Below are 57,671 nucleotides of genomic sequence, written 5' to 3'. Positions count from 1 at the left end.
TCGCACCGCAAGCGGTAGAGGAACTGCTGCGCTTTCTGCGCGGGCATGACCTGATCAGCGCCGGCGATGCCGAACAGCGTGCCGGCTACGAAGCCAAGGCCGCCAGTCAGCGTCAGGGCTTGTGGACCCAGGTGCTGCACAAGTACCTGTTCTTCCGCATTCCGCTGTGGCGCCCGGACGCTTTTCTCAATCGCACCTGGCCGTGGCTGGAACGTCACGGCCGCAATCTGCTGCGCTTCGGTTTGCCGACTGTGTTGCTGCTCGGCCTGTTCCTGGTGATGCGCGACTGGGAGCGGTTCCTGGCCACCTTCCCGCACCTGCTCAGTCTGGGCGGCATGGCCGCCTTCGCCATCGCCCTCGGTTTCGCCAAGCTGTGCCACGAGTTTGGCCACGCCTATATGGCCAAGCGTGCCGGCTGCCGGGTGCCGAGCATGGGGGTGGCGTTCATGGTGCTGCTGCCGATGCTCTACACCGACGTCAGCGATGCCTGGCGCGTGCAGGACCGCCGCACCCGCCTGCTGATCGGTGCCGGCGGTGTGCTGGCCGAGCTGCTGCTGGCCTGTATCGCCTTGCTCGCCTGGTCGCTGTTGCCGGACGGGGCAGGGCGTACCGCGGCGTTCATGCTGGCCAGTGCCACCTGGATCACCACCCTGGCGATCAACGTCAATCCGCTGATGCGCTTCGATGGCTATTTCCTGCTCAGCGACCTGTGGGGTGTCGACAACCTTCAGGGCCGTGGTTTCGCCCTGTGCCGCTGGCACCTGCGCGAGTTGCTGTTCGGCTATGGCGAGCCGGCGCCCGAGCGCTGGTCGCCGGCCTTGCGCAAGCGTCTGCTGTGCTGGGGCTACGCCTCGTGGATCTGGCGTGCGGTGCTGTTCTTCGGTATCGCCCTGGCGGTGTATCACCTGTTCTTCAAAGTGCTCGGCATCTTCCTGATGATGGTCGAGCTGGTGTGGTTCATCGGCCTGCCGATCTGGCGTGAATGGCAGCACTGGTGGAAGCACCGGGACAAGGCCCAGCCGCGCAAGGTGCTGGTCCTCGGTAGCGGCCTGTTGGTGTTGCTGGTGATGCTGATCGTGCCGTGGCGCAGCGGTGTTGAAGTGCCGGCGATGCTGGAGGCCGAGCGGGTCAGCGCGCTGCATGCCCCGGCGGCGGCGCGGATTCGCGAAGTGCTGGTCAAGGACGGGCAAACGGTGGAGGAGAACCAGGTACTGGTGACGCTCGAGTCGCCAGACCTGGAGTCGCGCATGAGCATCACCCGCCGCGAGATCGAGATCACCCAGTTGCAACTGCGTCGTCAGTCGAGCCGCAGCGCCACGGCGGCGGACAGCGGCATTCTCGAGCAGCGGCTGGCCGAGTCGGTCGCCGAGTACCGGGGGTTGGCCGCCCAGCGTGAACGATTGAGCCTGCGCGCTCCGCATGCAGGCGTGGTGCGTGATCTGGCCACGAACCTTGCGCCGGGTCGCTGGATCAGCGTCGACCTGCCCGTGGCCCAGGTTGCCGGCGGCGGGTTGCGCCTGCGCGGTTACCTCGCCGAAGCCGATCTGTGGCGGGTGGCGCCGGGCACCACCGGGCATTTCGTGGCCGATGACGTGTTGCGCGATTCTTTGCAGGTCCGCCTTAAAGATGTGGACGCCAATGGCGTCTCTTATATCGATCAGGAAGCCCTGGTGTCCGATCAGCGCGGACCGATTGCCGTGCGGCGCGACGAAGAGAAGCGGGCGCAGCCACTGGAAGCGCAATACGGCGTGCGTTTCGAGCTCGAAAATGGTGCGCCAGAACAGGTTTCGCACCCGCAGAGAGGCCTTGTGGTATTGGATGGACAGGCCATGTCGCTATTAGGATCCGCCTGGCGACGACTGGCTGCTCTGGGGGTAAGAGAAAGTGGATTTTAGTAGTGCGATTGTAAGACAGTTGGAGTAATCTGCTGTCAATTCGCCATGCAAGTAAGCGTGACGCCCGTCACAATAAAAGTTAGTTCGCCAAGTTATTTCTACAAGGATGTTCGCATTGATGTCGAAGCATGCTGTGACCCTTCGTGCCCTGCATCCGGACGATATGGCGTTTATCGAACGGCTGTTTGCCGGGTCGCGTGCGCAGGAGATGTCCCAGACCGGCTGGCCCGCCGAGCAGATCGCGGCGTTTCTCAGTCAGCAGTTCAATGCTCAGCACACTTACTATCAAGCCCATTATTCCGATGGGGAATTATTGATCATCGAACTTGAAGGGCAGCCGATTGGCCGTCTTTATATGTTCTGGGGGCCGACCACCCTAAATCTGATCGATATCACCCTGCTTCCCGAGTTCCAGGGCCAGGGTATCGGATCCGCCCTGATCGAAGCGCAATTGCGCCGGGCGGACGAACAGGGGCTCAAGGTCGAACTCTTCGTCGAAACCTTCAATCCGGCACAGCGGCTGTATGGCCGGCTGGGCTTTTATGTCTGCGGCGAATCCGGGGTGTACCTGAAGCTGCGCCGCGACGCCCGCACCGACACAAGGAAAGTCTCATGAGCGAGCCCGTCCACGACCCCATTCCCAGCCGGCAGGAACTGCTCGACGCCGATCCCGAGGGCTTCGTGCTGCAGATCGCCCACGATCATGGCCTGCAGGTCAGCCTGCTGGAGGTGCTCGATGGTACTGCCATGAACGAGAACTACGAGTGCTATTCGCTGGTGCTGGCCTTGCCTCACGGGGTCGTGCTGCCGCAAGCGGTATTCAATCTTTACGGCCCAGGCCGTGCGCAGCCCTGGGCCTTGCTGATGAGCCCGATGCGCCCCGAAGCCGACGGCCGCCACGTACTTGAAGCGGTGATTCATCGCGACCGCGTTGCGGTTGCCTAAACGCCTTGATTCGCAGTTCAACCAACCACGCAAGTCAACATAAGGAAGAGTCTGATGGCTGATCCCTATCTGGGTGAAATCAGGATGGCAGGGTTCAATTTCGCTCCGTACGGCTGGTCGCTGTGCGCAGGCCAGGTCGTACCGTTGAGTCAGAACACTGCGTTGTTCGCCCTGCTGGGTACCCAGTTCGGGGGCGACGGCGTCAGCACCTTCGCCCTCCCGGACCTGCGTAGCCGCGCGCCGGTAGGCCAAGGGCAGGGCGCTGGCCTGGCGAACTACGAAATGGGCCAGAAAGGCGGCAGCGAGTCGGTGACCCAGTTGTCGACCAACATGCCGACCCACACGCACTTGCTGTCGATGATCACCAACAGCACCCTGGCGGCGACCGGTACCGCCCAGGTAGTGAACGCCGACGCCACCAGCGTTACACCGATCCCTGGCGGCTGCCTGGGCATCCCCAACGATGGCGCTGGTACCACCTACCAGCTGTTCCACAGCGGCAACGACAACAACGGCACTCCACTGCCTCGCGTCAACCTGTCGCCGTCGCCTGTCACCCTGACCGGCGGCGTCAGCGTGACCGGCACCGCGGCGCTGGTGGGCGGCAACATTCCGTCCTCGGTACTGAGCCCCTACATCACGGTGAACTTCATCATCGCGATGCAGGGCATTTTCCCGAGTCGCAACTAACGGCAACAATCGGCGGTGCCCCAGGGCACCGCCACTTTTTTGATCGCATGGCCCAAGCGGGCGATGCGGTGACCACCAGGAGGTGCACCATGAAATTCATCGAACGACTCTCGCGCAAGTCCGCCCAGCAGCCTCAGCCCGCTGACCCCGGTCAGGCTCCGCTGCTGATGGCCCTTGAGCCGCGGATCATGTTCGATGCGTCCGTGGGTGTGGTCGCCCAGGATGCTGCGGCGCAGACCACTGCCGACGCGGCCAAGGACAGCACCTCCGACAACGACAGCAGCCAGGCCCCGGCAGCGACCGGCGCGACTGCCAGCCAGCAGCAGGGCAGCCAGCGCCACGAAGTGGTGTTCATCGACGGGCAGGTCAGCAATGTCGAGCAACTGCTCGCGGGCGTGTCCGCCAACGCCGAAGTGGTAGTCCTCGATCCGGAAAAGGACGGCCTGCAGCAGATGGCCGACTACCTCAAGGGGCGCGAGAACCTCGACGCCATCCACCTGTTGTCCCACGGCGCCGATGGCACCGTGCAACTGGGCAACCTGTGGCTGGCCAGCAACAACCTGGCCGAGCATCGCGCGGCATTGGAGAGCATCGGCGCGACCCTCAAGGCCGATGGCGACCTGATGCTCTATGGCTGTGATGTGGGCCAGGGCGACAAAGGCCAGGCATTCCTCGACCAACTGGCGTCGATTACCGGTGCCGATGTTGCAGCCTCGGTGGACGATACCGGCGCGGCAGCCCTGGGTGGCAACTGGACCCTGGAGCGCAGCAGCGGCACCATCGAGACCAGCGCGCTCAGTGTAAGCGGCTATGACGGTTTGCTGGTCTCGAGCTACAGCGGTGGCTTCGTGACCTCCGCGCCAGTGCTGGGCAGTGGCACCAGCCTCATGCGCTATGTGGTCGGCGATTTCAATGGTGATGGCCGTTCCGACGTGCTGTTCCAGGCTGCCGGTACCAATGCACCGTGGAGCCTCGCCCTAGGCAATGCCGATGGCACCTTCAGCATCAGCGACCAGGCCAACTCGATGTTCAACGGCGTGACCCTGCTCGATGCCCACACCGGTGGCACCAACTACCATGCCGCCGACTTCAATGGTGATGGCCGTATCGACCTGCTGGCCGCCGCAGTCACGGGCGGCACCATGAACCTCTATATCAATACCGGTAGCGGATTCACCACCACCGCGCTGAGCGGGCCGTCTTTCGGCAACCGTACCGTGGTGGGCGACTTCAACCGCGACGGTGCTGCCGACATTCTCTACCAGAGCGCCGGTACCGGCTCCAACTGGTACGTGATGATGAACAATGGCAGCGGCTCGTTCACCACAGTGCTCAGCACCGACGCCAGCTCGCCGTTCCGCAACGTGAACCTGATCGATTTCAGCGCCTACCTGTACAAGGCGGCGGATATGGATGGCGATGGCTACACCGATATCCTCATCACTCCCTCCAACCAGGCCATGCGCTATCTGCACAACAACAACGGGACCTTCGAAGACCTGACCAGTTCGGCCAACTTGCCGGCGCCCTCGGTGAACCGGGTGGTGGTGGCGGACTTCGATGGCGACGGCGATGCCGACATCCTCTATCAGACGCTCAGCAATGGCGTGTGGAAATACGTACGCAACGACAACGGCACGTTCGTCGATGTCGCTCAGGGCGCGTCGCCATTTTCCGGCGTGGTCCTGCCGGACATGGCCAACCAGCAATACCGCGTCGGCGACTTCGATGGCGATGGCGATATCGATCTCATGGCGACCTCGTCCACCGCCGGCCAGACCAGCGTGTTCGTGCAGAGCGGCAGCCTGCCCAGGCTGGTGAGCAGCACCCCGGCCGACAACAGCCTGACCGTGGCCCCCAGCGCCAACATCACCCTGACCTTCAACGAGGCGGTGACCAAGGGCACGGGCAACATCTATATCGTGCGCACCAGCGACAACCAGATCATCCAGACCATCGACGTGACCACCGCCAGCGTCACCGGCAGTGGCACCACCTGGACCATCGACCCACCGGCCGACATGATCGCCGGGGTGGCCTATGCCGTGCGCATCGACAACAAAACCTTCGCCAATGCCAACGGCCAGGTGTACAAGGGCATCCGGGACAACACCACGCTGAACTTCACCGTCTCGGCAGTGGCCGCGCCGGTTATCGGCAACTTCAATGGCGACACCGTTGCCTACGTCGAAGGCGCCTCCTACGTGCTGCTCGATGACGGAGGCAACGCCACCGTCACCGACGCTGACTCTGCCAACTTCAGCGGCGGCAAGCTGACCGTGCAGATCACCACCGGCCTGAGCGGTAGCGAAGACGTACTGTTCATTCGCGACGAGGTGGCCGGCGCCAACAAGATCATCCTTTCCGGCGCCTCGATCATGTACAACGGCCTGGTGATCGGCACCTACACCGGCGGCAGCAACGGCAGCCCGCTGGTGGTCACCTTCACCAGCAACGCCAACCCGACGACCGTCGCTGCCCTGGTGCACAACCTGGCCTACCGCAACTCCAACACCACCGAGCCGAACACCACGCCGCGTACCGTTTCAATCAGCATGGATGACGGCGCCGGCGGCAACAGCGCGGTTTCCGAGGTGACCCTCAACGTCCTGGCGGTCAACGACGCGCCGGTGGTCAACCTCTCCGCCAGCAACCCGACCTACACCGAGAACACCTCGGCGGTGCAGTTGTTCAGCGGCGCGACGGTCAACACCGTCGAGTCCGGGCAGAAAGTGATCCAGATGACATTCAGCGTCAGCGGCGTGGCCAACGGTGCCGCCGAGAAGCTGCTGATCGACGGCAGCGACGTGACCCTGATCAACGGCACCAGCCTGACCACCAACAGCAATAGCATCACGGTCACGGTCTCGGTGACCAGTGGCACCGCCAACGTCACCCTCAGCAGCGGCGCCGGCCTGGACGTGGCGACGGTGCAGACCATCCTCAACACCATGGCCTATCGCAATGACAGCGAGAGCCCGAACACCGCCAACCGGGTCGTGACACTGAACACCCTGAGCGACAACGGTGGCACGGACAACGGTGGCATCCCCACAATCGCCGTGGGGGTCGCCAGCACCGTGACCGTGGTCGGCATCAACGATGCACCGGTCCTCGCCGGCGGGCCGTACAGCCTGCCGAGCATCAACGAAGACACCACCAGCAGCGGCACGCAGATCTTGACCCTGCTGACCAACTACACAATGGTCGACCCCGATGTCGGTGCCCAGCGTGGTATCGCGGTGATCACCAAGTCCGGCAATGGCATCTGGCAGTATTCCACCGACAACGCCAACTGGACCGACTTCGGTACCGTGTCCAGCACCAGCGCGTTGCTGCTGGCTTCCACCACCTATATCCGCTATGTCCCCGATGGTGCCAACGGCGAGACCGCCAGCCTGACCTTCCGCGGCTGGGACCAGACCACTGGTATGGCGTCCGTCAACGGTATCCGTGGCACTGCCGATACCACCAGCAACGGTGGCACCACGGCGTTCTCCATCGTCACGGCGGTAGCCAACCAGCCAGTCACCTCGGTCAACGACGCGCCAGTCATGGTCGCGACACTTCCGACCCTGACCGGGTTGAACGACACCTCCACCAACAACGCGGGCAACCTGGTCAGTTCGCTGATCGGCGGCATCACCGATGTCGATACCGGCGCGGTGAAAGGGATCGCCATCACCGAACTGACCGGCACCTATGGCAAATGGCAATTCAGCCTCGATAATGGCACCAGTTGGACCGATGTCGGCGCGGTCTCGAATACCACTGCGCTGATCCTGAACACGACCAACAAGGTCCGTTATGTTCCGGATGGCGTCCACGGCGAAACGGCGACCCTCATCTATAAGGCCTGGGACCAGACCAGCGGTACCGCTGGCCTCGAAGGTACCAAGCGCGATACCACCATTTCCGGCGGCACCTCGGCCTATTCCTCGGGCACCGACACCGCCAGCGTGGTGGTCACTGCGGTCAACGATGCGCCGGTGGTCACCGTGAGCAGTGGTGCGGCGTCCTGGAGCGAAGGCAATAACGTCGCCTCCAACCCGGTCGCGGTGGACCCGGGCCTGACCCTGGTCGATGCGGACGGTCCGAATCCGCTCAGTGCCAGTGCGCGGATGCTGACCTACTTCAGCAGCCAGGACACCCTGAGCTTCGTCAACGACGGGCTGACCATGGGCAACATCATCGGCACCTGGACCGTCGGCACCGGCACCCTGACCCTGACCTCCGCCGGCAACCAGGCGACCGTGGCCCAGTTCGAGGCCGCGCTGCGGGCGATTACCTATAACAACTCCTCGAACAGCCCGAACAGCACCACCCGTACCGTGCAGTTCATCGTGACCGATGGCAGCAACGCACAGTCGACCGCCGTGACCCGTGACGTCACCATCACCGCGGTCAACGATTCGCCGACCATCAGTGCCGTGGCCTCGCTGCCGGTCACCGAAGACACACAGACGCCCCTCAGCCAGATCACCTTCAGCGATGTCGACACCACCCTTGGCGTCGCGACCTTCTCGGTCGGCAGCGGCACCCTCAGCGCCATCGGCGCCGGCGGCGTGACTGTGGGCGGCACGGCGACGGCCCTGACCCTGAGCGGCACCCTGGCCAACATCAACAACTTCATCGCCGCCAACCGCCTGCTCTACACCCCGGCGGCCAACGCCAGCGGCGACGTGACCCTGACCATCAACATCAACACCACCAGCGTGTCCGACGCCACCACCACCGTGACCCTGCAGGTCGCCGCAGTGAACGACGCACCGGTGATCAGCACGCCGGCGTCCATCACGGTGACCGAAGATGTGTCGAGCGTGATCAGCGGCTTCAGCTTCACCGACGTCGATGCCGGTATCAACATCGTCACCGCGACCTTCTCGGTGCCGAGCGGCACCCTGAGCGCCACCACCGGCATGGGAGTTACCGTCAGCGGCTCCGAGACCGGCGAACTGACCCTGTCCGGCAGCCTGGCCGATATCAACTTCTTCGTCGCGGCCAACGGCGTAACCTTCAAGACCGCCCAGGACGCCACCGCCAGCGTGACCCTGACCGTGACCCTCAACGACAAGGGCTTCAGCGGCAGCGGTGGCGAGAAGACCGACACCAAGACCGTCACCCTCAACGTCAGCGCGGTCAACGATGCCCCGGTCAACAACGTGCCGGGCGCGCAGACCGCCTCGCAGAACATCGCCCTGGGCTTCAACACCGCCAACGGCAACGCCATCTCCATCACCGACGTGGATGCCGGCAATGGCCTGATGACCGTGACCCTGACGGCCACCAACGGCACTCTCAGCCTGAGTAGCCTGAGCGGCATCACCCTGCTGCTGGGCACCGGTACCAATGACGGGAGCATGATCTTCGAGGGCAACCGCGCGAACATCAATGCTGCGTTGCAGACCTTGAGCTTCAAGTCTGGCAGCTCCTTCCTCGGCGCCGCGAGCCTGACCATCGAGACCAACGACAACGGCAACTCCGGCAGCGGTGGGGCGAAGACCGATGTCGACACCATCTCGATCAACGTCATTCCGGTGAACCCGAAGGTCACCAGCGTCTCGGCCCAGGGCCTGGACCGCACCGTGAAGATCGGCGACGAAGTGCTGATCAGCATGACCTGGGACCAGGTGGTCAATGTCGATCTCGGCGGCGGCAGCCCGAGCCTGCTGCTGGAAACCGGGCTGGTCGATCGCGAGGCGGTCTATGTCAGCGGCAGCGGCAGCAACACCCTGGTGTTCAAGTACACCGTGCAGGCTGGCGACCTCAGCGCCGATCTGGACTTCCAGAGCACGGCGGCACTGCAGTTGAATGGCGCGGCGATCAGCAACAACACCAGCGACCTCGCGGTGCTGACCCTGCCCACCGTGGGCGGCGTCGATTCCCTCGGCGGGCGCAGCAATATCGTGGTTGATGGCGTGGTGCCGGTGGTGGCGAACGTCAGTGCGCCATCGGACGGCACCTACATCATTGGCCAGAACCTCGATTTCACCGTCAACTTCAGCGAGAACGTGGTGGTTGACACCACCACCGGCGTGCCGCGCATCGCCGTGACCCTGGATACCGGCGGCACGGCCTATGCCGATTACGTTTCTGGTTCCGGTGGCAGCGCCCTGGTGTTCCGCCTGACCGTCGCCAGTGGTCAGCTGGATGCCAACGGTGTGACCCTGGGCAGTTCGGTGCAGCTCAATAACGGCAGTATCCGCGACACTGCGGGCAATACCATCGAGGTCACCCTCAACAGCGTCGCCAGCACTGCCAACGTCAATGTCGATGGCGTGGTGCCGACGGTGGTCAGTGTCACGACCCCGCTGGACGGCAACTACAAGGCCGGCGATGTGCTTACCTTCACCGTCAATGCCAGCGAAGCCCTGCAGACCGGCTCGTTGCCACCGCGCCTGGTGCTGGATGTGGGCGGCGTGACGCGCTACGCCACCTACGTTTCCGGCAGTGGCAGTGCGGCGCTGGTGTTCCAGTACGTGGTGCAGGCGGGGGACAACGACAACAACGGCATCGCGATCAACAGCCTCGACCTGCGTGGCGAGCAGCTCACCGACCTGGCCGGCAATGATCTTGACCTGACCCTGAACGGCGTGGGAACACCGCACGTGCTGGTGGATACCACGGCGCCAACGGCCACCGGCATGGATCGCAGCAACGTCAATCCGAGTGCCGGTGACACCGTCCAGTACGTCGTGCATTTCAGCGAGGGCGTCAGCGGCGTCGATATCGATGACTTCAATCTGGTGGTCACCGGGACGGCTCAAGGAACCATCACCGAGGTGACCAGCTTCGGTGCCGACTTCCTCGTCACGGTGAGCAACATCACCGGTGCCGGTAGTATCCGGCTAGACCTCAAGGCCAGCGGCACGGGCATCACCGACTCTGCCGGAAACGCCATCAGCGGTGGCCTGACCGGCCTGAGCTACACCATCGACCGCGTCGCCCCGAGCGTCAACAGCGTCGATGCCCCGGCCAACGGCACCTACGTCGCCGGACAGAACCTGGACTTCACCGTACACCTCGACGAGGCGGTACAACTGAACACCAGCAATGGCACGCCGCGTATCGAAGTCCTCCTGGACAACGGCACCACGGCCTACGCCACCTACCTGTCCGGTGGCGGGACCAATGCCCTGGTGTTCCGCCTGACCGTTGCCAACGGCCAACTGGACACCAACGGCATCACCCTCGGCAGCGGGATCCAGCTCAACGGCGCGACCCTGCGTGACAGCATCGGCAACAACGCCAACCTCGCCCTCAACAACGTCGGCGATACCAGCGAGGTCCGTGTCGACGCGGTGGCACCGACCGTTTCCACCGTCGGCCTGCCGGCACCGGGTGCCTACAACGCTGGCGACGTGCTGCGCTTCACCGTCAATACCAGCGAGAACGTCATCGTCGATACCAGCACCGGCACCCCGCGCCTGGCCCTGAATATCGGCGGCGTGACCCGCTACGCCAGCTACGTTTCCGGCAGCGGCAGCAGTGCGCTGGTGTTCGAATACACCGTGCAGGCCGGCAACAACGCGGCAGCCGGCATCGGTCTGCCAGGCGTTCTCGACCTCAACGGCGCCTCGGCGCGCGACGCGGCCGGCAATGCCCTGAACCTAGCCCTGAATACCCCCGGCGCTGCCGGTGGCGTGGTGATCGATACCGTGGCGCCGCAGGTCGGCGACATCGTCAATGTCGACCTCACCCCGACCAACGCCGGTTCGGTGCGCTACACCGTGACCTTCGACGAGAGCGTGTCCGGGGTCGACAGCGCCGACTTCAGCCTGGCCTTCACCGGTACTGCCAGCGGCCGTATCGCGTCGGTGGAGCAGGTCAATGGCCGCACCTACACCATCGTGGTGGACAACCTGGCGGGCGCCGGCAACGTGCGCCTGGACCTGAACAGCACCGGCACCGGTATCGTCGATATCGCCGGCAACCCGATCACCGGCGGCCTGGAAGGCAGCAGCTACAGCATCGACCGTGTCGCACCGTCGGTGACCAGCGTCGGCGTGCCGGCCAGCGGTACCTATGTGGCCGGGCAGACCCTCGACTTCACCGTCAATACCGACGAAGCGGTGCTGGTGGACAGCGGCGACGGCAACCCGCGCCTGGCCATCACCCTGGACAACGGTCGGGTGGTGTATGCCGATTACCTGTCGGGTTCTGCCAGCAATGCCCTGGTGTTCCGCCTGACCGTCACTAACGGCATGGCCGGCAACAGCACCTTCGCCGTGGCGTCGAGCATCGACCTCAACGGCGGCACCCTGCGCGACGCCCGTGGCAACGACGCCAACACCGGCCTGAGCAACGTCGGTGACACCCGCGGCATCCTCGTCGATGCCCGGGCGCCGCGTCCGAGCGGCATCGTGGTGGATGGGCCGGTCCTGCCGACCGACCGCAGCATCAGCTTTACCCTGACCTTCGACGAGGCGGTCAGCGGGGTGGACGCCAGCGACTTCACGGTGCTGGGCACGTCCAGCGCCAGCGGTACGGTGCAGTCGGTACAACAGATCGACGCCAAGACCTACCGCATCGTGGTGGGCGACATGCGCGGCCAGGGCGCGCTGTCGCTCAGCCTCAACGCGCCGGGCAGCGGCATCAGCGATGGTGCCGGCAACCTGCTGGCCGTTTCGCTGGTCGGGCAGTCGCAGAGCATCCAGACCCAGGATGTGGGCGACCTGAACTATCGGGTCGATCCTCCGGCAACCGCGACTGCTCCAGCCACCGTGGTTCTGCAGCCTCAGGTGCCGGGCATCGTGGTGAACGACGCCGTGTCGCCGCTGGTGCCGCAGGGCCTGTTCGACGTGCGTACCGTTGGCGGCAACATCCAGCCGCTGGGCACCATCTTCCTCGGCAACGCCGGCAGTGCACCGAGCTTCATTGCCCAGGTGTTCGGCAGCAGCGATTCGGGCATCGGCGGCGGCCAGGGCGGTTTCCTGGGCTTCGGCGGCGGTGACGGCGGTGGCGTGTTCGGCAGCAGTACCTTCGCCGCCGTCTTCGGCCGCGAGGTACCGGGCGTCAGCGAGATGAACGTGTTCAACGGCAGCCAGTGGAAACAGAGCGATATCAACCAGGGGCTGCGCGGGGTGTTCGGCGTGCCGACCTTCGGCCAGCAACTGCAACAGATCAACGAAGCCGACCAGCGCCATGTACGCGAGTTGGCCATGGCCCTGGCTCAACCGGCACAGATCGGGAAGCGGGCATGAACTACAGCACTCAATTGCACACTCAAGCCGTACCAGGGGGCGGCCCAAGGATGAAGAAAAGCCAGAAATTGTTCGGTGCCAGCTTGCTGGCGCTGGCTATCAGCGGTTGTGCCGTCACCAGCCAACCCATCGATCGCAGTGCCAGCGAGGAACGTGCACGCACCGACCTGGCGACCATGTTCAAGGACCAGGAGCCGATCAACGGCCCGCTGACCCTGCACCAGGCCATGGCCCGTGCGGTGAAGTACAACCTCGAGGCGCGCCTCAAGGTCATGGAAGAGGCTCTGTCCAAGCGCCAGGTCGACCTGGCCCGCTTCGACATGCTGCCGCGCATGGCCCTGGCCGCCGGTTACGCCGGTCGCAACAACGTCAACGGTTCCAGCAGCCAGAACGTGGATACCGGTGAACAGTCGCTCGTGCCTTCGACCTCCCAGGACCGCGATCGCGAAGTCGCGGACCTGACCATGGTCTGGAACGTCCTGGACTTCGGTGTCAGCTACGTCAGCGCCAAGCAGCAAGCCGACCAGCGCCTGATCCTCGAAGAGCGTCGCCGCAAGGTCATCCACACCATCACCCAGGACGTGCGCTCGGCCTACTGGCGCGCCGTGGCGGCCCAGCGCCTGCTGACCCAGATCGACGGCCTGATGAGCCGCATCCACCAGGCCCGTGAAAACAGCCAGCACATGGCGGCCCAGCGCGTCGGTGATCCGGTGCAGTCGCTGAGCTATCAGCGCGCCCTGATCGAGGCCACCCGCCAGCTGGAAGAACAGCGCCGCGCGCTGTCGCTGGCCAAGACCGAACTGGCCGCGCTGATCAACCTGCCGTTGAACAGCAACTTCACCCTGGCGCCGGAACAAGGCTACGTGGTGCCGGAGTTCAAGGGCGACCTGCAGAAGCTGGAGCAGCAGGCCCTGGCCAGCCGCCCGGAATTGCGCGAGCAGGACTACCAGGCACGCATCAGCGCCGCAGAAACCCGCAAGGCCATGCTGCGCATGCTGCCGGGCCTGGAGTTCTCCGCAGGCGGTCACTACGACAGCAACTCGTTCCTGACCAACCAGAGCTGGGCCGACTACGGTGTGAAAATCACCTGGAACCTGTTCAACGTGCTGTCTGCGCCTGCGGCGATCAAGGTCGCCGAAGCGGGCGAGGACGTGGCTGCCGCTCGCCGTCAGGCCATGTCGATGGCCGTGCTGGCCCAGCTGTACGTGGCCAACGCCAACTTCCAGGAAGCGACCCGTCAGTTCCGTACCAGCGAAGAGCTGGCAACCCTCGACGGTCAGATCGCCGAACAACTGCGCAACCGCTACCAGACGCAGAACATCGGTGAGCTGGAGCTGATCCAGGGCGAACTGAACAACCTGCAGACCCAGCTCAAGCGCGATCTGTCCTACGCTGAACTGCGCAATGCCTATGCCCAGCTGTACGTCAGCTCGGGTACCGACCTGCTGCCGGACACGCTGCCGGACAACAACCTGCAGACCATCGCCACGGCGCTGCAGAACGGCGAGGCGAACTGGAATCGTTGATGGCGTGTGGGGCTGCTCTGCAGCCCCTTGCGGCGGCTCAGGGCCTGGCGTGGAAACTGTGGTGGGGCTGCCGGGCGCATGCCTTTGGGGCTCCGGCTTTCTTGAGATCGAGCGCCGCCCGCGCGGCGCTCGATCTCAACAGCACTGAAGATCCATCGACAAGTGCATGGCAGCCCTCGCTCAGTCTCCCGGCAAGCGCTTCGCGTTCGCCACCCTTCAACACAGATGTGTAGATACTCATGCTCATCGCTGCGGTTCGGCGCCCCGACAAGCCAGCTCCTGCAGGGTTCTGGGTCAGCCGCTTTGCCACAGATTGAAATACTTTCCCTGTGTGGTAAAACGCCGCTACAACTGTAGGATCAACGTCCCTTTTTTGATCTCAGGTTGATATGACCGCTTTCTCGGAACCCCCCAGTAGCAGGCCTTTGCGGCCTTCCTTCCTCTCCCGTCCCTGCGACGTTTCCTGCATGAGTGCCCAACCATGGAATGGCTAGCCGATCCCACCGCGTGGCTGGGACTGGCCACGCTGATTGTCCTGGAACTGGTTCTGGGCATCGACAACCTGGTTTTCATCGCCATCCTCGCCGACAAACTGCCGCCCCATCAGCGCGACCGCGCGCGGGTGATCGGTCTGTCGCTGGCGCTGATCATGCGCCTGGGCCTGCTGGCCTCGATCTCGTGGATGGTGACCCTCACCGCGCCGCTGTTCGAGGTGTTCGGCAAGTCGTTCTCCGGGCGTGACCTGATCATGCTGTTCGGTGGCGTGTTCCTGCTGTTCAAGGCCACCATGGAACTGCACGAGCGTCTCGAAGGCCATGTGGTGCAGGCCAACGGTGCGGTCCGTCACTCGGCGTTCTGGCCCATCGTGATGCAGATCGTGGTGCTCGACGCGGTGTTCTCCCTGGACGCGGTGATTACCGCCGTGGGTATGGTGGAAGAGCTGTCGATCATGATGATCGCGGTGATCTTCTCCATCGGCATCATGATCGTCGCCAGCAAGCCGCTGACCCGCTTCGTCAACGCCCACCCGACGGTGATCATGCTGTGCCTGGGCTTCCTGATGATGATCGGTTTCAGCCTCACCGCCGAAGGCCTGGGCTTCCACATTCCGAAGGGCTACCTGTACGCGGCCATCGGCTTCTCGCTGCTGATCGAGGCGTTCAACCAGCTGGCCCGTTTCCGTCGCAAGCGCAGCCTGCAGCAGCACAAGCCGCTGCGTGAGCGGACGGCCCACGCTGTCCTGCGTCTGCTGGGCGGGCGCCGGGTCGAGGCTGACGAAGTCGGTGACGAGATCGCCGACCTGGTGGCCGATGGCGAGGAGCAGGTGCTGTTCGACCGCCGCGAGCGGGTGATGATCAGTGGCGTGCTGAACCTGGCCGAGCGGCCGATCAGGACGGTGATGACGGTGCGTGCCGAAGTCGATGCCATCGATCTGGCGCAGTCGCCGGAGGCGATCCGCGAGGCGCTGATCAACTCGTCGTACTCGCGCCTGCCGCTGATCCGCGATGGCCGTATCGAGGAGCCGCTGGGCTATGTGCACAAGAAGGAACTGCTCAAGGAGATGCTGGCCGGCCAGCAGCCGGATCTGGAACCGCTGATGCGCGCGCCGCTGAACCTGCTGGAGAGCTTCAGCATCCTCAACGCCCTGGAGCAGATGCGCGCCGAATCGACGCACATCGCCTTCGTGGTCAACGAGTTCGGTGATTTCACCGGTATCCTGACCATGACCGACATCCTCGAGTCGATCGCCGGCGAGCTGCCCGACGCCAGCGAAGTGGAGGGGCCGGGGATCGTCGCCGACCAGGACGGCTACCTGGTCAGCGGTGCGGTGAACCTGCGCCAGATCCAGGCGCAGATCGGTTTTGCCGCCAGGCCCACCGATGACTACCAGACCCTCGCCGGGCTGGTGATGAGCCTGCTGGACCGCCTGCCGGTGGTGGGCGATCAGCTGGCCTGGAACGACTGGCGCATGACGGTGGTCGAGGTGGAGGAACGGCGGGTGCGCCAGGTTCGTCTTACACCGGCTGGCGACGCTGACGCAGCAGGTGCCTGATGCCTTCGAGCACCAGCACTACCACTGCCAGCCAGATCGGCAGGTAAGTCAGCCACTGGTCCTGGGCGATGCTTTCGCCCAGGAGCAGGGCCACCATCACCAGCAGCACCGGCTCCACATAACTGAGCAGACCGAACAGGCTGAACGCCAGCATCCGGCTTGCCAGCACGTAACTGATCAGCGCCAGGGCGCTGATCGCTCCCAGCAGCGGAATCAGCCCGTACAGTTGCGGGTGGCTCGCCATGTCTGCCGCATTCAGCGGCCCCTTGATCACGAAATACAGCGCCGCCGGCATCAGCAGGCACATGTCTGCCCACAGACCGCCCAGGTGGTCGGTGCGCAGGCGCTTGCGCAGGACGAAATAGATCGGGTAGCCGCCCGCCACCAGCAGGGTTTCCCAGGCGAAGCTGCCGTGCTGCACCAATTCGTGGCCAACCCCGGCGACGGCAAAGCACACCGCGACCTTCTGCAGACGCGACAGGCGCTCGCCGTAGACCAGGCGGCCGGTCAGGACCATGGTCAGCGGCAGCAGGAAATAGCCCAGCGACACTTCCAGGCTGCGGCCATGCAACGGCGCCCAGAGGAACAGCCACAACTGCACGCCCATCAATGCCGAAGTGCCGCACAGGCCGAGGAACAGGGCAGGGGTCTTGCGCAGCCGGGCCAGCAGGCCGGTGACCAGCGGCCAGTCGCGGGTGACCAGCATGAACAGGGTGACGCACGGCAGGGTCAGGAGCATGCGCCAGCCGAAGATTTCCTCGCCGTCGAGCGGGGCGAGGAGGGAGGTGTAGTAATACATCACGGCGAACAGGCAGGATGCCATCACCGATAAAGCAATGCCTCTGGACAAGGGGGCCTCGATACAACGTAAAGCGGGGGGAAGGATTGACCGCGCATGATCTCAGGGGGCCAGGGGTTCGGCAACCGTCGATGCCTCGGGTTGTTCGCCCAGGGCTGCGATGAAGTCGCTCAGGGGCATGGGCCGGCCGAACAGGTAGCCCTGCTGGTAGTCGACGCCGAAACGCGCCAGGTAATCCCGCTGCGCAGCGGTTTCCACGCCCTCGGCGACGATCCCCAGGCCGAGCTTGCCGGACAGCTCGATGATGCTGTCGAGAATGTGCAGCGACAGCGCATCGACGCCGATCATGCCGACGAAGCTCTGGTCGATCTTCAGGTAGTCCACTTTGAACTGGCGCAGGTAGCTCAGGCTCGACTGGCCGGTGCCGAAGTCGTCGATGGCCAGCAGCACGCCCATGTCGCGCAGGCGCTGGAACAGGGTGTCGGTGATGTCGCTGGGGATCACCGGGGTGCGTTCGGTGAGCTCAAGGGTCAGCTTCAGCCGTCCTGGCGGAAACCGTGCCAGCAGGGCCTGGCAGTCATCGCACAGGGACAGGTCCTGGCAGTGGGCGGCGGTGATATTGATGGACAGGTGAAAGCCCTCGTCGAAGGCGTCGGCGTAGGGCGCCAGTTGTTCACCCACCTGTTCCATCAGGCGGCGGGTCATGGGCACGATCTGCCCGCTGTGCTCGGCATAGGGAATGAACAGGTCGGGACGCACCAGCCCTTCGCGGGGGTGATGCCAGCGCATCAGCACCTCGGCCCCGGCCCAGCGGTAGTCGCCGCGGCGTACCACGGGCTGGAAGTAGGGGACGAATTCGTCGGCCTCCAGCGCGCGCTGCAGCTCGGCCTTCTGCGACGACGCGTGACGCAGTTGCCAGTAGCAGGCCGCGCCGGCACTGGCGCCGAGGAACAGCAGCAGGCCGAACAGCGCCGGGTACTCGCTGCGCATCAATTGCCAGGCCTGGCCGGGGCCGAAGCCGCTGTACAGGGTGAAGGGGTAGCGTTGCGAAGCGACCTGTGCAGCAGCCAGGGCGAAGCCAGGCACCGGCGTGTCGTTGACCTTGCCGCGCTGGTCGATCCAGTGCCCGCCCACCTGCAGGCGCAAGTCGATGTCGGGAGCGATCAGGCCCAGGGTACTGGTCAGGTGGTCGCCATCCAGGGTACTGATGGCACCTTTGTCGCCCTCGGTGAGGCGATACACCAGCAGGGGGTGCTCGGGTGACACCGAGTTGCCGTTCATCAGCCACAGGCGGCCGTCGGTGTAGTCGGCAGGGTTGACCGGCTCCTGGAAGTCGCCGAACAACGAACTGCAGTAGAGTTCGTCCCTGTAGGTCAGGTTGGTCGAGCGTACGAAGGAGCGGCGGGTCACTTGCTCGCGCAGTGCCAGGGTCACCTCGGCGCAGGGCTGGCCGGCCAGCGGCAGCAGGTCGCGAGCGGCGCCGGCGACATTGTCCAGCACCCGTTCCAGATGGCTGATCGCCTGGTGCGCACTGTTCAGCGCCCGGGCCTGCAGCTCGCGCTGGGCCTGCCAGTGCATGATCGCCAGACCGCACGCCACCGGTATCGCGCCCACCAGCCAGGGCAACAGGCGGCGCAGGGTGCGACCGCGCTTTCGGGATCTTTGCAGGGGCATGCCGGGTCCATCCATAAGGCGCTGTCCGCTCAGCATAGCGGGCAAACGGGCGTCGGGAAGAGGGCGCCTATCATCAAGGCTGAAGGCGCAACATGGCGTTGTGCACGCGACAGGCGACAAACGCATTTACGCCCTGTAGAATCGCGTTACGCATACAATAATAAAGTCCTCCGTCACGGAGGGCCAAGCCGCCGGGAATGGGTCCCTTATGAAGTGTCATGGCTTCAAACTGATTTACGGTGACTACCTCGCCCGCAGCGTGAGGGGCATCTCTTGCGCGCCACCTGATTCTTCCGCATCGATCGCACGTAACGCAGGCAACCGCCGTTATTGAACCGTTTTGATGATGAGGAATACGAACATGGCAGATATCTTCGAGAACCCGATGGGCCTGATGGGCTTCGAATTCATCGAATTCGCCTCGCCGACCCCCGGCACCCTGGAACCGATCTTCCAGATCATGGGTTTCACCAAGGTCGCCACCCACCGCTCCAAGGACGTGCACCTGTACCGTCAGGGCGGCATCAACCTGATCCTGAACAACGAACCGAAAAGCGTCGCCTCCTACTTCGCCGCCGAGCACGGCCCGTCGGTGTGCGGCATGGCCTTCCGTGTGCGCAATGCCCATGAAGCCTACGCCCGCGCCCTTGAACTCGGCGCGCAGCCGGTGGAAATCGAAACCGGCCCGATGGAACTGCGCCTGCCAGCGATCAAGGGCATCGGCGGTGCGCCGCTGTACCTGATCGACCGTTTCGAGGAAGGCAGCTCGATCTACGACATCGACTTCAACTGGATCGAAGGCGTGGACCGCAACCCGGCCGGCGCCGGCCTGAAAATCATCGACCACCTGACCCACAACGTCTATCGCGGGCGCATGGCCTACTGGGCCGGCTTCTACGAGAAGCTGTTCAACTTCCGCGAGATCCGCTACTTCGACATCAAGGGCGAATACACCGGCCTGACCTCCAAGGCCATGACCGCGCCGGACGGCATGATCCGCATCCCGCTGAACGAGGAGTCGTCCAAGGGCGCGGGGCAGATCGAAGAGTTCCTGATGCAGTTCAACGGCGAGGGCATCCAGCACGTGGCGTTCCTGACCGACGACCTGCTCAAGAGCTGGGACGCCCTCAAGCAGATGGGCATGCGCTTCATGACCGCGCCGCCGGAAACCTACTACGAGATGCTCGAAGGCCGCCTGCCGAACCACGGCGAGCCGACCGGCGAGCTGCAATCGCGTGGCATCCTGCTGGACGGTTCGTCCAACCCGGACGACAAGCGCCTGCTGCTGCAGATCTTCTCGGAAACCCTGATGGGCCCGGTGTTCTTCGAATTCATCCAGCGCAAGGGCGACGATGGCTTCGGCGAGGGTAACTTCAAGGCGCTGTTCGAGTCGATCGAGCGTGACCAGGTGCGTCGTGGTGTGTTGACCACCGAGTAAGACCGCTCATCCGCGCACAGGCTGCACCTTGACCGCCCCAGGCCTTCCCGGCCCGGGGCGGTTTGCGTTTGGCACGGCGAAGGCCGTCACTCGCTCAGGTGATGGATGAAGGTCGCGCCCGAGTACCGCTCGCGGAACAACCCCAGTTCTACCAGCCGCGGCACCACCTGTTCGAGGAACAGGTGCACCGACTGCACCGAGCCCCCCGGCGCGGCAATGAACCCGTCCATGGCGCCAGCCTCCGCCCAGTCGACGATCTGCTCGACCGCATCTTCCACCGTACCGATCACCTGCCAGTGCGCCGCCGAGATGACTTCCGGGCGCAGCAGCAACTGGTCCACCGTCAGCGACTCCCGTTCGATCAGCCGGCGCAGCAGGCTGGTGTGGGTGCGGCTGCTGGTTTCTGCCAGTGGGGGCGGCAGGTCGTCGCGGCTGACGGGGCGGTCCAGCGGCCAGTCGCTCAGGTCCAGGCCGGTCATCTCCTTGATCGAGGCGAACTTGCGCCGGCGGTCGATACGCGCATGGGTGCGCAGGAACAGCTCATGGGCATCTTCGCGGGTCGCCGCCAGATACAGGCTCAGGCCCGGCAGCAGGCGGATGTCGGCCGGCGAGCGACCGTGGCGTTCGGCGCGGCGGGACAGGTCGCGGCGCAGTTCCAGGGCGGCCTCCTTGTCCGGGGTAGGGGCGAACACCAGGTCGGCCACCGAGGCCGCGAAGTCTCGGCCTGACTCCGACGCGCCGGCCTGGATGAAGGGAATCCGCGCACCGGGGAAGGCCGGCACGTTGAGCGGGCCCTTGACCCTGAAATGCTCGCCCTGGTGGTCGACCGGGCGGATCAGTGCGGTGTCGGCGTAGCGTCCGGCGGCGCGGTCGATCTTCAGCGCCTCGTGGGGGAAGCTGGCCCACAGCGCCTGCACCAGTTCGGTGAACTCAGCGGCGCGCTGGTAGCGCTCTTCGGCGCCGGGCATCTGCGAAAGGCCAAAGTTCTCGTGGCCCTGCAGGGCAGTGACGATGTTCCAGCCCACCCGGCCATTGCTCACCCAGTGCAGCGACTGCAGTTGCCGGGCCACCACGTAGGGCGGGTAGAAGGTAGTGGACACCGTGGACACCAGACCGATATGCCGTGTCGCCTGGGCCACGGCGGCCAGCAGCACGGTGGGATCGAGGCTGGCGAAACCGGAGGCGGTTTCCATCACCTCCGTGGTCAGGCAACTGACGTCGGGGCGAAAGACGAAGTCCAGGTGTGCCGCTTCGGCGCGACGGGCCAGGTCGATGGCGAAGTCGGCGCTGAAGATGCCTTCGATATTGCTTTCGTCCCGGCGCCAGCCGTCGTTGCTCAGCCAGGTGGGGGCCAGGGACAGGCCGATGTGGAGTTTGCGTTGGGGCATTGGCGATTCCTGAGGGTTTGGGGGGCAGCTGCAAGTTTCAAGCTGCAAGCTGCAAGAAAAAGCAGGTGTACGCGGCCCCGCTTTTTCTTGTGGCTTGCAGCTTGTAGCTTGCCGCTTTTTCAGAACGAGCCTTTGACGCCCAGGCCGAACATCCGTGGTGTGGTCATGCTGGCCTCGGTGCCGCCGATGCCGCGGTTCTGCTGCAGGTAGATCGCGGTGCGGTCGTCGAACAGGTTCTTGACGTAGCCATACAGCTCCACGGCCTTGCTGAAGCGGTAGCTCATCCGTGCGTCGGTGAGGGTGTAGGCGTCGGTGGCGTAGCTCTTGGTGTTGGCGGTGTCGGAGTAGTAGCCGTCGATACGCCGCACCTGGGCCGACAGGTTCCAGCGCTCGGTGATGTCCCAGCTCGGGCCGAAGCTCAGGGTGTAGCCGGGCGAGCGGGCAAATTCGTTGGCTTCATAGCTGTTGTTGGACGAGATCTTGTCGATGCGGGTGCGCAGGGTGCCGGCGCTGGCCTTGAGGCTCAGGTTGTCCAGCACGCGGTAGTCGGCGCTCAGTTCCAGGCCGTAGGCGTGGGCCTTCTCGGCGTTGATGGTGTAGGACTGCGACACGCCCGTGGAGATCACCACCGGGATGTTGTACTGGGCGTCCTTGTGGTCCATGTAGAACAGGTTGCCGCTCAGTTGCAGGCGGTCGTCCAGCAGGCTGGCGCGGCTGAACAGCTCATAGTTCCACACCGACTCTTCCTTGAACGCCATCCAGTTGCGGGTACTCAGGTTCAGCGCCACGCCGCCGGGGTTGTAGCCGCGGCTGACCAGGCCGCCGACGGTCCAGTCCGGGGTCACGGCGTAGGCCAGGGAGACTTTGGGCAGCAGTGCCGAGAAGGTCTTGTTGTAGTCCAGCGCGGTGGGCGCCAGCACCGAGCGACCTTCGCGGTCGATGCGGTCTTGCTGGTAGCGCAGGCCGGTGCCCAGGGTCCAGCGGTCGGTCAGGCGAATGCTCAGGTCGCCGAACACGCCGAGGTTTTCCTTGGTGTCGTCGAAGGTGGAAAGGCCGCTCAGCAGCAGCGTTTCATCCGACTTGGTGCGCGCCACGTAGACGCCGGTGGCGCCGCTGACGGTACTGTCCTGATCGCCGAACACCAGGCGGGTTTCGTTGGACAGGTTCTTCTGCTGGAGGTCGGCGTCGCCTGAGCCGGCGATGCCGGTGTAGCGCTGCACATGGGACAGCGAGTACTGCGCCTGGTTGATCAGCTTCAGGCCGTTGTCGAAGTCGTAGCTGAGGTCCAGCACGCTGGTATTGGTGGACTGCTCCCAGCTCGGCATGGTGGTGGTGACGTGCTCGTTCCTGTGGAACGGCGCCGATGCGGCTTCCTGGCTCGGCCGGTTGGAGTCGGTATGGGAGAAGGTGTACTTGGCTTCGAAGCCGGGCAGGGCGCTGGGCAGCCAGAGCAGCTTGGCACGGGCGTTGGTCGAGCTGAAGTTCTTGTCCGCCTTGCCCTTCTGGAACGCCGGGCTGGTGTAGTCGATAAAGGTGTCGCGGGCCGAGTGGTCGAGCGCCAGGCGCCCGGCCAGGTCATTGCCGAGCAGTGGGCCGGAAACCGCCAGCGAGGTGCGGCGCGAATCGTAGTTGCCGACCTCGGCCTGGTAGGCGGCTTCAGGGGTGAAGCTTGGGTCCCTGGTGTTGACGATGATCGCGCCGGCGATGGCGTTGGCGCCCTGGGACGTGGTCTGCGGGCCGCGGAATACTTCGATGCTGTCCAGGTCCCAGACCGAGGTCGCGCCGAAGTACATCTCGTTGTAGTTCAGGTAGTGGCCGTCGAGGTTGATGGTGGCCCGGGGCACAGTGCCGCCCCAGAACACGTTCTGGCCGTTGTTCGGGCCCTGGCTGTCCATGCCACGGATCACCGGAGCGCCGACGCTGTCGGTGTAGATCACGTTGGGCACGTCATTGAGCACTTCGGTGACCGTGGAACTGCCGGTCTTTTCCCTGTCGATCTCGCGCCCGCTCTTCACCGTCACCGACGAGGCGGTGTTCTTCAGGTCCCGTTCGACTTTCTCGCCGGTGATGACGATCGGCTCGAAGTCCACGCGGCCGCTGCCTTCCTGGGCGGCCGCGTGGGTGGCGCCCAGCAGCGTCGAGAAGGTCAGGACGCTGAAACCGCGGGCAAGGGTGAGGGGTGAGTAGGCCTTCAAGATGCGCTCCAAATGAGAATGATTAAGATTTGTGGCGAGCCTATCACGGTGCCATCATATTCCTCAATAAAGAATTGATTCCACAATGTGGTTTGCGCTGGTTTGGAACAGGCCTTGTCGCGACCCGTGCCAGAGCCTTGTGCCCGGTAGTGGTAAAGCCGGTATGATGCGACCCGCCGCTGGCCGCCTTGCGGCGTTGCCCCAGCCTGTTGAGGAACAGCCGCGAGACAGCGGAGAGGAGAGCCGATTTGAAGACAGACCACGACGTTCAGGACGACGCGCCGGAAACCCCGGGCGAGAAGCGCTCCGGCACCATCCAGTCGGTGGCCATCGCCACGCGCTTTCTCAATGTGCTGGCCAGCGCCGAACGCGAGTTGGCCCTGGGGGAAGTGGCCCGGCGTACCAACACCGGTGGCTCCACCACTCACCGTTACCTGCAGAGCCTGGTCAAGGAAGGATTGGCCCGGCAGGACCCGGCCACCGGTCTCTACGACCTCGGCCCGGCGGCGCTGAGCATTGGCATCGCGGCGCTGAAGCGGGTGGATGCGGTGGAAATCGCCGCCCAGCACATGAAGGCCCTGGCCCATCAGCAGGCGGCCAGTGGCGGCGTGGCGATCTGGACCGAGCGCGGTCCGACCCTGGTGCGCTGGTACCGCAGCGCGTTCTTCTCGGTGAACTCGTTGGCCCTCGGCGACATCCTGCCGCTGGACAACACCGCCTGCGGCCTGGTGTTCCAGGCGTTCCTGCCCAAGGCCACCATCGATGCCGCGCGCAAGCAGCAGCCGGCGCATTTTCGCGGTACCCCGCCGGACAAGGCGTTGCTGGACGAGGTGCGAAAGAGTCGCTGGGCGGAACTGACCAGCCATTTGCTGTCGAACGTGACGGGGCAGGCGGCACCGGTGTTCGATGCCCAGGGCGAGATCGTCTGCTGCATGACCACGGTGACGGACCTGGGCCGGCTGAATTCGCCGGAAGATCGGGATGCGCTGTTTCGCGAGGCGAAGCGGGTGAATCAGTCGACCGGGGGGCAGGTCTGGGAGGGTTGAGCACGCGCTCTTTCAGTGTGTCAGTCAGATTGGGGCTGCAGCGCAGCCCCAGGTAATGACCAGGCGGTTACGCCTCGGGCAAGGTGGCACCGCCATCGACAATCAGCGTCTGCCCCGTCACATAGCCGGCATTGTCCGACGCCAGGAACAGCATGGCGGCGGCGATGTCGGCGGGTTCGCCAAGACGGCCCAGCGGCACGCCAGCGGCAATCCTGGCGTTGACCTCGGCATCACCAAGGTTGTCCATGGCGGGCGTGCGGATCATCCCCGGCTCGACGCCATTGACCCGCACCCCCAGCGGCGCCAGTTCCAGCGCGGCGTTGCGGATGAAACCGTTGACCCCGGCCTTGGACGCGGCGTAGTGGCTGAGCCCCGGATAGGCCACGCGTGGGCCGGTCACCGATGACGTCACCAGCACATTGCCGCGCCCCTGGCGGCGGAACAGCGGCAGCGCCGCCTGGGTCAGCCAGAACAATGCCGACAGGTTCACGTTCAGCGTACGCCGCAGCACCGTCTCACCGATCTGTTCGAAGGGCGTCAGGGGAAAGTACGCGGCGTTGTGCACCAGCACATCCAGACGTTCCAGCCCCTCCAGCAGGCTGAAGATCGCTTCACGGTCGGCCAGGTCGATGCCCGCCGCCTGCACCTGATGACCCTCGCCGCGCAGGCTGCCGGCCAGCGCTTGGGCGCCGGCCAGGTCGAGGTCGGCAATCAGCACTTCGGCACCGCCACGGGCGAAGCCCTCGACGATGGCCCGGCCGATGCCCTGGGCGCCGCCGGTGACCAGCACCTGCTGGCCGTGATAATCGAAGTGGGCATTCATGGCTGATCCTCCAGTCGGGTGTAGGCGAGGGTGGGCACGTCGACCACGGTGGAGCCGCCATCCGCAGTGATCACCGCCCCGGTGATGATCGACGCCTCGTCGCTGACCAGGAACTGGCACAGCGCGGCTATCTCATCGGCACTGGCGGCACGCCGCAGCGGCACGTCGGCCGTGACCCGCCGATAGGCGGCGTCGAGGTCTTCGCCGTAATGGGTCATCAGCGGTTGCATTTCCTCATCGGCCATCGGTGTGCGCACCCAGCCCGGACACACGCAGTTGACCCGCACCCCTTGCGGCCCGAAGTCCCGGGCCAGCGAGCGATTCAGACCGACCAGCGCATGTTTGGCCGTGGTGTAGCCGCACACCTCGGGCCCCGCCGCCAGCGAGGCGATGGAGCCCAGCAGGACGATGCTGCCGCGCCGTTCGATCAGCAGCGGCAGGCAGGCCCGGGCGCTGTGAAAGGCGCTGTGCAGGTTGCCGCGCATGGCCGCGTCCCAGGCGTCGTCGCTGGTCTCCAGGGCGTTGCCCAGGCCGTGACCGCCGGCGCAGCAGATCAGCGCATCGAGGCCGCCGAAGCGGGTGCGGACCTGTTCGATGAAGCCGGCCCACACCGCGCTGTCGGCGGCATCGCCGGCCAGCACCATGGCATCGTGCCCGGCCGCCACCCGTTCCAGCGCCTCGCGGCGCCGGCCCACCAGTACCAGGCGGTGCCCCAGTGCTGCCATGCGCTGTACGCAGGCCTCGCCGATGCCGGTGCCGGCACCGGTGATCAGCACGGTCTTAGTCATTGCCGTGGTCCGTGGTGTTGATCAGGTTGCAGTAGGACGCCACCGGGAAGTTGCTGAAGGCGTCGAAGCTGCCCTCGGCGTAGCCGAAGATCTTGCCGTCGCTGCGGTGCTCGCGCAGGTCGATCATCACCAGACCCAGGGTCGGGATGATCTTTTCGCGCCAGACGAACAGGTACAGCTCGTCGGTGATCTTGTAGTAGTGGCAGCGGTCGGTGTCGCACAGGCCTTTCTCGACGCCTTTCAGGCACTGCCAGGTGTAGTAGTGCTCGTTGAGGTAGATGTGCTCGTACTCTTCGGTCGGGCTGTAGCGGTAGCGGTTGCGGATGCCCACCAGTTCCTGGGTCGGTGCGTGCGGGCAGGCGCCGTCCTGCCACGGGCGATCAAGGGTGCCGTGGAGGAACTGCGCTTCGACGGCGGTCAGGTTCTTGCCGCCCAGGGCACGCTGGTACATGCCTTCGCGGGTTTCCTCGGCGCTCGGCATGTTGCCGATGACGGCGGTGAACGACTGGCTCAGGGTGTCCAGCACCAGGGTGATCGACCAGGTCTGGCCGTGTTCGGTCTTGAGGAAATCCACCAGCACGATGCCCGGACGTACGGAGGTGGCGCGGTACGGCGCGCTGCCGCTGGAGTGGCCGTCGGCGGCGTGCCAGTGCAGTTGCTCGGCGTCGAAGCGGTGCTCGATGGACCAGCCGTTGGCGAAATTCAGGGTCATGCGCTGGCCGGCCAGTTCGGCCAGTTGCGGCAGGATGAACGCTTCGGGGGCGAAGCCCTCGGCCAGGGCGCCTACGGTGATCCAGTCGGTTTGGGTGGTCATTGGAGATGGCTCGCAGTTGTTGTTGGAGCCGTGATGGTGCCGTGGAGCGGAGCGGGGCGGTATCAACCGGATGGTCGAGGCGCAGTGGTATACCAGTAACCCGGCTGTCACAAACTGGTAGTAATGTGCCATCACTTAACGGCAGGAATGAATCGTGGTGATCCGCCGGTCTTTTTCTTCTCTGAGCTTTCTGCAGTTCCTGCTGTTGTCCTCGTCCGTGGCAATTCTGCTGTTTCTCTGGATCCTGTACTTCCAGCAGAGAACCACGTCCGGGCAGGAGGCGCTGGCGGCCAAGGCCTCGGAGCACCTGAACCTCGCGACCATGGCGGCGGAGAACCTCGGGCAGTTGGTGGACCGTGCCCAGACCATCGGCCGGGCTGCCCAGGCCGACCTGCGCGGCAGCGGTCAGGGGCGCTGGAGCCTGGTGCGGATGCTCGCCGAAGACCCGGTGCTCAAGCGCATGAGCCTGTACCGCGCCGACGGCCGCCTGCTGTCCGCCAGCCACGCCGACGAGCCGCGGCAGTTGCCCGAGCAGTGGTTGCAAGCACTGCGCACACACACTGGCCGTTACGGCTTCAAGGCGTTCCTCCCGCCACTGGATGCCGACTCCCGCGAGGCGGCGCAGATCAACTGGCGCCTGCCGTTCCTGCTGCCCTTGACCGACCCGTCGCGGGGCGAGCCGGAAAGCATCCTGCTGGTGCAACTGGACATCGGCTACCTGGCGGTGCTGTTCCAGCACATCGACCTGGGCAGCAGTGGCCTGGTGCGCCTGCTCGACAGCGCCGGCCACGAGCGCCTGCGCATCGGCAACAGCGGTGTAGTGGTGGCCGGGGAGCCGCTGCGTCCCGACCTGCCGGCCAACGTCGAGTCGTCCGGACGCATCAGTCAGTTCAGTGCCGACGGCCATTTCCAGAGCCTGTTTCGCAAGGTGCTGCCACGGGGTTTCAGCATCGTCGTGAGCCAGCGCGAAGAGGAAATCCTTGCGCCGTCGCACCTGCTCTACGAGCGCCAGCTGTGGCTCAACCTGAGCATGACCCTGCTGATTCTCGCGGGTGTGCTGTGGAGTTGGCGGGTGCTGGGCAAGCGCGAGGAAGCCTTCGGTGCCCTGGAGCAGGCGCAGCAGATCAACCAGCAACTGATCCAGCGCCTGGAAGAAGAGCACCGGCGCAGCAGCCACGCCGCCGCCACCGACCACCTCAGCGGCCTGCACAATCGCCGGCAGTTCATGGAGACCGCCGCCCGCGCCCTGGCCGAGCAGCGCAGCAAGCGGCGCCTGCTGGCGATCCTGTTCATCGACATGGACCGCTTCAAATCGATCAACGACTCCCTCGGTCACAAGGTCGGCGACCTGCTGTTGCAGGCGGTGGCGGGGCGGATCAGTCGGGCCCTGGAACCGGGAGACGAAGCGGCGCGCTTCGGTGGCGACGAATTCGTGGTGCTGTTGGCGGGCAGCCGCAGCGAGGAGCAGATCGACGCCTGGGTGCGGATGCTGCTGAACAAGCTGTCGGCCCCCTACAAGCTGGACCGGCACGAACTCAACAGCAGCCCGAGCATCGGCGTGAGCATCTGCCCGCGGGATGGCCAGTCGGTGGACGAGCTGATCCGCCATGCCGATGCCGCGATGTATTCGGCCAAGCAGGCCGGGCGTGGCCAGTACCGCTTCTTCGATCCGTCGCTGAACGTGGTCAATGTCGCCGAGTTCGCCTTGGAGCAGGCGCTGGGGCCGGCCCTGAAGGAGCACCAGTTCGTCCTGCATTTCCAGCCCCAGGTGCGGTTCGACTCGATGCGGGTCGAAGGCTACGAAGCGCTGGTGCGCTGGCAGCATCCGGAATTCGGCCTGCTGTACCCGGACCGCTTCATCTCCCTGGCCGAGCGCAGCGGTTTCATCGTTGCCCTGGGCTGGGAAGTGCTGCGCCTGGCCTGCGAAGAACTGGTGCGCTGGCAGGCCCAGGGGATCCAGGCGGGGCTGGCGGTGAATGTCTCGCCCCTGCAGTTGCGCCAGCCGGACTTCAGCGCGCAACTGCTGGGCGAACTGCACCGCCACGGTGTGGAGCCGCACCGGCTGGAGCTGGAAATCACCGAGACCACGGTGCTGGACGACGAAGGCCAGGCCATCAAGCACCTGCAGGCGCTGCGCGATGCCGGACTGAGCATCAGCCTCGACGATTTCGGCCAGGGCTACTCCGGCTTTTCCCATCTGCAGGCGCTGCCGATCAACCGCCTGAAGATCGACCGCGCCCTGATCGCCCAGCTGTCCAACAGCCACGACGACAGCCCCATCGTGCTGTCCACCATCATCCTCGCCAAGCGCCTGGGCCTGGAGGTGGTGGCCGAGGGCGTGGAAACCCGCGAGCAGGTGGTGTACCTGCGTCTGGCCGGCTGCGACTTTGCCCAGGGCTATCACTTCAGCCGGCCGCTGACGCTGGCCCAGCTCTACCAATACCCTCCCTTTGTCGATGCCTTGGTGACTGCATGCGAGCACTGAATTACCTGTTTTGCCTGTTGCTGGCGTTATCGCTGGGCAGCGTCGCACAGGCCGAGTGCCGGCAGTCCGGCCTGCGCATCGCGGTGATCCCGAAGAAGAGCATGGAGGTGCTGATCAGGGACTATCAGCCGTTGCTGCAGCGGCTGAGTTCGGCGCTGGGCGTGCCGGTGTCGATCGTGCCGGCCTCGTCCTACGAGAGCGTGGTGGATGCGGTGGTGTCCGGCGGGGTGGACATCGCCTGGCTGGGGCCGGCGTCCTACGTGCTGGCCCAGCAGCGCGACCCGCGCATCGAGCCGTTCGCCAGCCTGACCATCAACAACGGCTACTTCACCCCGGCCGGGCATCATTACCAGGCACTGTTGCTGGCGCGCCGCGAGGTGGCGGCGGATGTCGAGTCGCTGCGCGGCAAGCGCGGGGCGCTGAGCGATCCGGCCAGCACCTCCGGCAGCGTGATTCCCAATGCCGAGTTTTCCGCTCTGGTGGGCATGCCGCTGGCGCAGTTCTTCGGTTCGGTGGCGTACAGCGGTTCCCACGACAAGTCGCTGGATGCCCTGCTCGAGGGGCGGGTAGACGCGGCGTTCGTCGCCAGCGTGCGGGCCGATGCCTACCTCAACAGTGGCCGGATCAGCCGTGACACCTTCAACGTACTATGGCGCTCGGAGCGCATCTACTACGATCCTTATGTGTTCAGCGGCAGCCTCTGCCCGGCGTACAAGGCGCGGATTCGTGCCGCCATGCTGGAGAACCAGGCCGGCCTTGCGGCGTTCCTGGCCTCCCAGGACGCCAGCGGCATCGCCCCGGTGAGCCGGGCCGAATATGCGCCGCTGGTGCGGATGATGAGTGCACGACCGGGCTCCTGAGCCTCAGGGCCGCCACCAGGCAGGCTTGCCATCCTCGAAGGCGTGGTGCTCGGGCTTGAGTTCGGGCGCCGCGGGATCGTCGAATGCGCCCACCAGCAGGGCCACCACTGGTTCGTCATCGACGGCGCCGATGGAACTGCCGCAACGCGGACAGAAGGCGCGGCTGGAACATTCCGAAGAACGGTACACCGCTGGCCGGCCGCCTTCTCCGGTCCAGTAGACCCGCTCGCGAGGAAACTCCACCCACAGGCTGGTCAGGGCACCACTGTGCCGCTGGCAACTGCGGCATGAACAGCTGTGGGGGTTTTCAGCAGGCGCGCAGGCTTCGAAGCGAATCCAGCCGCACAGGCAACCGCCAGGGTAGGTGGCAGGGGGCATAGTCAGTCCTTTGAGATGGGCAGGCCCGAGAGCTTAACGCAGAACTGACTGTGGCAACGCCTCAGAACGCCGACTCGCGAATGACCACCGCCATCAAGGTGTTCACGCCCTGCCACAGCAGACTCCTTCGCTCTCCGGCAAGCACCACGGTGCCGCGCAGGACCGTGGCGTTATCGGGTGCTTTACCGGTGACGGTCAGGCTGGCCCGGTACAGCGCCTGCTCAGGTTTGGGCGGCTCGTTACCGTCCAGGCTGGCGGCGATGCTGCCCTGGTAGGGTGACGCCAGCTCCGGGGCTGAGCCGAGGCGGCGGCTGGCCGTCTGGGCCAGGTGCTGCAATTGCACGGGCTGCGCGGCGCGGCTGATGGCCTCTGGGTAGAACCAGCCCTGGCTGTCGGGCGGCAGGTGTTGCAGGTCATGCTCTTCGATGAAGGCTTCGACCTGCTGGCCCCCGGCGTCCACCAGGGTGCCCAGCCACTCGCCTGCCGGCAGCCATTCACCCACCTGCAGCGGCTCGGCCACTTCCCGCACCTGGCCGGCAAAGGCCGCGCGCACGGTCAACGCCTGCCACTGCTGGCGCAGCACCTGCTGGCGCTGCTGTGCGGCGGCCAGTTCCTGGCGCACCACACCCACGCCGGTGGCGCTTTCGCGGTCGAGCAACTGGAAGCTGTTCTGCCATTGCAGGATGAGGATGCGGCGCTCGACGCTGTCCAGCTCATGACGCAAGTCCGGCGCGTCCAGCACGAACAGCGGCTGACCGGCCTCGACCTGGTCGCCGGACTGTACCAGCACCTGCGTCAGCCTCCCGGCCACCGGTGTGTACAAGCCGTTGTGCCGGGCCGCCTTGAGCAGCGCCGGCGCTTCGATGCTGCTGCGCCACGGCAGGCACACGAGCAGCAGGGCCAGCAGGCAGGCGGACAGGCTGATCAGGCTGTTGCGGTTCATGCGGTAGTCCTTGCGGCGGGCATACCACTGGCGAGCTTCGTTGACCAGCGGCAAGAGGATGAAATAGCCGATCTCCACGGCGAACAGCAGCAGGCCGAGCAGCTTGAAGGCGAAGTGATAGACCAGCAGGGCGATGCCCAGGAACAGGAAGAAACGGTAGATCCAGGTGCCGATGGAGTAGCCGATCAGCAGCCGGCGCAGACCCGACGGGAAGTGCTCCGGTGACGCGTCGCCGAAGCCGAACAGCCACTCGCGCAAGCGCCAGCGGGTCAGGGCGAAGGCCCGTTGCTGAAGGTTGGGCACGCCCAGCAGGTCGGACAGCAGGAAGTAGCCATCGAAGCGCATGAACGGGCTGAGGTTCACCGCCAGGGTAAGGATCCAGGTGGTGCTGGCGAGGGTGAACACGGCGCTGCGCAGCATGCCGTCCTGGAGGAAGCTCCACAGCAGTGTGGCCCAGCAGGCCAGGGCCAGCTCCGCGGCCATGCCGGCGGCGCCGATGGCCAGTCGCTGACGCCGCCGGGCCAGGCGCCAGGCGCCGGAGGTGTCGGTGTAGAGCACCGGCCACATCACCAGCAGGGCTACGCCCATGGTCGCTACCCGTGCGCCGTGGCGCTTGCAGGTGTAGGCATGGCCCAGTTCATGGAGGACCTTGGCGAGGATCAGGGTCAGTCCGGCCAGCGCCGCGCCCTGCAGGGTGAAGAAGTGCAGGAAGGTGTGGCTGAAGGTGTCCCACTGGCGCAGCACCAGGGCCAGGCCGAGCAGGCCGGCGCCCAGGGTCAGGAGCAGAAAGGTGCGGCTGAAGAACGGCGCGACCCAGGGCAGGGTCCGTTGCAGGAAAGCATCCGGGCGCAGCAGCGGCACGCGCACGAACAGGTAGTTCTTCAGCAGCCAGCGGGCCCAGCCGGTCTTGCGCCGGTCCAGGGTTTCCAGCAAGCGCTGGCGGTCCTCGTCGCCCTGGCTTTGCAGCAGATGGTTGTTGCGCAGGAAACGGCGAAAGCGCTGCACATCCTCGGCGTCGAGCTCAAGGGTGGTGCCGGCGCTGATCTGTTCGGCAATGCGCTGCGCGCAGCCCAGACCCCAGCGTTTGAGCATCTCCAGCTCGGCCCAGCCGAGACGGAAGAACTGCCCGCTGGCCGGATCTTCGAGGGTCCAGCCGGGAGCGCCGCGGGCGTCTCGCGGCCCCGGGTGCAGGCGCAGTTCTTCACGCAATTCGCCAAGGTCCGGGCTGGCGCTGCCCATGGCGGCACCGTTCACAGCGCCAGCCAGATGCGCAGGGCTGCCAGCGGGCGGCGCAACAGGTAGGTGAACAGCGTGGTGCGCTCGCCATAGACCTTGGCGGTGCCCTTGAGGCCGATGCGGATGCGTGGGTCGGCTTCGCTGAACCCGGCCTTGAGCCGGTAGGCCATGCCGCCCTCGGCGGTGGCCGTGGCGCGATAGCCCAGGTGCCTGAGGTTGCCCGGCAACGGCGCCGCTGGATCGGTGTTGAGAAACAGCAGCACGTCGGCCCCGCTGTGCAGTTCGATGGCATCGCTGACGGGCAGCTGGATTTCCAGTTGCGTGCGGGACGGGTCGGCCACCTGCATGATCTGCTCGCCCAGCGACACCGGGCGGCCTTGCCACTGCGCCGGGTCGTCGAACAGTGCCACGCCGTCATGGGGCGCCAGGATGCGGGTACGCTCCAGGTTCTGTTCCAGGTAACGCACCTCGGCCATGGCCTGTTCACGACGACCTTGCAACACCGCCAGGCCGGCCTTGCTGCGGGCGTCGCTGAGGGCCTGTTGCTGCGCCTGGCGGAACTCGCCTTCGGCGATGGCCAGGGCCTGGCGCGACGCTTCCAGGCGGCTCTGCAGTTCCCGGGCGTCGAGCTGGATCAGCGGCTGGCCGGCCTTGACGGTGTCGTTGGGCTCCACCAGCAGGCGTTCCACAACCCCCTGCAGCGGGGCGCGCAGCACACTGGGTTGCAGGGCGACGATTTCCGCCGGGGCCAGGGCGGCCTGGCGAATCGGCAACAGCAGAGTCACCAGCGCGGCAGCCGCGCCACCGAGCCACCAGCGACGGTCGCGGCGCAGGCGGCGAAGGCCTGTGCCACTGGCCGGCTGCAGGCTGGCCCAGGCATGGCCGAATGCATCCTGGGTCAACGCCAGCAGGCTGGCCTCGTTGCCGTCCAGCGGTTGGTCGCGGGCCAGCAGCAAGGCGCCGAGCAGCCGTCCCTGGCGGTCTGCCAGCGGCAGCCAGACCAGCCAGGAGGGCAGGTACTCGGCCCATTGTGCCTGGTCGCTGGCACCCAGCTGGCTGGCGTTGAGTTGCGCCAGCTTCGGCCCCGGATGCTGTTGCTGCCAGGCCCGGCAATGGCCGGCGAACCAGTGGTTGAAGGGGGCGTCGGCCTCCACTGTGGCCAGCCCCGACAGGCTCAGCAGGCGCTGCTCGCGGGCATCCCACAGCATCGCCTGGCGGTACGGCAACAGGCGGCGGGTGTCGTTGACCATGACAAAGCCCAGCGCCGCCATGTTAGCGGCGGCGCGGACCTGCCGTTCGAGCTGGACCAGGCTGGCCAGCGCCGGCGCGGGCAGGGCGGCGCTCATGAGCGCGGCGCCGCAGGAGGATCGATGCGGGCGGTGCCGCTCATGCCCGGCAGCAGGTGCCCGGCCTGGGCATCGATACGCCCGAAGACTTTCAGCGTCTGGCTCAGCGGGTCGATCACCGAGCCCAGGCGTTCGACCCGGGCGGGATAGTCGCCACCGGTCTCTTCCAGGTGCACGGTGAAGCCGTAGCCCGGCTTGAGCCAGGCCATCCAGCGCGACGGCACGATCAGTTCCACCTCGAAGGCGCTGTCGTCATACAGCGCCAGCAGTTCCTTGCCTTCGGCAACGTATTCGCCGGGCTGGACCTTGCGTTCGGCGACCCGTCCGGAGAACGGCGCGGCAATGCTGCAATGCTGCACCATCACCTGGTTCACGCCGTTCTGCGCCCGGGCCATGTTCAGCTCGGCCTGGGCCTGGCTGAGGTCGGAGACGCTGATGGACTGCAACTGGTCGAGCTTTTTCGCCACGGCAAGCTTCTTGTTCGCCGCTTCCTGCGCGGCGCTGGAGTGGCCCAGTCGTGCGCGGTGGATGGCGCAGTCGAAGGCCACCAGACGCTCGCCCTTGCCGAAGCTGTCGCCTTCCTTGACCTTCAGCTCGGTGATCTTGCCGGCCAGTTCGCTGGAGATCACCGTGCGCTGGCTGGCACTGAGCTGGACCCGCAGGTCCGGCTCGGCGCTGCCAACGGCCGGAGGCGGCTGCAACGGCGGCGGTTCCTCGGCCCTGGCGGAGGCGCTGCCCAGCAGCAGCGCCAGCAGGCAGGTTTCAGCGACGAGCCGGCGCATGGCTGACCTCGACCACTTCGGTGCCCTGCAGCGAACCGACACTGCTCCACAGGTCGAGGTTCACCGGCTGCACTTTTTTCGGCGTGACGTAGTCACGGCTGGTCACCGCGTAACGCACCATCAGCGGCGCCTGGATGCTGCCCTGGGCCAGGGCCGCGCTTTTCTGTCCGATGGCGCGGGCCAGTTCGGCCACGCTGTCGCCGGCCAGGCGCTCGGGCAGCGGATCGAGGCCGGCGGCCTGGTAGATGGCACCGTAGGCCGTCTGCAACTGGGCAAAACTGCGGTCGCGGCTGCGCAGGGCCAACACCGTCTCGGTGCTGGTGCGCACTTGCTCCAGCACGGTCTGGGCATCGCTGCGCAGGGCGTTTTCGGTCTGTTGCAGGATGCCGTTCTGGATCCGTTGCAGCTCGTTGGAGCGTTCGAACAATCGGGTGGCCTGGTGGTACTGCTGCCAGGCCACGTTGACCTGGGTGAGCACGGCCATGCGCATGGCCTGGCGACGTACCTCGGCCAATGCCTCGCGGGCCTCGCCGGTGCGCTTGACCGAGGGGTAGGCAAGCACGTTGAACAGGTTCCAGCTCACCTGCACGCCGGCGTCGGCCCACTGGTTGTTGGTGGTGTAGCTGTTGCTGTCGTAATTGGTGCCGACGAACAGCGAGGCGCCGGGCATCAGGCGCAGCAGGGCCGCACGGGTTTCCAGCACCGTGTTGCGTGCCTGGTAGCTCTCTTCGCGTACTTCCGGGCGGCGGACCATGGCCATGGCTTCAAGGTCGTCGAGGCGATAGGCCAGGTTCGGGGCCTGGAGTTGCTGGTCGCTGGGTACCACGACCTCGAAGCGGGTCGCCGGCGGCAGGTTCATCAACCCGGCAAGGCGCGCCTTGGCGGTGGCCAGTTCGCCGTCGACGGTTTCCAGTTGGCGGACCATTTCCAGCAAACCTTTCTGGTAGCGCAGCGCGTCGACCGGGGCGAGCAGGCGCTGGCGCTCGGTCTGGCGCGCCTGGTCGAGGGCCTGGCGGGCGTCGGCCAGGGCGCGTTGGACCTGGGGCTGCAGGCGCTGGGCTGTGGCGGCTTCCCAGTAGGCACTGCGCACCTGCTGGATGATGTCGGCGATCACCCGGCGTCGGCGTTCCTCGGCGGCCAGTACCTTGTTGGCCTGGGCCTTGGCGCCGAAGTAGCCGATGCCGAAATCGAGCACGTTCCACGACATCTGCAGGTCGGCGCTGCGGATCGAGCGGTCCTGGCTGGTGGAGGGCTCCAGCGACTGGTTGCCGGTGCGGATCGACTCGCTGGACGACGCCAGGGTGTTGTCGCGCCCACGCCAGCCGGCGCGGGCGGCCAGCTTGGGCAGCATGTCGTAGCTGGACTGGTCGAGCAGGTTGTCTTCCAGCGCGCGCTCCATCAGGCCCAGGCGCTGTTGCAGGTTGTACTTCACGGCGCGGGCCATGGCCTGCTCCAGGTCGATGGCCTGGGTGACCGGTTCCTGGTTGTCGAACATGCGGCTGCGGTCGGCGCTGGCCTGGGCCAGTTGCTGTTCCAGGGTCAGCGGCTCGGGGGTGACGGCACACGCGCTCAGGCCCATGGCCATGACGCCCACGGCGAGTTGGCGGGGCAGCCGTTTGTGCGGGCCGGGCAGTTGCTTCTTGATCACGAGATTTCCCTTGAACGAATGGTAAGCGGCGAGCCAGTGCGAAAGCGGGCGGGCTGATGGGTGCGAGGATAAGAATCATTCCCAATATTGGGCAATTGCGGGTTCATTAAGATTGCTTAAGGTCGGGAACCGGCGAGTCGGGCCAGGGCTGGCCCTGCCGCGGCCGGCCTTGCAGGGAGCGAGGCCGGCCGGGGAATCGGGGAGGGGGCTGTTCCGTTCGCGCTCAGCGGCGTGGCCTGGCGGCCCGCCAACGCGCTGCAACCGGTCTACGCTTTGCCTTTCACCGGAGGCTCTTCACTGGGCGGGTCACCCACGGTGGGCGGAACGGTCGGTTTGACCGGGACGCCTTCGGGTTCCTGCACCGGATCCGGTGGTGGCAGGTTCGGGTCGTCGATATTCGGATCGGGCGTTTCTGCCGGGACAGGGATACTCATTGGCCTTTCCTCTCGATGATCAAGGCATTCAAGGGTTGGACCGCATTCCTCCCGGCATCGCTCATTTTTTATTGAGCCTTTTATTGAACCCCTCGCGCCTGCCATTGCTCTGAACCCTTACCGTCACGCTGTAACGGAGCGATGTTCGATGACCCGCAATGAGCCTTTCGAAACCGAGCGTATGGCCGGTGGCGACAGCCCCGCCGACGAACCGCTGAGCCTGTCCCAGGCGCTGCTGCTGCCCCGGGTGGTGATCGAGAACACCACGCCGGTGATCGATGCCGGGCTGTACCCGGTGAAGTCCGAAACGGGCAAGACGGTGACGGTAGGCAGCAAGGTATACGCCGATGGCCATGACGTGCTGGCCGTGCACCTCAACTGGCGCCAGGCCAACAGCCGGCGCTGGCACAGCCTGCCGATGCAGGCGCTGGGCAACGACCAGTGGGAGGCCAGCTTCACCCTCGGCGAAGTCGGGCGCCACCTGTTCGTCATCGAAGCCTGGATCGACGGCTATGGCACCTATTGCTACGACCTGGAGAAGAAGTTCACCGCAGGCGTCGATATCACCCTTGAACTCACTGAAGGCCGCCTGCACCTGGAGCACGCCGCCGAACGCAGCGCCGGGCCGCTGCGCGAACAGTTGCTGGGCGTGGCCAGGCGCCTGCGCAAGGGCCTGCCGGCTGCCACCCAGGTCGAGTGCCTGCTGGCCACCGATACCCGGGTGCTGATGGCCCAGGCCGATCCCCGTGCCTACCTCAGTCGCAGCCCGGAATTCCCCCTGGAAGTGGAGCGCGAGCGGGCGGCGTTTGCCAGTTGGTACGAGCTGTTTCCTCGCTCGATCACCGACGATCCCCGTCGCCACGGCACCTTCAACGATGTCCATGAACGCTTGCCGATGATTCGCGACATGGGCTTCGATGTCCTGTACTTCCCGCCCATCCACCCCATCGGCAACAAGTTCCGCAAGGGCCGCAACAATGCCCTGCAGGCTGCCGAGGGCGATCCCGGTAGCCCTTACGCCATTGGCAGCCCCGACGGTGGCCACGAGGCGATCCATCCGCAACTGGGCAGCCGCGAGGACTTTCGCCGGCTGGTGGCCGCCGCCGCCGAGCATGGCCTGGAGATCGCCCTGGACTTCGCGATCCAGTGCTCCCAGGACCACCCCTGGCTGCAGGAGCACCCCGGCTGGTTCTCGTGGCGGCCGGACGGCAGCATCCGCTATGCGGAAAACCCGCCGAAAAAGTACCAGGACATCGTCAATGTCGATTTCTACGCCGCCGACGCCATTCCGTCGCTGTGGCTGGCCCTGCGTGACGTGGTGCTGGGCTGGGTGGAAGAGGGCGTCAAGCAGTTCCGCGTCGACAACCCCCACACCAAGCCGCTGCCGTTCTGGCAGTGGCTGATCGCCGATATCCGCAGCAAGCACCCGGACATCATCTTTCTCGCCGAAGCCTTCACCAAGCCGGCGATGATGGCGCGCCTGGGCAAGGTCGGCTACAGCCAGAGCTACACCTACTTCACCTGGCGCAACACCAAGGCCGAGATCCAGGAGTATTTCGAAACACTCAACCAGCCGCCCTGGTCGCTGTGCTACCGGCCCAACTTCTTCGTCAACACGCCGGACATCAATCCGTTCTTCCTCCATCACTCCGGACGTGCCGGCTTCCTGATCCGTGCTGCCCTGGCAACCATGGGGTCGGGACTCTGGGGCATGTATTCGGGCTTCGAACTGTGCGAGGCCGCACCGATCCCGGGCAAGGAGGAGTACCTGGATTCGGAGAAGTACGAGATCCGTCCGCGGGACTTCAGCCAGCCCGGCAACATCATCGCCGAGATTGCCCAGCTCAACCGCATCCGTCGCCAGCAGCCGGCCCTGCAGAGCCACCTCGGCGTGCGCTTCTACAACGCCTGGAACGACAACATCGTCTATTTCGGCAAGCGCAACCCGGACGACAGCTTCGTGCTGGTGGCGGTCAGCCTCGATCCGCACAACGCCCAGGAAGCCCACTTCGAACTGCCGCTGTGGGAGCTGGGGCTGGATGACAACGCCACGACCCGCGGCGAAGACCTGATGAATGGCCATCGTTGGGAGTGGCATGGCAAGACCCAATGGATGCGCATCGAGCCGTGGCACCTGCCATTCGGCATCTGGCGCCTGGACAAGGCCAACTAGGAGCCCCGCATGGCGAAGAAAAGCCGCCCGGCGGCCTTTATCGACGATCCGCTCTGGTACAAGGACGCGATCATCTACCAGATCCACATCAAGTCCTTTTTCGACTCCAACAACGACGGTATCGGCGACTTTCCCGGCCTGCTGGCCAAGCTCGACTACATCGCCGACCTCGGGGTGAACACCCTCTGGCTGCTGCCGTTCTATCCCTCGCCGCGGCGCGACGACGGCTACGACATCGCCGCCTACAAGGCCGTGCACACCGACTACGGCACCCTGGCCGACGTGCGCCGCTTCATTGCCGAGGCGCACAAGCGCAACCTGCGGGTCATCACCGAGCTGGTCATCAACCACACCTCCGACCAGCATCCCTGGTTCCAGAAGGCCCGGCGCGCCAAACGCGGTTCGAAGGCGCGGGACTTCTACGTGTGGTCCGACAGCGACGAAAAATACGACGGCACGCGGATCATCTTCCTCGACACCGAAAAGTCCAACTGGACCTGGGATCCGGTGGCCGGCCAGTACTACTGGCACCGCTTCTATTCGCACCAGCCGGACCTCAACTTCGACAACCCGCAGGTGATGAAGGCGGTGATCGGGGTGATGCGTTTCTGGCTCGACCTCGGCGTGGACGGCCTGCGCCTGGACGCCATTCCGTACCTGATCGAGCGCGACGGCACCAACAATGAGAACCTGCCGGAAACCCACGGCGTACTGAAGCGGATCCGCGCCGAAATCGACGCCAACTACCCCGATCGCATGCTCCTGGCGGAGGCCAACCAGTGGCCGGAAGACACCCAGTTGTATTTCGGTGAGGGCAAGGGCGACGAATGCCACATGGCCTTCCACTTTCCGCTGATGCCGCGCATGTACATGGCCGTGGCCCAGGAAGACCGTTTTCCGATCACCGACATCCTGCGCCAGACCCCGGCCATCCCGGAGAACTGCCAGTGGGCCATCTTTCTGCGCAACCACGATGAGCTGACCCTGGAAATGGTCACCGACCGTGAACGCGACTACCTGTGGAACTACTACGCCGCCGATCGCCGCGCCCGGATCAACCTCGGTATCCGTCGGCGCCTGGCGCCGCTGATGCAGCGCGACCGGCGGCGCGTGGAACTGCTGACCAGCCTGCTGCTGTCGATGCCCGGCACGCCGACCCTGTACTACGGCGACGAGATCGGCATGGGCGACAACATCTACCTGGGCGACCGCGACGGCGTGCGCACGCCGATGCAATGGTCGGTGGACCGCAACGGCGGCTTCTCCCGTGCCGACCCCGCGCGGCTGGTGCTGCCGCCGATCATGGACCCGCAATACGGTTACCAGACCATCAACGTCGAGGCCCAGGCCGAAGATCCCCATTCGCTGCTCAACTGGAACCGCCGCCTGCTCACCGTGCGCAAGCAGCAGAAGGCGTTCGGTCGCGGCACCCTGAAAATGCTCGCGCCGAACAACCGGCGCATCCTCGCCTACCTGCGCGAGTACACCAGCCCTGAAGGCGTCAGCGAAACCGTGCTGTGCGTGGCCAACGTGTCCCGCGCCGCCCAGGCGGTGGAGCTGGACCTGGCGCCCTGGATTGATCGGGTACCGGTGGAAATGCTCGGCGGGTGCGCCTTTCCGCCCATCGGCCAGTTGCCTTTTCTGCTCACGCTCGCGCCCTACGGGTTCTACTGGTTCCTGCTGGCCCCCAAGGACCAGATGCCCAGTTGGCACGTGGAAGCCGCGCAGCCCTTACCGGAGTTCACCACGCTGGTGGTGAAGAAACGTATGGAAGAACTTCTGGAATCACCGGCCCGCGAAGACCTGGAACAACACATCCTGCCGCAGTACCTGCCCAAGCGCCGCTGGTTCGCCGGCAAGGACGCGGCCATCGACAGCGTGCACATCGCCTATGGCGTACGCTTCGGCTCGCCCACCAGCCCCGTGCTGCTCAGCGAGATCGACGTACAAAGCGGCGGACAGCAGCGGCGCTACTTCCTGCCCTTCGGCCTGATCGGCGAAGACCAGATCCATACCGCCCTGCCTCAGCAACTGGCGCTGGGCCGGGTGCGGCGTACCCGTCAGGTGGGGCTGATCACCGACGGTTTTGCCCTGGAGACCTTCATCCGCGCCTTGCTCGAAGGGTTCAGTCAGCGCACTCGCCTCGCCGGCAGCGACGGCGAGCTGCAGTTCGACTCCACGCCGCAACTGGCGGCCCTGGGGCTGGGCGAGGACGCCGAGGTGCGCTACCTCTCGGCCGAGCAGTCCAACAGCTCGGTGGTGGTCGGCGGCAAGCTGGTGCTCAAGCTGATTCGCCGGGTCAATGGCGGCGTCCATCCCGAACTGGAAATGGGTGCCTTCCTGACCGCCGCCGGCTTCGCCAACATCTCGCCGCTGCTGGGCTGGCTGAACCGCGTCGACGCGAGTGGCGAGCCGTGCCTGCTGGCGATTGCCCAAGGCTACCTGAACAACCAGGGCGATGCCTGGGACTGGACCCAGAACAACCTTGAGCGGGCCATTCGCGACGAGCTGGAACCGCCACAACTGCGGGGCGAAGGCCATGCCGACGCGCTCGAAGACCTGACCGGCTTCGCCGCCTTGCTCGGCCAGCGCCTGGGCGAGATGCACCTGGCCCTGGCCGGCCCCACCGACGATCCGGCCTTCAAGACCCGCGTCAGCGATCGCAGCGACAGCGAGCGCTGGGGCCGGCAGATTGCCGGGCAGTTGCGCACGGCTCTGGATTTGCTGGTGCAGCACCGCGACGCACTGGATGACGAGAGCAAAGCGCTGGTGGATGACCTCGAACAGCAGCGCGACGGCCTGCTGCGGGAAGTCGCGCAACTGGCCGACCAGGCCGAAGGCGGCCTGGTGATGCGGGTGCACGGCGACCTGCACCTGGGCCAGGTACTGGTGGTGCAGGGCGATGCCTACCTGATCGACTTCGAGGGCGAGCCGGCGCGGCCGCTGGAAGAGCGGCGCGCCCGCCACAGCCCGTACAAGGACGTCAGTGGCGTGCTGCGGTCCTTCGACTACGCTGCTGCGATGGCGCTGCGTGGCGCGGCGGGTGCCGGCGCACTGCCCGACAACCTGCAGGCGCGGCAACGGGTCACCCGGCGTTACCTGCACGCCTCGCGTCACGCATTCGTCCAGGCCTATGGCCTGGCGACCGCCAGCCTGCCTCATGCCTGGCTGCACGAGGGGGGCGAGCAGGCGGCACTGGAATTGTTCAGCCTGGAAAAGGCTGCCTACGAAATCGCTTATGAAGCCGAGAATCGCCCGCAATGGCTGGCCGTGCCTTTGCATGGCCTGCATGGGCTTGTCAGTACCTGGGGAGAGCAGTAGATGAGCGTGCACAAACGGGAGCAAGGCGGACTGGGCCGCAGCGATATCGATGACCTGGTCAATGCCAGGCACACCGATCCTTTTTCGGTGCTCGGTACGCACGGTGATGGTGCCGGTGGGGCCTGGTTGCGCGCCTTTTTGCCGGAGGCCCTGAGCGTTCAGGCGCTGGACCGCGGCACCGGCGAAGTGATCGCCGAACTCGCGCAAGGAAGCGTACCGGGGCTGTTCACTGCGCACTTCGCGCAACCGCCCGGAGCCTACCGGCTGCGGATCAACTGGGCCGGCGGCGAGCAGATCACCGAAGACCCCTACAGCTTCGGCCCGCAACTGGGCGACATGGACCTTTACCTGTTCAGCGAGGGCAACCACCGCGACCTGGCCAACCGCCTCGGCGCGCAGCCGATCGAGGTCGATGGTGTCGCCGGGGTGCGCTTCTCGGTGTGGGCACCGAACGCCCGCCGGGTGTCGGTGGTGGGAGATTTCAACAACTGGGACGGGCGCCGGCATCCGATGCGCCTGCGCCATGCCAGCGGGGTGTGGGAGCTGTTCATTCCGGGGCTGGGCGCCGGCGAAACCTACAAGTACGAAGTGCTCGGCCAGGGTGGCGTGCTGCCGCTCAAGGCCGACCCTCTGGCCCGCGCCACCGAATTGCCGCCGAGTACCGCCTCCAGGGTCGCCGGCCCCCTGGCCCATGAATGGCGCGACCAGCAGTGGCTGCAGGCACGGAGCGCGCGCCAGGGCACCACGGCGCCGCTGTCGATCTACGAACTGCACGCCGGATCCTGGCAATGCGAACTGGATGAAGCCGGCGAGGTGGTGCGCTTCTATAACTGGCGCGAGCTGGCCGAGCGGCTGATTCCCTACGTGCAGGAACTGGGCTTCACCCATATCGAGCTGATGCCGATCATGGAGCACCCGTTCGGTGGCTCCTGGGGTTACCAGCCGTTGTCACTGTTCGCCCCGACCGCCCGCTACGGCACGGCGGAAGACTTCGCCGCCTTCGTCGATGCCTGCCATCAGGTGCAGATCGGCGTGATCCTTGACTGGGTGCCCGCGCATTTCCCCACCGACAGCCATGGCCTGAGCCAGTTCGACGGCACCGCGCTGTACGAATACGCCAACCCGCTGGAGGGCTTCCACCAGGACTGGGACACCCTGATCTACAACCTCGGCCGTACCGAGGTGCACGGCTTCATGCTGGCCTCGGCGCTGCACTGGCTGCGGGAATTCCATATCGACGGGCTGCGGGTCGATGCGGTGGCTTCGATGCTCTACCGCGACTACTCGCGCAAGGCCGGCGAGTGGGTGCCCAATCGCCATGGCGGGCGCGAGAACCTGGAAGCCATCGACTTCCTGCGTCACCTCAACGATGTGGTCGCGGTGGAAGTGCCAGGGGCGCTGGTCATTGCCGAAGAATCCACCGCCTGGCCGGGCGTCAGCCAGCCGGTGCAGCAGGGCGGCCTGGGCTTCGCCTACAAGTGGAACATGGGCTGGATGCACGACACCCTGCATTACATCCAGAACGACCCGATCCATCGCCAGCACCACCACAATGAAATGAGCTTCGGTCTGATCTATGCCTATTCGGAGCATTTCATCCTGCCGATCTCCCATGACGAAGTGGTCCACGGCAAGCGCTCGCTGATCGACAAGATGCCCGGCGACCGCTGGCAGAAGTTCGCCAACCTGCGTGCCTACCTGGCGTTCATGTGGTGCCATCCGGGCAAGAAGCTGCTGTTCATGGGCTGTGAGTTCGGCCAGTGGCGCGAGTGGAACCACGACAGCGAGCTGGACTGGTACCTGCTGCAGTACAGCGAGCACCTTGGGGTGCAGCGGCTGGTGGGCGACCTCAACCGCCTGTACCGCGAAGAGCCGGCGCTGCACCAGCAGGACTGCGTGCCCCAGGGTTTCCAGTGGCTGATCGGTGATGACGCCCACAACAGCGTCTACGCCTGGCTGCGCTGGAGTGCCGACGGCCAGCCGCTGCTGGTGGTGGCCAACTTCACCCCGGTGCCGCGCGAGGGCTATCGCATTGGCGTGCCGTTCGGCGAGCGTTGGGACGAAGTGTTCAACAGCGATGCCGAACGTTATGCCGGCACCAACTTCGGCAACGAGGGCGCGGTGGTGGGGCAGGCGCTGGCCAGCCATGGGCAGCCGATGTCGCTGGCGCTGAACCTGCCGCCGTTGGCGGTGCTGATATTGCGGCCGGCTTGAGTGCGGGGTTTAAGCAGGACCGGCCTCATCGCCGGCCTTGCCGGCGATGAGGCCGGTCCTGTTTAAACCTGAACCTGCCCGAACACCGCCCGCAGATGCCCACGATAGGCCTCGAACGCCTTGATCGCCCCGTTCACCGCATGGGCCTCTTCCTCGCTGTCCAGCTCCAGCCCATCCACCAGCGCCACGAACTGCCGCCAGTGCGGTGCACGCCCATCAGGATGGGCGGCCAGGTGGCGGGCGCCTTGCTCGCCGTCCAGGCCCAGGCGCTGGGTTTCCTTGAACAGGAACGCTGCGCCGAGGTTCGAGCCTTCACTGCAATACAGCCAGCCAAAGGCCTCCGCCGGATGCGCCAGCTCCACCTGAGCAGGGGCCGTCGGCGGTTCCAGGCCGAGGTCGCGCAGGTCCGACTCCACGGCCGCGAAGCGCGACAGCAGCTCCAGCCCTGGCAGTTGCCGGTTGAGGCGGGTGTCCTGGTACAGCCCCAGCAGACTGCCGTGGAAACGGTGTTGCAGGTTCAGGAACAGTCCATAGCGCTCGCGGTCGGCGAAGGGCTGTGCGGCCATCACCAGCGCATCGACGCTGTCGTGATCGCTGCTGCTGGCAGCCTTCAGGCGCTTGCAGCGGCTCGGGGACGGGGCGGAAACGGCAGGAGCATTCATCGGCGGATCCATCGAAGTGACTGTGCCGGGAATGATGCGCAGCAGGACGGAAGGGGACAATCGCGGGTCCATTAAGATCGCTTAAGGCTCGGGGCGAGGTGCCCCAAGGGATCTGTGCCGGCGATAACGCTGCCCCGTTACAGGAACAATGCTCCAATCAATTCCGTCCGGTTCTTCACCCCCACCTTGCGAAACAGGTTGATCAGGTGGGTTTTCACGGTCGGCAAGCCGAGGTCCAGTTGCCGGGCCAGGGTCTTGTTGCAGGCGCCGTTCTGCAGCAACAGGGCGATTTCCCGCTCCCGCGGGGTCAGGCCGGCGAGGCGGTCGGGCACGGACCTGGGCAATTGCCGGGCCGCCATCTGCATCAGCCCGTGCAGCGGCAGCAGACGGTCCAGCTCGGCCTGGCTGAATGCTCCCAGTTCGCCGTCGCGCAGCAGCGACAACCCGGCCACCGGGCGTTCATCGACCCAGGCCATGATCTCCACCACATCCACCACCCGGTGCTGATGCAGGAAACCGAGGTACTCAAGGCCCTTTTCGGCATCGTGATGGGCCAGCCCCTGGCGCAGCGATACCACCGGCAGGCCGATGTCGCGGCAGTTGTCCGGCTTGAGCGGATCGAGGTGGCGGTAGTGCTCCAGGTAGCGGTGGTGCATCGGCGGCTGCATGCCCATCAGCTGGAAGTCGCAGGCCTGCAGCTGCGCGTCGATCTGGTAGAAGGCGGCGAGGCTGGCCGGCACCTGCTGGCTGAAGGCGTGCAGGCAGTAATCACCGAGTTGGCGGGCGGCATTCATGGTGGCGTTCTCCTCAGCGGGCGTTGTCCAGCAGGGCGCGGACGGTGTCCACGGCTGCCTGGGCACACTGGCCGTCCATGGCTTCCGAAGCGCCGGACACACCGATGGCACCGATCACCTGGCCGTCCAGCAGGAAAGGTTCGCCGCCGCCGAACAGCGCCAGGTTGGGTTGCAGCGGCAGCCCCTCGCGGACCGATACCGAGCATTTCTGCAGGCGCTCTTCCCAGACCCGGGTGGACGCGCCGAAACCGGCGGCGGTCAGGGCCTTGTTCAGGGCGATGGCCTGGGACGGACGGGGCGCGCCCTCCATGTGGGCGCTGTGGATCGGCTGGCCACCGGCGTCGAGGATTACCAGGCTGACACGGACACCGGCCTGCTCGGCGAAGTCGAGGGCGGCGTTCAGGGCCTGCATGGCCAGGCGCAGGGTGATGGTCGGTTGCTGACGCAGCAGGGCAGTCATGGCGCGGATTCCTCGATGACGGGTTCGGGGGCAGGGCGGCGTTGCAGGAGCAGTTGCCAGACACAATAGGCCGCCAGCAGCGCGGCGGCGATATGCATGGCCCAGGGCCCGCCCAAATGGGCAGCGAGCAGCCCGGCCAGCAACCCGCCGATGGCGTCGAAGCCGAAGCGGGTGGAGGTGTAGATCGACACCACCCGCCCGCGCAGCGCTTCCGGCGCCTGGCTTTGCAGCAGGATATTGGTACCGACATTGTTGATGGTGACGCCGAAGCCGAGAATCACCATCGCCAGTAGCGACAGCGGCAGGTAGCGGCTGCTGGCGAACAGCAGCAGGCCGACGGCGCTGGCAATGGCGGAAAACAGGATCAGCCCGCGCAGCCGGTCGACGCTCTGGCGCCCGGCCAGTAGCACGGTGGACAGCAGCGAGCCAAGCCCGGCGGCGCCCCACAGCCAGCCCAGGGTGCGGGCGTCACCGGCGAAGATGTCGTGGGCGAACACCGGCAGCAGCACGGCGTAGGTGGAGGCGGTGAGGTTGACCACCAGCACGCCGAGGATCAGGGCGCGCAAGGGCGGCGAGCGCAGGGTGTAGTCCAGCCCCTCGCGAAACATGTTGCGCATGCTGCCGCTGGCTTTTTCGCCAGGCGCCAGGCGGATCGCCAGCAGGCCGAGAATCAGTCCGGCATACGACAGCGAGTTGAGCGCGAAGCACAGGGCTTCGCCGGTCAGCGCCAGCAGCAGCCCGGCCAGCGGCGGGCCGACGAAGCGCGAACAGGTGAACAGCATGGCGTTGAGGGCCAGCGCATTGGGCAGGTCGTCGCGGTCGTCCACCAGGCGGCTGAGCAGGGACTGGCGCAGCGGCGTATCCACCGCGTTGAGGACGCCGAGGGTGGCGGCGAGGATCACGATCAGCGTCGGGTTGATCAGTTCCAGCCAGGTCAGCAGCGCCAAGCCCAATGCCTGGATTGCCAGAAGGGCCTCGATCAGCATCAATAGCCGGCGCTTGTCGTGACGGTCGATCCAGGCGCCGGCGATCGGCCCCACCAGCAGTTGCGGCAGCAGGGTGGCGCAGGTGGTGATGCCGAGCAGGGCGGCGGAGCCGGTCAATCGGTAGACCAGCCAGGACAGCGCCACGGTCTGCACCCAGGTACCCAGGGTGGAAACCGCATGGCCGATGAAATACAGGCGGAAATTGCGGTGGTGCAGGGCCCGCAGGACGTTGGGCCAGCGGTTCGGCCCGGAAGAATGCGCAGCTTTCACGATCGGGAACGCCAGGACAGGGAAAGGGCGGGGCCGCCAGCCAGCCCCTGCGTGGGACTTTACCCGGTTGTGCGAGGGGCGTCTTGCCTCTGCCTGTCGAATACATGTGCCTGCGTGCCAGGCGGGACGAAGCAGCCATGCACTGAACGGTTGCACCGGGGGCATGTTCCTTGGCACGCAGTCCGGGTATCCTCGACGCACTTTGTTCGATTCATCCTGCCCCAAGGAGTTTTGCGCTGTGTTCAAACATGTCGATGCCTACGCCGGCGACCCCATCCTCTCGCTGATGGAGACCTTCAAGACCGATCCCCGGGCCAACAAGGTCAACCTGAGCATCGGCCTGTATTACGACGCCGCTGGCGTGGTGCCGCAACTGGCTGCAGTGGGCGAGGCCGAGCAGCGCCTGGCCGACAAGCCCCACGAAGCCTCGCTGTACCTGCCGATGGAAGGCCTGGCCGGCTACCGCCAGGCGATCCAGAACCTGCTGTTCGGCGCCGATCACCCGGCGGTGAGCGGCGGCCGCGTGGCCACCGTGCAGACCGTCGGCGGCTCCGGCGCGCTGAAGGTCGGTGCCGACTTCCTCAAACGCTACTTCCCCGAGTCGCAGGTGTGGGTCAGCGATCCGACCTGGGACAACCACCGTGCCATCTTCGAAGGCGCCGGCTTCAAGGTCCACAGCTACCCGTACTTCGACCAGGCCACCCGTGGCGTCAACTTCGACGGCATGCTGGCGGCCCTGCAGACCCTGCCGGCCAACAGCATCGTCCTGCTGCACCCGTGCTGCCACAACCCCACCGGTGCCGACCTGAACCCGGCGCAATGGCAACAGGTGATCGAGGTGGTCAAGGCACGCAACCTGATCCCGTTCCTCGACATCGCCTACCAGGGCTTCGGCGAAGGCCTGGAGCAGGACGTGTTCGCCATCCGCGAAGCCGCCCGTGCCGGCGTACCGTGCCTGGTGAGCAACTCGTTCTCGAAGATCTTCTCGCTGTATGGCGAGCGGGTTGGCGGCCTGTCGGTGGTCTGCGACGATGCCGACACCATGCAAAGCGTGCTCGGCCAGTTGAAGGCCACTGTGCGTCGCAACTACTCCAGCCCGCCCGCGTTCGGTGCGCAACTGGTTGCCACCGTGCTCAACGACGCCGGCCTGAATGCCCAGTGGGCGGCGGAAGTGGAGCAGATGCGCCTGCGCATCCTCGAGATGCGCCAGGGCCTGGTGGACGCCCTGGCCGTGCTGTTGCCGGGCAAGGACTTCTCGTTCTTCCTCAGCCAGCGCGGTATGTTCAGCTACACCGGCTTCAGCGTGGCCCAGGTGCGTCGCCTGCGTGACGAGTTCGGTGTCTACCTGATCGACAGCGGCCGGGTGTGCATGTCGGGCCTGCGTCCGGACAACCTGCAGCAGGTGGCCGAGGCGTTTGCCGCAGTGCATTGATCGCCTGAGGCCCTGTCGCCGGCTTGCCGGCGACAGGGCCATCGACACCTCCCTCGATTTTCGACCTGTCGGTGCACCGCAAAGGTGCAACCATTCCTCGGACAGGGCTTTGCAAGTGCAACCTTTCAGCGCACAATCGCGCCCCTCTTTGATGGCCGGGGTGCGCGCAAGCGTCTGTTTCGCCACTTCCGGTGCTGTTGCTGTCTTGCGTGTGGAGTTGCACCCGGAATGAATGAGCAGGCCCCGAGCGTTGAACAACGCTTCGAATCGACCCCAGCCACCCTCGGTAGCTGGGCCCGTCAAGACACCACCTGGATGCTCGGCCTGTTCGGCACCGCCATCGGCGCCGGCACGCTGTTCCTGCCGATCAACGCCGGCCTTGGCGGCTTCTGGCCGCTGCTGATCCTGGCGCTGCTGGCGTTTCCGATGACCTATTACGCCCACCGCGGCCTGACCCGCTTCGTCTTGTCCGGGCGTGGCGAGGGTGATATCACCGAAGTGGTGGAAGAGCACTTCGGTCTGAGCGCCGGGGCCATGATCACCGTCCTGTACTTCCTGGCGATCTTCCCGATCCTGCTGATCTACAGCGTGGCACTGACCAACACCGTCGGCAGCTTCCTCGAGCACCAGTTGCACATCCAGCCGCCACCGCGGGCGCTGTTGTCCTTCGTGCTGATCCTCGGCCTGCTGGCGATCGTGCGCTGTGGCGAGCAGGCCACGGTCAAGGCCATGAGCCTGCTGGTCTATCCGTTCATCGTCGCCCTGGCGTTTCTCGCGGTGTTCCTGGTTCCGCACTGGAACGGCGGCATCCTCACGACTGCCAGTGAGTTCCCCGGCGCCAGCGCCTTCCTGCACACCCTGTGGCTGGCGATCCCGGTGATGGTGTTCTCGTTCAACCACTCGCCGATCATCTCGGCGTTCGCCGTCGACCAGAAGCGCCGCTACGGCGAGCATGCCGACCAGCGCAGCGGCCAGATCCTCGCCCGCGCTCACCTGCTGATGGTGGCGATGGTAATGTTCTTCGTCTTCAGCTGCGTACTGACCCTGAACCCGGCACAGCTGGCCGAGGCCAAGGCGCAGAACCTGTCGATCCTGTCTTACCTGGCCAACCATTTCAGCAACCCGACCATCGCCTTTGCTGCGCCGATCATCGCCTTCGTCGCCATCGCCAAGTCGTTCCTCGGCCACTACATCGGTGCCAGTGAGGGTCTCAAGGGCATCATCCTCAAGACAGGAAAGCGTCCCCAGGCCAAGACCCTCGACCGCGTGACCGCAGCGCTGATGCTGGTGGTGTGCTGGATCGTCGCCACCCTCAACCCGAGCATCCTCGGCATGATCGAAGCCATGGGCGGCCCGGTGATCGCGGCGATCCTGTTCCTGATGCCGATGTACGCGATCCGCCGCGTGCCGGCAATGCGCAAGTACCGCGGTGCGCTGTCCAACGTCTTCGTGACGCTGGTGGGGCTGGTGGCCTTGTCGTCAGTGGTGTATTCGCTGATTCCTTGAGCTGACGCCTTGGTGCTGGCGTGCCAGCTTCTATAGGGATTCGAGTGAGTTGTCGGGTTTTGTGTGGTCAGATTGTCCACAAAAAACGTCCGACAATTCAACAATTTGCATTCCCCCATAGGTGGAAACTCACTTTCGTGCTTAACTCAGGGTCCTTTTCATCCTCCCGCATAAGGATTCCGTTCATGGCTCAAGTGACTCTCAAAGGCAACCCGGTTCAGGTCAGGGGCGAGCTGCCGAAAGCCGGCGCCCAGGCACCGGCGTTTTCGCTGGTTGGCGAAGGCCTGGCCGACAAGTCGCTGAACGACTTCGCCGGCAAGCGCAAAGTGCTGAACATCTTCCCGAGCGTCGACACCCCGACCTGCGCCACCTCCGTGCGCAAGTTCAACGCCCAGGCCAACGACGTTGCCAACACCGTGGTGCTGTGCATCTCCGCTGACCTGCCGTTCGCCCAGGCGCGTTTCTGCGGTGCCGAAGGTCTGGAAAACGTGAAGAACCTGTCGACCCTGCGTGGCCGCGAATTCCTGGAAGCCTACGGCGTTGCCATCGCCGACGGCCCGCTGGCCGGCCTGGCTGCCCGCGCCGTGGTAGTGCTGGACGAAAACGACAAGGTCCTGCACAGCGAGCTGGTTGGCGAAATCGCCGAAGAGCCGAACTACGAGGCGGCGCTGGCTGTGCTGAAGTAAGGCAATCTGGCAACACCTTGAAACGGCCTGGCTTAGTCCAGGCCGTTTTTTTTTGAGCTGCAAGTTGCAAGCTGTAAGCCGCAAGTAAAAGCAGGAGCGGCGTTGGCGGGCTTTTTCGAGCTGCAAGCTGTAAGCCGCAAGCTGCAAGTAAAAGCAGGAGCGGCGCTGGCAGGCTTTTTCTTGTGGCTTGTAGCTTGAAGCTTGAAGCTTTTCCGTTTTTCGAGCCGCAAGCCGCAAGCCGCAAGCCGCAAGCCGCAAGCCGCAAGCCGCAAGCCGCAAGCCGGAGCGGCGCTGGCGAGCATTTTCTTGAGGCTTGAAGCTTGCAGCTTGCAGCTTGCAGCTTTTTCATTAGGGTTCAGAAACTTGGCATCGTCAGCATTCAGTAAATTGCCGGTAAATGCACTTTGCTAAACGTTCTCAAGTGCTTATCGTTCAGCCTCCTTCAAAGTTTCCGCGCAGATATGGTCGATCAACCCATGCAATCTTCCTCCCGTTCTTCCCGCCGCTGGCTGTTCAGCCTGTTGATTCTGTTGCTGGTCGCCGTCCTGTGCTGGTGGTTGTGGCCTGCGTCGAGCACCTCCAAGGCGCCGGCCAAGGGCGATGCGCCGGCCGCCAACGGCGGCGGCCGGCGTGGCGCCGGTGGCATGCTGGGCGGGCCGGGGCGTCCGGGCTTCGGCAGCAACACGGCCAGCGTGCCGGTGCGGGTGGCACCGGCGCAAACGGGTGATTTCCCGGTCTACTACAAGGCCCTGGGCACTGTGACGGCGACCAACACGGTCAACGTGCGCAGCCGCGTGGCGGGTGAGCTGGTCAAGATCCACTTCCGCGAGGGCCAGCAGGTCAAGGCCGGCGACCTGCTCGCCGAGATCGACCCGCGCAGCTACCAGATCGCCCTGCAGCAGGCCGAAGGCACCCTGGCGCAGAACCAGGCCCAACTGAAGAACGCCCAGATCGACCTGGCGCGCTACAAGGGCCTGTACGCCGAAGACAGCATCGCCAAGCAGACCCTCGATACCCAGGCCGCGCTGGTGGCGCAGTACGAAGGCACCATCAAGACCAACCAGGCTGCGGTCAACGACGCCAGGCTGAACCTCGATTTCACGAAAATCCGCGCGCCGATCACCGGCCGTCTTGGCCTGCGCCAGCTCGACCTCGGCAACCTGGTGGCCGCCAATGACACCACCGCGCTGGTGGTGATCACCCAGACCCAGCCGATCACCGTAGCCTTCACCCTGCCGGAAACCGACCTCGACACTGTGCTCGCCCGCGTGCGCACCGGTGATGCGCTGCCGGTGGAAGCCTGGGACCGCGGCGATACCCGCCAGCAGGCCACCGGCGTGCTGGGCAGCATCGACAACCAGATCGACACCACCACCGGCACCCTGAAATTCAAGGGCCGCTTCGAAAACAAGGACGAAGCACTGTTCCCCAACCAGTTCGTCAACGTGCGCCTGCTCGCCGACACCCTCAAGGACGTGATCACCGCCCCGGCGGCGGCGATCCAGTTCGGCACCAACGGCACCTTCGTCTATGTGGTGGACGCCGAGAACAAGGTGCACATCCGCACGCTGAAACTGGGGGCCAGCGACGGTGAGCGTACGGTGATCAAGGAAGGCCTGGCCAAGGGCGAGCGCATCGTTCTGGAAGGCACCGATCGCCTGCGTGACGGCACCCTGGTGGAAGTGGTGGACGACGCCACCCAGGTTCCGACCACCCCCGGCCAGCACCTGCAAGGCCAGGACAAGAACGAGGCCTCCGCCACGCCTGAGCCGCAGGGCCGCCACAGCAAGGCCGGCGCATGAATCTGTCGCGGCTGTTCATCCTTCGCCCGGTCGCCACGACCCTGAGCATGCTGGCCATCGTCCTGGCCGGCCTGATCGCCTACAAGCTGCTGCCCGTGGCGGCCTTGCCCCAGGTCGATTACCCGACCATCCGGGTCATGACCCTGTACCCCGGCGCCAGCCCGCAGGTGATGACCAGCGCCGTGACCGCGCCGCTGGAGCGCCAGTTCGGACAGATGCCGGGCCTGACCCAGATGGCTTCCACCAGCTCCGGCGGCGCGTCGGTGCTGACCCTGCGCTTCAGCCTGGAAATGAACATGGACGTCGCCGAGCAACAGGTGCAGGCGGCGATCAACGCGGCCAGCAACCTGCTGCCCAGCGACCTGCCGGCACCGCCGGTGTACAACAAGGTCAACCCGGCGGACACCCCGGTGCTGACCCTGGCGATTTCCTCGAAGACCCTGCCGTTGCCCAAGCTCAACGACCTGGTGGACACCCGCATGGCGCAGAAGATCGCGCAGATCAGCGGCGTCGGCATGGTCAGTATCGCCGGTGGCCAGCGCCAGGCGGTGCGGATCAAGGTCAATCCCGAGGCGCTGGCTTCGGCGGGGCTGAACCTGGCTGACGTGCGCACCCTGATCGGCGCGTCCAACGTCAACCAGCCCAAGGGCAACTTCGACGGCCCGACCCGGGTGTCGATGCTCGATGCCAACGACCAGCTGCGTTCCCCGGAGGAATACGCCAACCTCATCCTGGCCTACAACAACGGTGCGCCGCTGCGCCTGAAGGACGTCGCCGAGATCGTCGACGGCGCCGAGAACGAGCGCCTCGCGGCTTGGGCCAACCAAAACCAGGCCGTGCTGCTGAACATCCAGCGCCAGCCAGGGGCCAACGTCATCGAGGTGGTGGACCGGATCAAGCAGATGCTGCCGTCCATCACCGACAACCTGCCGGCCGGTCTCGACGTGGTGGTGCTCACCGACCGTACCCAGACCATCCGCGCCTCGGTCAAGGACGTGCAGCATGAGCTGCTGATCGCCATCGCCCTGGTGGTCATGGTCACCTTCCTGTTCCTGCGCCGGGTCAGCGCCACCATCATCCCTTCGGTGGCCGTGCCGCTGTCGCTGATCGGCACCTTCGGCGTGATGTACCTGGCCGGGTTCTCCATCAACAACCTGACCCTGATGGCCCTGACCATCGCCACCGGCTTCGTGGTGGACGATGCCATCGTCATGCTGGAGAACATCGCCCGGCATATCGAGGAAGGCGAGACGCCGCTCAACGCCGCACTCAAGGGCGCCAGGCAGATCGGCTTCACCCTGATCTCGCTGACCTTCTCGCTGATCGCGGTGCTGATCCCGCTGCTGTTCATGGCCGATGTGGTAGGGCGGCTGTTCCGCGAGTTCGCCATCACCCTGGCGGTGGCGATCCTGATTTCCCTGGTCGTGTCCCTGACCCTCACGCCAATGATGTGCGCGCGGCTGCTCAAGCGCGAACCGAAGGAAGAGGAACAGGGCCGTTTCTACCGCGCCAGCGGTGCCTGGATCGACTGGATGATCGAGCACTACGGCCGCGGTTTGCAGTGGGTGCTGCGGCACCAGCCGCTGACCCTGCTGGTGGCGGTGGCCACGCTGGGCCTCACCGTGCTGCTGTATCTGGTCGTTCCCAAGGGCTTCTTCCCGGTGCAGGACACCGGCGTGATCCAGGGCATCTCCGAAGCGCCGCAGTCGGTGTCGTTCGCCGCCATGAGCCAGCGCCAACAGGAACTGGCGGCACGGGTGCTGGAAGATCCGGCAGTGGACAGCCTGTCGTCCTATATCGGTGTCGACGGTGACAACGCCACCCTCAACAGCGGCCGCATGCTGATCAACCTCAAGCCCCATGGCGAGCGTGACGTCACCGCAGCCCAGGTGATTGCCCGCCTGCAACCGCAACTGGATCGCCTGAGCGGCATTCGCCTTTTCATGCAGCCGGTGCAAGACCTGAGCATCGAAGACCGGGTCAGCCGGACCCAGTACCAGTTCAGCCTGTCCTCGCCGGACGCCGACATGCTCGCCGAGTGGAGCGACAGGCTGGTGCAGACCCTGCGCCAGTACCCGGAACTCACCGACGTCGCCAGCGACCTGCAGGACAAGGGCCTGCAGGTGTTCCTGGTGATCGACCGCGACGCCGCCAGCCGTCTGGGCGTGACCGTCTCGGAAATCACCAACGCCCTGTACGACGCCTTCGGCCAGCGGCAGATTTCTACCATCTATACCCAGGCCAGCCAGTATCGCGTGGTGCTGCAGGCCGAGGCGGCGTCGAGCATCGGGCCGAAAGTGCTGGAGCAGATCTACGTCAAGACCACCGGCGGCGTCCAGGTACGGCTGTCCAGCCTGGCCCGTATCGAAGAGCGCCAGGCGCAACTGGCCATTGCCCATATCGGCCAGTTCCCGGCGGTGATGATGTCGTTCAACCTGGCCGAGGGCGTGTCCCTGGGGCATGCGGTGGAACTGATCGAGCAGGTGCAGAAGGATATCGGCATGCCGCTGGGCGTGCAGACCCGCTTCCAGGGCGCGGCGGAGGCCTTCCAGGCGTCGCTGTCGAGCACGCTGCTGCTGATCCTTGCCGCCGTGGTGACCATGTATATCGTGCTTGGCGTGCTCTACGAGAGTTACATCCACCCGGTCACCATCCTTTCCACGCTGCCGTCGGCGGCGGTGGGGGCCTTGCTGGCGCTGATCCTCACCGGCAACGACCTGGGCATGATCGCCATCATCGGCATCATCCTGCTGATCGGTATCGTCAAGAAGAACGCGATCATGATGATCGACTTCGCCCTCGAGGCGGAGCGGCATCAGGGCATGGACCCGCAGACCGCGATCTACCAGGCCGCGCTGCTGCGTTTCCGGCCGATCCTGATGACCACCCTCGCTGCACTGTTTGGCGCGGTGCCGTTGATGCTCGCCACCGGTTCCGGTGCCGAACTGCGCCAGCCGCTGGGCCTGGTGATGGTCGGCGGGCTGCTGGTCAGCCAGGTGCTGACGCTGTTCACCACGCCGGTGATCTACCTGTACTTCGATCGCCTGGCGCGCCGCTTCAAGCCCGAACAGAACCCGCAGGAGGAACCGGTATGAGCCGCCTGCTCAACGCCGCTTGCCGCTTGCAGCCTGTCACCTGGAGCTGCCCTTGAACCTGTCCGGCCCATTCATCCGTCGCCCGGTGGCGACCATGCTGCTGAGCCTGGCGATCCTGCTGCTGGGGGGCGTCAGCTTCGGCCTTCTGCCGGTGGCGCCGCTGCCGAAGATGGACTTCCCGGTGATCGTGGTCTCGGCCAACCTGGCCGGGGCCAGCCCCGAGGTCATGGCCTCCACCGTGGCCACGCCGCTGGAGCGCAAGCTCGGTGCCATCGCCGGGGTCACCACCCTCACCAGCAGTTCCAACCAGGGCTCGACCCGGGTGATCCTCGGCTTCGACCTTGGCCGCGACATCGACGGCGCGGCGCGGGAAGTGCAGGCCGCCATCAATGCGGCGCGCAACCTGCTGCCCAGCGGTATGCGCAGCATGCCTACCTACAAGAAGATCAACCCGTCCCAGGCACCGATCATGGTGCTGTCGCTCACCTCCGAGGTGTTGCAGAAAGGCCAGCTCTATGATCTGGCGTCCACCATCCTGTCCCAGAGCCTGTCTCAGGTGTCCGGCGTGGGCGAGGTGCAGATCGGCGGCAGTTCGCTGCCGGCGGTGCGCATCGAACTGGAACCCAGGCGGCTCGCCCAGTACGGGCTTTCCCTGGATGACGTGCGCGAGACCGTGTCGGCGGCCAACCAGCGCCGGCCCATGGGCTTCGTCGAGGACGCCGGGCGCAACTGGCAGGTGCGCGCCAACGACCAGTTGGAGAAGGCCAAGGACTACGAGCCGCTGGTGATCCGCTACCAGGACGGTTCGGTATTGCGCCTGAGTGACGTGGCGAAGGTCACCGATGGCGTGGAGAACCGCTACAACAGCGGCTTCTTCAACG

37 protein-coding genes (2 of these 37 running past the window's edge) are annotated in these 57,671 nt (G+C 65.5%); 20 read left to right on the top strand and 17 right to left on the bottom strand.

The features are described from left to right. From AC05QJ_RS19675 to AC05QJ_RS19645, 7 genes are all read left to right on the top strand, one after another. A protein-coding gene (locus AC05QJ_RS19675; protein WP_476742957.1) for an efflux RND transporter periplasmic adaptor subunit crosses the window boundary here: on the top strand, positions 1-1,895 show its 3' portion. The gene continues 205 nt to the left of window position 1, outside the view; only the last 1,895 of its 2,100 coding nucleotides appear in the window; its start codon lies beyond the left edge, outside the window; its stop codon occupies positions 1,893-1,895. 118 nt (positions 1,896-2,013) lie between these two features. Continuing rightward, on the top strand, positions 2,014-2,511 hold the full coding sequence (locus AC05QJ_RS19670; protein WP_476742956.1) for a GNAT family N-acetyltransferase: 498 nt from the start codon (positions 2,014-2,016) through the stop codon (positions 2,509-2,511). Beyond that, positions 2,508-2,840 carry a DUF6916 family protein gene (locus AC05QJ_RS19665; RefSeq protein WP_476742955.1) on the top strand — a complete coding sequence of 111 codons (333 nt, stop codon included), beginning with the start codon at positions 2,508-2,510 and terminating at the stop codon, positions 2,838-2,840. The genes AC05QJ_RS19670 and AC05QJ_RS19665 overlap by 4 nt, the downstream gene beginning before the upstream one ends. A 54-nt stretch (positions 2,841-2,894) precedes the next feature. After that, positions 2,895-3,530 (top strand): phage tail protein, encoded by a 636-nt coding sequence (locus AC05QJ_RS19660; RefSeq protein ID WP_476742954.1) that lies wholly within the window; start codon positions 2,895-2,897, stop codon positions 3,528-3,530. Positions 3,531-3,619: 89 nt separating this feature from the next. Then, positions 3,620-12,733 (top strand): DUF4347 domain-containing protein, encoded by a 9,114-nt coding sequence (locus tag AC05QJ_RS19655; RefSeq protein WP_476742953.1) that lies wholly within the window; start codon positions 3,620-3,622, stop codon positions 12,731-12,733. Positions 12,734-12,783: 50 nt separating this feature from the next. Then, positions 12,784-14,259 carry a TolC family protein gene (locus AC05QJ_RS19650; protein ID WP_476747971.1) on the top strand — a complete coding sequence of 492 codons (1,476 nt, stop codon included), beginning with the start codon at positions 12,784-12,786 and terminating at the stop codon, positions 14,257-14,259. Positions 14,260-14,740: 481 nt separating this feature from the next. After that, the gene (locus tag AC05QJ_RS19645) at positions 14,741-16,312 is read left to right on the top strand and encodes a TerC family protein (protein ID WP_476742952.1); all 1,572 of its coding nucleotides are present in this window, start codon (positions 14,741-14,743) and stop codon (positions 16,310-16,312) included. Here AC05QJ_RS19645 and rarD read toward each other — a convergent pair. Both rarD and AC05QJ_RS19635 read right to left on the bottom strand, forming a co-directional pair. Beyond that, on the bottom strand, positions 16,275-17,162 hold the full coding sequence (gene rarD / locus AC05QJ_RS19640) for an EamA family transporter RarD (RefSeq protein WP_476742951.1): 888 nt from the start codon (positions 17,160-17,162) through the stop codon (positions 16,275-16,277). The two genes, AC05QJ_RS19645 and rarD, sit on opposite strands and share 38 nt — an antisense overlap. Positions 17,163-17,213: 51 nt before the next feature. Beyond that, entirely contained in the window at positions 17,214-18,785 is a 1,572-nt protein-coding gene (locus AC05QJ_RS19635; RefSeq protein ID WP_476742950.1) for an EAL domain-containing protein, read from the bottom strand. Between the two features lie 361 nt (positions 18,786-19,146). Between AC05QJ_RS19635 and hppD the strand changes: the two genes are divergently transcribed. After that, entirely contained in the window at positions 19,147-20,223 is a 1,077-nt protein-coding gene (hppD, locus tag AC05QJ_RS19630; RefSeq protein ID WP_476742949.1) for a 4-hydroxyphenylpyruvate dioxygenase, read from the top strand. A gap of 86 nt (positions 20,224-20,309) precedes the next feature. On the opposite strand, the gene AC05QJ_RS19625 is transcribed toward hppD, so the two are convergent. Next, positions 20,310-21,611, bottom strand: coding sequence for an NtaA/DmoA family FMN-dependent monooxygenase (locus tag AC05QJ_RS19625; protein ID WP_476742948.1), 1,302 nt, complete (start codon positions 21,609-21,611; stop codon positions 20,310-20,312). A 119-nt stretch (positions 21,612-21,730) separates the two neighbouring features. Continuing rightward, positions 21,731-23,806, bottom strand: a complete 2,076-nt coding sequence (locus AC05QJ_RS19620; protein WP_476742947.1) for a TonB-dependent receptor — start codon at positions 23,804-23,806, stop codon at positions 21,731-21,733. 248 nt (positions 23,807-24,054) lie between these two features. Here AC05QJ_RS19620 and AC05QJ_RS19615 point away from each other — a divergent pair, with 248 nt between their 5' ends. Continuing rightward, positions 24,055-24,852: an IclR family transcriptional regulator gene (locus AC05QJ_RS19615; RefSeq protein WP_476742946.1), complete on the top strand. Its 798-nt coding sequence runs from the start codon at positions 24,055-24,057 to the stop codon at positions 24,850-24,852. A 67-nt stretch (positions 24,853-24,919) separates the two neighbouring features. On the opposite strand, the gene AC05QJ_RS19610 is transcribed toward AC05QJ_RS19615, so the two are convergent. The 3 genes from AC05QJ_RS19610 to AC05QJ_RS19600 are packed head-to-tail and all read right to left on the bottom strand — an operon-like array spanning position 24,920 to position 27,277. Beyond that, positions 24,920-25,675 (bottom strand): SDR family oxidoreductase, encoded by a 756-nt coding sequence (locus tag AC05QJ_RS19610; RefSeq protein ID WP_476742945.1) that lies wholly within the window; start codon positions 25,673-25,675, stop codon positions 24,920-24,922. After that, positions 25,672-26,463 carry an SDR family NAD(P)-dependent oxidoreductase gene (locus AC05QJ_RS19605; protein WP_476742944.1) on the bottom strand — a complete coding sequence of 264 codons (792 nt, stop codon included), beginning with the start codon at positions 26,461-26,463 and terminating at the stop codon, positions 25,672-25,674. The genes AC05QJ_RS19610 and AC05QJ_RS19605 overlap by 4 nt, the downstream gene beginning before the upstream one ends. Beyond that, on the bottom strand, positions 26,456-27,277 hold the full coding sequence (locus tag AC05QJ_RS19600) for a molybdenum cofactor biosynthesis F family protein (protein WP_476742943.1): 822 nt from the start codon (positions 27,275-27,277) through the stop codon (positions 26,456-26,458). The genes AC05QJ_RS19605 and AC05QJ_RS19600 overlap by 8 nt, the downstream gene beginning before the upstream one ends. A 157-nt stretch (positions 27,278-27,434) precedes the next feature. On the opposite strand from AC05QJ_RS19600, the gene AC05QJ_RS19595 reads away from it, so the two are divergent. Together AC05QJ_RS19595 and AC05QJ_RS19590 are read left to right on the top strand one after the other, a co-directional pair. Beyond that, positions 27,435-29,762 (top strand): putative bifunctional diguanylate cyclase/phosphodiesterase, encoded by a 2,328-nt coding sequence (locus tag AC05QJ_RS19595; protein WP_476742942.1) that lies wholly within the window; start codon positions 27,435-27,437, stop codon positions 29,760-29,762. Continuing rightward, on the top strand, positions 29,750-30,622 hold the full coding sequence (locus AC05QJ_RS19590; RefSeq protein ID WP_476742941.1) for a phosphate/phosphite/phosphonate ABC transporter substrate-binding protein: 873 nt from the start codon (positions 29,750-29,752) through the stop codon (positions 30,620-30,622). Before AC05QJ_RS19595 ends, AC05QJ_RS19590 begins: the two co-directional genes overlap by 13 nt. A gap of 3 nt (positions 30,623-30,625) precedes the next feature. Here AC05QJ_RS19590 and AC05QJ_RS19585 read toward each other — a convergent pair whose 3' ends face one another. From AC05QJ_RS19585 to AC05QJ_RS19560, 6 genes are all read right to left on the bottom strand, one after another. Continuing rightward, positions 30,626-31,000, bottom strand: coding sequence for a GFA family protein (locus tag AC05QJ_RS19585; RefSeq protein WP_476742940.1), 375 nt, complete (start codon positions 30,998-31,000; stop codon positions 30,626-30,628). A gap of 61 nt (positions 31,001-31,061) precedes the next feature. Then, complete coding sequence (locus AC05QJ_RS19580) at positions 31,062-33,182, bottom strand: hypothetical protein (protein ID WP_476742939.1); 2,121 nt, start codon at positions 33,180-33,182, stop codon at positions 31,062-31,064. A gap of 11 nt (positions 33,183-33,193) precedes the next feature. After that, on the bottom strand, positions 33,194-34,525 hold the full coding sequence (locus AC05QJ_RS19575) for an efflux RND transporter periplasmic adaptor subunit (RefSeq protein WP_476742938.1): 1,332 nt from the start codon (positions 34,523-34,525) through the stop codon (positions 33,194-33,196). Continuing rightward, positions 34,522-35,307 carry an efflux RND transporter periplasmic adaptor subunit gene (locus AC05QJ_RS19570; protein ID WP_476742937.1) on the bottom strand — a complete coding sequence of 262 codons (786 nt, stop codon included), beginning with the start codon at positions 35,305-35,307 and terminating at the stop codon, positions 34,522-34,524. Before AC05QJ_RS19570 ends, AC05QJ_RS19575 begins: the two co-directional genes overlap by 4 nt. Beyond that, entirely contained in the window at positions 35,288-36,955 is a 1,668-nt protein-coding gene (locus AC05QJ_RS19565) for a TolC family protein (protein ID WP_476742936.1), read from the bottom strand. Before AC05QJ_RS19565 ends, AC05QJ_RS19570 begins: the two co-directional genes overlap by 20 nt. A 266-nt stretch (positions 36,956-37,221) precedes the next feature. Continuing rightward, entirely contained in the window at positions 37,222-37,389 is a 168-nt protein-coding gene (locus AC05QJ_RS19560; RefSeq protein ID WP_476742935.1) for a hypothetical protein, read from the bottom strand. A 148-nt stretch (positions 37,390-37,537) separates the two neighbouring features. Between AC05QJ_RS19560 and AC05QJ_RS19555 the strand changes: the two genes are divergently transcribed. Genes AC05QJ_RS19555 through glgB form a run of 3 tightly spaced genes read left to right on the top strand, consistent with a single transcriptional unit; the run spans position 37,538 to position 45,097 of the window. Beyond that, the gene (locus tag AC05QJ_RS19555; protein WP_476742934.1) at positions 37,538-39,562 is read left to right on the top strand and encodes an alpha-1,4-glucan--maltose-1-phosphate maltosyltransferase; all 2,025 of its coding nucleotides are present in this window, start codon (positions 37,538-37,540) and stop codon (positions 39,560-39,562) included. A 9-nt stretch (positions 39,563-39,571) separates the two neighbouring features. Then, positions 39,572-42,883 carry a maltose alpha-D-glucosyltransferase gene (gene treS / locus AC05QJ_RS19550; RefSeq protein WP_476742933.1) on the top strand — a complete coding sequence of 1,104 codons (3,312 nt, stop codon included), beginning with the start codon at positions 39,572-39,574 and terminating at the stop codon, positions 42,881-42,883. Further along, positions 42,884-45,097, top strand: coding sequence for a 1,4-alpha-glucan branching protein GlgB (glgB, locus tag AC05QJ_RS19545; RefSeq protein ID WP_476742932.1), 2,214 nt, complete (start codon positions 42,884-42,886; stop codon positions 45,095-45,097). 62 nt (positions 45,098-45,159) lie between these two features. Here the strand turns inward: glgB and AC05QJ_RS19540 are convergent, their stop codons facing one another. From AC05QJ_RS19540 to AC05QJ_RS19525, 4 genes are all read right to left on the bottom strand, one after another. Further along, the gene (locus AC05QJ_RS19540; RefSeq protein WP_476747970.1) at positions 45,160-45,759 is read right to left on the bottom strand and encodes a biliverdin-producing heme oxygenase; all 600 of its coding nucleotides are present in this window, start codon (positions 45,757-45,759) and stop codon (positions 45,160-45,162) included. 137 nt (positions 45,760-45,896) lie between these two features. Then, the gene (locus AC05QJ_RS19535; protein ID WP_476742931.1) at positions 45,897-46,553 is read right to left on the bottom strand and encodes a helix-turn-helix transcriptional regulator; all 657 of its coding nucleotides are present in this window, start codon (positions 46,551-46,553) and stop codon (positions 45,897-45,899) included. Between the two features lie 13 nt (positions 46,554-46,566). After that, entirely contained in the window at positions 46,567-47,013 is a 447-nt protein-coding gene (locus AC05QJ_RS19530; protein WP_476742930.1) for a GlcG/HbpS family heme-binding protein, read from the bottom strand. Next, a complete protein-coding gene (locus tag AC05QJ_RS19525) occupies positions 47,010-48,269 on the bottom strand; it encodes an MFS transporter (RefSeq protein WP_476742929.1) in 1,260 nt (419 codons plus the stop codon). The genes AC05QJ_RS19530 and AC05QJ_RS19525 overlap by 4 nt, the downstream gene beginning before the upstream one ends. Positions 48,270-48,507: 238 nt before the next feature. Here AC05QJ_RS19525 and AC05QJ_RS19520 point away from each other — a divergent pair, with 238 nt between their 5' ends. From AC05QJ_RS19520 to AC05QJ_RS19495, 6 genes are all read left to right on the top strand, one after another. Beyond that, on the top strand, positions 48,508-49,701 hold the full coding sequence (locus tag AC05QJ_RS19520) for an amino acid aminotransferase (protein ID WP_476742928.1): 1,194 nt from the start codon (positions 48,508-48,510) through the stop codon (positions 49,699-49,701). A gap of 228 nt (positions 49,702-49,929) precedes the next feature. Then, the gene (locus tag AC05QJ_RS19515; protein WP_476742927.1) at positions 49,930-51,207 is read left to right on the top strand and encodes a serine/threonine transporter; all 1,278 of its coding nucleotides are present in this window, start codon (positions 49,930-49,932) and stop codon (positions 51,205-51,207) included. Positions 51,208-51,392: 185 nt separating this feature from the next. Continuing rightward, positions 51,393-51,893: a thiol peroxidase gene (tpx, locus tag AC05QJ_RS19510; protein WP_476742926.1), complete on the top strand. Its 501-nt coding sequence runs from the start codon at positions 51,393-51,395 to the stop codon at positions 51,891-51,893. 476 nt (positions 51,894-52,369) lie between these two features. Further along, entirely contained in the window at positions 52,370-53,695 is a 1,326-nt protein-coding gene (locus AC05QJ_RS19505; RefSeq protein WP_476742925.1) for an MdtA/MuxA family multidrug efflux RND transporter periplasmic adaptor subunit, read from the top strand. Continuing rightward, positions 53,692-56,790, top strand: coding sequence for an MdtB/MuxB family multidrug efflux RND transporter permease subunit (locus tag AC05QJ_RS19500; RefSeq protein WP_476742924.1), 3,099 nt, complete (start codon positions 53,692-53,694; stop codon positions 56,788-56,790). Before AC05QJ_RS19505 ends, AC05QJ_RS19500 begins: the two co-directional genes overlap by 4 nt. Before the next feature lie 52 nt (positions 56,791-56,842). Further along, positions 56,843-57,671: the beginning of an efflux RND transporter permease subunit gene (locus tag AC05QJ_RS19495; protein ID WP_476742923.1), read on the top strand. Its footprint extends 2,285 nt past the window's final position; only the first 829 of its 3,114 coding nucleotides appear in the window; its start codon is at positions 56,843-56,845; its stop codon lies off the right edge, out of view.

Source organism: Pseudomonas sp. TUM25319 (genome assembly GCF_056388475.1).
The sequence above is the reverse complement of the archived record's forward strand: the minus strand, read 5'-3'. Positions and strand labels throughout refer to the sequence as shown.

What these genes read in the sequence shown, in the direction of transcription:
- AC05QJ_RS19670 (WP_476742956.1), top strand. Translation starts at nt 2,014, where the DNA reads ATGTCGAAGCATGCTGTGACCCTTCGTGCCCTGCATCCGGACGATATG.
- AC05QJ_RS19665 (WP_476742955.1), top strand. Translation starts at nt 2,508, where the DNA reads ATGAGCGAGCCCGTCCACGACCCCATTCCCAGCCGGCAGGAACTGCTC.
- AC05QJ_RS19660 (WP_476742954.1), top strand. Translation starts at nt 2,895, where the DNA reads ATGGCTGATCCCTATCTGGGTGAAATCAGGATGGCAGGGTTCAATTTC.
- AC05QJ_RS19655 (WP_476742953.1), top strand. Translation starts at nt 3,620, where the DNA reads ATGAAATTCATCGAACGACTCTCGCGCAAGTCCGCCCAGCAGCCTCAG.
- AC05QJ_RS19650 (WP_476747971.1), top strand. Translation starts at nt 12,784, where the DNA reads ATGAAGAAAAGCCAGAAATTGTTCGGTGCCAGCTTGCTGGCGCTGGCT.
- AC05QJ_RS19645 (WP_476742952.1), top strand. Translation starts at nt 14,741, where the DNA reads ATGGAATGGCTAGCCGATCCCACCGCGTGGCTGGGACTGGCCACGCTG.
- AC05QJ_RS19635 (WP_476742950.1), bottom strand. Translation starts at nt 18,785, where the DNA reads ATGCCCCTGCAAAGATCCCGAAAGCGCGGTCGCACCCTGCGCCGCCTG.
- hppD (WP_476742949.1), top strand. Translation starts at nt 19,147, where the DNA reads ATGGCAGATATCTTCGAGAACCCGATGGGCCTGATGGGCTTCGAATTC.
- AC05QJ_RS19625 (WP_476742948.1), bottom strand. Translation starts at nt 21,611, where the DNA reads ATGCCCCAACGCAAACTCCACATCGGCCTGTCCCTGGCCCCCACCTGG.
- AC05QJ_RS19610 (WP_476742945.1), bottom strand. Translation starts at nt 25,675, where the DNA reads ATGAATGCCCACTTCGATTATCACGGCCAGCAGGTGCTGGTCACCGGC.
- AC05QJ_RS19605 (WP_476742944.1), bottom strand. Translation starts at nt 26,463, where the DNA reads ATGACTAAGACCGTGCTGATCACCGGTGCCGGCACCGGCATCGGCGAG.
- AC05QJ_RS19600 (WP_476742943.1), bottom strand. Translation starts at nt 27,277, where the DNA reads ATGACCACCCAAACCGACTGGATCACCGTAGGCGCCCTGGCCGAGGGC.
- AC05QJ_RS19590 (WP_476742941.1), top strand. Translation starts at nt 29,750, where the DNA reads ATGCGAGCACTGAATTACCTGTTTTGCCTGTTGCTGGCGTTATCGCTG.
- AC05QJ_RS19585 (WP_476742940.1), bottom strand. Translation starts at nt 31,000, where the DNA reads ATGCCCCCTGCCACCTACCCTGGCGGTTGCCTGTGCGGCTGGATTCGC.
- AC05QJ_RS19580 (WP_476742939.1), bottom strand. Translation starts at nt 33,182, where the DNA reads ATGGGCAGCGCCAGCCCGGACCTTGGCGAATTGCGTGAAGAACTGCGC.
- AC05QJ_RS19575 (WP_476742938.1), bottom strand. Translation starts at nt 34,525, where the DNA reads ATGAGCGCCGCCCTGCCCGCGCCGGCGCTGGCCAGCCTGGTCCAGCTC.
- AC05QJ_RS19570 (WP_476742937.1), bottom strand. Translation starts at nt 35,307, where the DNA reads ATGCGCCGGCTCGTCGCTGAAACCTGCCTGCTGGCGCTGCTGCTGGGC.
- AC05QJ_RS19560 (WP_476742935.1), bottom strand. Translation starts at nt 37,389, where the DNA reads ATGAGTATCCCTGTCCCGGCAGAAACGCCCGATCCGAATATCGACGAC.
- AC05QJ_RS19555 (WP_476742934.1), top strand. Translation starts at nt 37,538, where the DNA reads ATGACCCGCAATGAGCCTTTCGAAACCGAGCGTATGGCCGGTGGCGAC.
- treS (WP_476742933.1), top strand. Translation starts at nt 39,572, where the DNA reads ATGGCGAAGAAAAGCCGCCCGGCGGCCTTTATCGACGATCCGCTCTGG.
- glgB (WP_476742932.1), top strand. Translation starts at nt 42,884, where the DNA reads ATGAGCGTGCACAAACGGGAGCAAGGCGGACTGGGCCGCAGCGATATC.
- AC05QJ_RS19540 (WP_476747970.1), bottom strand. Translation starts at nt 45,759, where the DNA reads ATGAATGCTCCTGCCGTTTCCGCCCCGTCCCCGAGCCGCTGCAAGCGC.
- AC05QJ_RS19535 (WP_476742931.1), bottom strand. Translation starts at nt 46,553, where the DNA reads ATGAATGCCGCCCGCCAACTCGGTGATTACTGCCTGCACGCCTTCAGC.
- AC05QJ_RS19530 (WP_476742930.1), bottom strand. Translation starts at nt 47,013, where the DNA reads ATGACTGCCCTGCTGCGTCAGCAACCGACCATCACCCTGCGCCTGGCC.
- AC05QJ_RS19515 (WP_476742927.1), top strand. Translation starts at nt 49,930, where the DNA reads ATGAATGAGCAGGCCCCGAGCGTTGAACAACGCTTCGAATCGACCCCA.
- tpx (WP_476742926.1), top strand. Translation starts at nt 51,393, where the DNA reads ATGGCTCAAGTGACTCTCAAAGGCAACCCGGTTCAGGTCAGGGGCGAG.
- AC05QJ_RS19505 (WP_476742925.1), top strand. Translation starts at nt 52,370, where the DNA reads ATGCAATCTTCCTCCCGTTCTTCCCGCCGCTGGCTGTTCAGCCTGTTG.
- AC05QJ_RS19500 (WP_476742924.1), top strand. Translation starts at nt 53,692, where the DNA reads ATGAATCTGTCGCGGCTGTTCATCCTTCGCCCGGTCGCCACGACCCTG.